Source organism: Streptomyces sp. SID12488 (assembly GCF_010548275.1).
GTDB lineage: Bacteria > Actinomycetota > Actinomycetes > Streptomycetales > Streptomycetaceae > Streptomyces.
Window position 1 is genome coordinate 55,459 of the sequence record NZ_JAAGLT010000019.1, and the last position, 57,300, is coordinate 112,758.

At 70.3% G+C, this 57,300-nt stretch carries 52 protein-coding genes and 1 riboswitch (2 of these 53 cut by a window edge); of the genes, 29 read left to right on the forward strand and 23 right to left on the reverse strand.

The genetic code is table 11. From position 1 onward, the window contains the following. On the reverse strand, positions 1-917 hold the 5' portion of the coding sequence (locus G3I56_RS26250) for an ABC-F family ATP-binding cassette domain-containing protein (RefSeq protein WP_164413040.1). 682 nt of this gene lie to the left of the window's left edge; 917 of the gene's 1,599 nt are visible here — the first part of the coding sequence; it begins with the start codon at positions 915-917; its stop codon lies off the left edge, out of view. Between the two features lie 199 nt (positions 918-1,116). Between G3I56_RS26250 and G3I56_RS26255 the strand changes: the two genes are divergently transcribed. Continuing rightward, entirely contained in the window at positions 1,117-2,007 is an 891-nt protein-coding gene (locus G3I56_RS26255; RefSeq protein WP_164413041.1) for a neutral zinc metallopeptidase, read from the forward strand. Between the two features lie 160 nt (positions 2,008-2,167). Then, entirely contained in the window at positions 2,168-2,581 is a 414-nt protein-coding gene (locus G3I56_RS26260; RefSeq protein WP_164316334.1) for a VOC family protein, read from the forward strand. Between the two features lie 39 nt (positions 2,582-2,620). Here the strand turns inward: G3I56_RS26260 and G3I56_RS26265 are convergent, their stop codons facing one another. The 3 genes from G3I56_RS26265 to G3I56_RS26275 all read right to left on the reverse strand — a co-directional run bounded on the left by G3I56_RS26265 (position 2,621) and on the right by G3I56_RS26275 (position 6,211). Further along, positions 2,621-4,033 (reverse strand): hypothetical protein, encoded by a 1,413-nt coding sequence (locus G3I56_RS26265; RefSeq protein ID WP_164413043.1) that lies wholly within the window; start codon positions 4,031-4,033, stop codon positions 2,621-2,623. A 235-nt stretch (positions 4,034-4,268) separates the two neighbouring features. Further along, on the reverse strand, positions 4,269-5,405 hold the full coding sequence (locus tag G3I56_RS26270; RefSeq protein ID WP_164413045.1) for an alpha/beta fold hydrolase: 1,137 nt from the start codon (positions 5,403-5,405) through the stop codon (positions 4,269-4,271). A gap of 80 nt (positions 5,406-5,485) precedes the next feature. Then, positions 5,486-6,211: a class II aldolase/adducin family protein gene (locus tag G3I56_RS26275; protein ID WP_164413047.1), complete on the reverse strand. Its 726-nt coding sequence runs from the start codon at positions 6,209-6,211 to the stop codon at positions 5,486-5,488. A 196-nt stretch (positions 6,212-6,407) separates the two neighbouring features. On the opposite strand from G3I56_RS26275, the gene G3I56_RS26280 reads away from it, so the two are divergent. From G3I56_RS26280 to cobI, 10 genes are all read left to right on the forward strand, one after another. After that, positions 6,408-7,166, forward strand: coding sequence for a lysozyme (locus tag G3I56_RS26280; protein WP_164413049.1), 759 nt, complete (start codon positions 6,408-6,410; stop codon positions 7,164-7,166). Positions 7,167-7,310: 144 nt separating this feature from the next. Further along, positions 7,311-8,579, forward strand: coding sequence for an inorganic phosphate transporter (locus G3I56_RS26285; RefSeq protein WP_164413051.1), 1,269 nt, complete (start codon positions 7,311-7,313; stop codon positions 8,577-8,579). Between the two features lie 52 nt (positions 8,580-8,631). Then, the gene (locus G3I56_RS26290) at positions 8,632-8,853 is read left to right on the forward strand and encodes a hypothetical protein (RefSeq protein WP_164316328.1); all 222 of its coding nucleotides are present in this window, start codon (positions 8,632-8,634) and stop codon (positions 8,851-8,853) included. A 156-nt stretch (positions 8,854-9,009) separates the two neighbouring features. After that, a riboswitch (cobalamin riboswitch) is annotated at positions 9,010-9,153 on the forward strand. Between the two features lie 97 nt (positions 9,154-9,250). Next, complete coding sequence (locus G3I56_RS26295; RefSeq protein WP_164413053.1) at positions 9,251-10,237, forward strand: cobalamin biosynthesis protein; 987 nt, start codon at positions 9,251-9,253, stop codon at positions 10,235-10,237. After that, positions 10,234-11,757 carry a cobyric acid synthase gene (locus G3I56_RS26300; protein ID WP_164413055.1) on the forward strand — a complete coding sequence of 508 codons (1,524 nt, stop codon included), beginning with the start codon at positions 10,234-10,236 and terminating at the stop codon, positions 11,755-11,757. Before G3I56_RS26295 ends, G3I56_RS26300 begins: the two co-directional genes overlap by 4 nt. Further along, positions 11,754-15,410, forward strand: a complete 3,657-nt coding sequence (gene cobN, locus G3I56_RS26305; RefSeq protein ID WP_164413057.1) for a cobaltochelatase subunit CobN — start codon at positions 11,754-11,756, stop codon at positions 15,408-15,410. Before G3I56_RS26300 ends, cobN begins: the two co-directional genes overlap by 4 nt. Next, on the forward strand, positions 15,407-17,443 hold the full coding sequence (locus tag G3I56_RS26310) for a putative cobaltochelatase (protein WP_164413059.1): 2,037 nt from the start codon (positions 15,407-15,409) through the stop codon (positions 17,441-17,443). Before cobN ends, G3I56_RS26310 begins: the two co-directional genes overlap by 4 nt. Next, positions 17,443-18,042: a cob(I)yrinic acid a,c-diamide adenosyltransferase gene (gene cobO / locus G3I56_RS26315; protein WP_164413061.1), complete on the forward strand. Its 600-nt coding sequence runs from the start codon at positions 17,443-17,445 to the stop codon at positions 18,040-18,042. Before G3I56_RS26310 ends, cobO begins: the two co-directional genes overlap by 1 nt. Further along, the gene (locus G3I56_RS26320) at positions 18,036-19,505 is read left to right on the forward strand and encodes a cobyrinate a,c-diamide synthase (protein WP_164413063.1); all 1,470 of its coding nucleotides are present in this window, start codon (positions 18,036-18,038) and stop codon (positions 19,503-19,505) included. The genes cobO and G3I56_RS26320 overlap by 7 nt, the downstream gene beginning before the upstream one ends. Beyond that, on the forward strand, positions 19,502-20,263 hold the full coding sequence (gene cobI, locus G3I56_RS26325; RefSeq protein ID WP_164413065.1) for a precorrin-2 C(20)-methyltransferase: 762 nt from the start codon (positions 19,502-19,504) through the stop codon (positions 20,261-20,263). Before G3I56_RS26320 ends, cobI begins: the two co-directional genes overlap by 4 nt. A gap of 29 nt (positions 20,264-20,292) precedes the next feature. Here the strand turns inward: cobI and G3I56_RS26330 are convergent, their stop codons facing one another. After that, positions 20,293-21,033, reverse strand: a complete 741-nt coding sequence (locus G3I56_RS26330) for a ZIP family metal transporter (protein WP_164413067.1) — start codon at positions 21,031-21,033, stop codon at positions 20,293-20,295. Positions 21,034-21,140: 107 nt separating this feature from the next. On the opposite strand from G3I56_RS26330, the gene cobM reads away from it, so the two are divergent. From cobM to cobC, 5 genes are all read left to right on the forward strand, one after another. After that, positions 21,141-21,980, forward strand: a complete 840-nt coding sequence (gene cobM, locus G3I56_RS26335; protein ID WP_164413069.1) for a precorrin-4 C(11)-methyltransferase — start codon at positions 21,141-21,143, stop codon at positions 21,978-21,980. Continuing rightward, the gene (gene cbiE, locus G3I56_RS26340; protein ID WP_164413071.1) at positions 21,977-23,284 is read left to right on the forward strand and encodes a precorrin-6y C5,15-methyltransferase (decarboxylating) subunit CbiE; all 1,308 of its coding nucleotides are present in this window, start codon (positions 21,977-21,979) and stop codon (positions 23,282-23,284) included. Before cobM ends, cbiE begins: the two co-directional genes overlap by 4 nt. Further along, positions 23,281-25,023 carry a precorrin-3B C(17)-methyltransferase gene (cobJ, locus tag G3I56_RS26345; RefSeq protein ID WP_164413073.1) on the forward strand — a complete coding sequence of 581 codons (1,743 nt, stop codon included), beginning with the start codon at positions 23,281-23,283 and terminating at the stop codon, positions 25,021-25,023. Before cbiE ends, cobJ begins: the two co-directional genes overlap by 4 nt. A gap of 82 nt (positions 25,024-25,105) precedes the next feature. Then, complete coding sequence (locus G3I56_RS26350) at positions 25,106-26,050, forward strand: sirohydrochlorin chelatase (RefSeq protein ID WP_164413075.1); 945 nt, start codon at positions 25,106-25,108, stop codon at positions 26,048-26,050. Beyond that, positions 26,040-27,113 (forward strand): Rv2231c family pyridoxal phosphate-dependent protein CobC, encoded by a 1,074-nt coding sequence (gene cobC / locus G3I56_RS26355; RefSeq protein WP_164413077.1) that lies wholly within the window; start codon positions 26,040-26,042, stop codon positions 27,111-27,113. Before G3I56_RS26350 ends, cobC begins: the two co-directional genes overlap by 11 nt. Before the next feature lie 225 nt (positions 27,114-27,338). On the opposite strand, the gene G3I56_RS26360 is transcribed toward cobC, so the two are convergent. From G3I56_RS26360 to G3I56_RS26380, 5 genes are all read right to left on the reverse strand, one after another. Further along, complete coding sequence (locus G3I56_RS26360) at positions 27,339-28,232, reverse strand: SCO1860 family LAETG-anchored protein (RefSeq protein ID WP_164413079.1); 894 nt, start codon at positions 28,230-28,232, stop codon at positions 27,339-27,341. Positions 28,233-28,414: 182 nt separating this feature from the next. Beyond that, positions 28,415-29,506 carry an amidohydrolase family protein gene (locus tag G3I56_RS26365; protein WP_164413080.1) on the reverse strand — a complete coding sequence of 364 codons (1,092 nt, stop codon included), beginning with the start codon at positions 29,504-29,506 and terminating at the stop codon, positions 28,415-28,417. A gap of 9 nt (positions 29,507-29,515) precedes the next feature. Further along, positions 29,516-30,364, reverse strand: coding sequence for an amino acid ABC transporter ATP-binding protein (locus tag G3I56_RS26370; protein ID WP_343240055.1), 849 nt, complete (start codon positions 30,362-30,364; stop codon positions 29,516-29,518). After that, positions 30,361-31,197, reverse strand: coding sequence for an amino acid ABC transporter permease (locus tag G3I56_RS26375; RefSeq protein WP_164413082.1), 837 nt, complete (start codon positions 31,195-31,197; stop codon positions 30,361-30,363). The genes G3I56_RS26370 and G3I56_RS26375 overlap by 4 nt, the downstream gene beginning before the upstream one ends. Then, positions 31,194-32,039 (reverse strand): transporter substrate-binding domain-containing protein, encoded by an 846-nt coding sequence (locus G3I56_RS26380; RefSeq protein ID WP_164413084.1) that lies wholly within the window; start codon positions 32,037-32,039, stop codon positions 31,194-31,196. Before G3I56_RS26380 ends, G3I56_RS26375 begins: the two co-directional genes overlap by 4 nt. Positions 32,040-32,208: 169 nt before the next feature. Between G3I56_RS26380 and G3I56_RS26385 the strand changes: the two genes are divergently transcribed. The 5 genes from G3I56_RS26385 to thpD all read left to right on the forward strand — a co-directional run bounded on the left by G3I56_RS26385 (position 32,209) and on the right by thpD (position 36,853). After that, on the forward strand, positions 32,209-33,312 hold the full coding sequence (locus G3I56_RS26385) for an aminotransferase class V-fold PLP-dependent enzyme (RefSeq protein WP_164413086.1): 1,104 nt from the start codon (positions 32,209-32,211) through the stop codon (positions 33,310-33,312). Between the two features lie 274 nt (positions 33,313-33,586). Further along, on the forward strand, positions 33,587-34,129 hold the full coding sequence (gene ectA / locus G3I56_RS26390) for a diaminobutyrate acetyltransferase (protein WP_164413088.1): 543 nt from the start codon (positions 33,587-33,589) through the stop codon (positions 34,127-34,129). 33 nt (positions 34,130-34,162) lie between these two features. Continuing rightward, a complete protein-coding gene (ectB, locus tag G3I56_RS26395; RefSeq protein ID WP_164413090.1) occupies positions 34,163-35,434 on the forward strand; it encodes a diaminobutyrate--2-oxoglutarate transaminase in 1,272 nt (423 codons plus the stop codon). A 73-nt stretch (positions 35,435-35,507) separates the two neighbouring features. After that, on the forward strand, positions 35,508-35,942 hold the full coding sequence (locus G3I56_RS26400) for an ectoine synthase (RefSeq protein ID WP_164413236.1): 435 nt from the start codon (positions 35,508-35,510) through the stop codon (positions 35,940-35,942). Between the two features lie 5 nt (positions 35,943-35,947). Beyond that, positions 35,948-36,853, forward strand: coding sequence for an ectoine hydroxylase (gene thpD, locus G3I56_RS26405; RefSeq protein WP_164413092.1), 906 nt, complete (start codon positions 35,948-35,950; stop codon positions 36,851-36,853). 62 nt (positions 36,854-36,915) lie between these two features. Here thpD and G3I56_RS26410 read toward each other — a convergent pair whose 3' ends face one another. The 5 genes from G3I56_RS26410 to G3I56_RS26430 all read right to left on the reverse strand — a co-directional run bounded on the left by G3I56_RS26410 (position 36,916) and on the right by G3I56_RS26430 (position 41,699). Further along, the gene (locus G3I56_RS26410; protein WP_203690691.1) at positions 36,916-38,028 is read right to left on the reverse strand and encodes an aminotransferase class V-fold PLP-dependent enzyme; all 1,113 of its coding nucleotides are present in this window, start codon (positions 38,026-38,028) and stop codon (positions 36,916-36,918) included. A 71-nt stretch (positions 38,029-38,099) separates the two neighbouring features. Next, entirely contained in the window at positions 38,100-38,822 is a 723-nt protein-coding gene (locus tag G3I56_RS26415; protein ID WP_164413096.1) for a DsbA family oxidoreductase, read from the reverse strand. A gap of 67 nt (positions 38,823-38,889) precedes the next feature. Next, positions 38,890-39,396, reverse strand: a complete 507-nt coding sequence (locus G3I56_RS26420) for a GNAT family N-acetyltransferase (protein WP_203690743.1) — start codon at positions 39,394-39,396, stop codon at positions 38,890-38,892. A 54-nt stretch (positions 39,397-39,450) separates the two neighbouring features. Then, positions 39,451-40,059: a DUF1349 domain-containing protein gene (locus G3I56_RS26425; protein ID WP_164413098.1), complete on the reverse strand. Its 609-nt coding sequence runs from the start codon at positions 40,057-40,059 to the stop codon at positions 39,451-39,453. A 110-nt stretch (positions 40,060-40,169) separates the two neighbouring features. Beyond that, positions 40,170-41,699, reverse strand: a complete 1,530-nt coding sequence (locus tag G3I56_RS26430; protein WP_164413100.1) for an aldehyde dehydrogenase (NADP(+)) — start codon at positions 41,697-41,699, stop codon at positions 40,170-40,172. A 144-nt stretch (positions 41,700-41,843) separates the two neighbouring features. On the opposite strand from G3I56_RS26430, the gene G3I56_RS26435 reads away from it, so the two are divergent. From G3I56_RS26435 to G3I56_RS26445, 3 genes are all read left to right on the forward strand, one after another. Beyond that, positions 41,844-42,617 (forward strand): IclR family transcriptional regulator, encoded by a 774-nt coding sequence (locus tag G3I56_RS26435; protein ID WP_164413102.1) that lies wholly within the window; start codon positions 41,844-41,846, stop codon positions 42,615-42,617. Positions 42,618-42,638: 21 nt separating this feature from the next. Continuing rightward, positions 42,639-43,112, forward strand: coding sequence for a GNAT family N-acetyltransferase (locus G3I56_RS26440; protein ID WP_164413240.1), 474 nt, complete (start codon positions 42,639-42,641; stop codon positions 43,110-43,112). Positions 43,113-43,248: 136 nt separating this feature from the next. Beyond that, positions 43,249-44,703, forward strand: coding sequence for a penicillin-binding transpeptidase domain-containing protein (locus G3I56_RS26445; protein WP_164413104.1), 1,455 nt, complete (start codon positions 43,249-43,251; stop codon positions 44,701-44,703). 110 nt (positions 44,704-44,813) lie between these two features. Here the strand turns inward: G3I56_RS26445 and G3I56_RS26450 are convergent, their stop codons facing one another. Continuing rightward, on the reverse strand, positions 44,814-46,265 hold the full coding sequence (locus G3I56_RS26450; RefSeq protein WP_164413106.1) for an NCS2 family permease: 1,452 nt from the start codon (positions 46,263-46,265) through the stop codon (positions 44,814-44,816). Between the two features lie 286 nt (positions 46,266-46,551). On the opposite strand from G3I56_RS26450, the gene G3I56_RS26455 reads away from it, so the two are divergent. The 4 genes from G3I56_RS26455 (at position 46,552) to G3I56_RS26470 (ending at position 50,067) form a co-directional block, all read left to right on the forward strand. After that, positions 46,552-47,118: a SigE family RNA polymerase sigma factor gene (locus G3I56_RS26455; protein ID WP_164413108.1), complete on the forward strand. Its 567-nt coding sequence runs from the start codon at positions 46,552-46,554 to the stop codon at positions 47,116-47,118. Beyond that, positions 47,115-47,987, forward strand: coding sequence for an anti-sigma factor (locus G3I56_RS26460; RefSeq protein WP_164413110.1), 873 nt, complete (start codon positions 47,115-47,117; stop codon positions 47,985-47,987). Before G3I56_RS26455 ends, G3I56_RS26460 begins: the two co-directional genes overlap by 4 nt. 107 nt (positions 47,988-48,094) lie before the next feature. Beyond that, a complete protein-coding gene (locus G3I56_RS26465) occupies positions 48,095-48,346 on the forward strand; it encodes a hypothetical protein (protein WP_164412943.1) in 252 nt (83 codons plus the stop codon). A gap of 32 nt (positions 48,347-48,378) precedes the next feature. Further along, a complete protein-coding gene (locus G3I56_RS26470; protein WP_164413111.1) occupies positions 48,379-50,067 on the forward strand; it encodes a rhamnogalacturonan lyase B N-terminal domain-containing protein in 1,689 nt (562 codons plus the stop codon). 73 nt (positions 50,068-50,140) lie between these two features. Here G3I56_RS26470 and G3I56_RS26475 read toward each other — a convergent pair whose 3' ends face one another. The 7 genes from G3I56_RS26475 to G3I56_RS26505 form a co-directional block, all read right to left on the reverse strand. Then, on the reverse strand, positions 50,141-51,295 hold the full coding sequence (locus tag G3I56_RS26475; protein ID WP_164413113.1) for a right-handed parallel beta-helix repeat-containing protein: 1,155 nt from the start codon (positions 51,293-51,295) through the stop codon (positions 50,141-50,143). Between the two features lie 171 nt (positions 51,296-51,466). After that, positions 51,467-52,261 (reverse strand): HAD family acid phosphatase, encoded by a 795-nt coding sequence (locus G3I56_RS26480; RefSeq protein ID WP_164413115.1) that lies wholly within the window; start codon positions 52,259-52,261, stop codon positions 51,467-51,469. A 155-nt stretch (positions 52,262-52,416) separates the two neighbouring features. Then, on the reverse strand, positions 52,417-53,568 hold the full coding sequence (locus G3I56_RS26485) for a right-handed parallel beta-helix repeat-containing protein (protein ID WP_239135103.1): 1,152 nt from the start codon (positions 53,566-53,568) through the stop codon (positions 52,417-52,419). 130 nt (positions 53,569-53,698) lie between these two features. Continuing rightward, a complete protein-coding gene (locus G3I56_RS26490) occupies positions 53,699-54,730 on the reverse strand; it encodes a pectinesterase family protein (protein WP_164413117.1) in 1,032 nt (343 codons plus the stop codon). Position 54,731: 1 nt separating this feature from the next. After that, entirely contained in the window at positions 54,732-55,853 is a 1,122-nt protein-coding gene (locus G3I56_RS26495; RefSeq protein WP_164413119.1) for a pectinesterase family protein, read from the reverse strand. 2 nt (positions 55,854-55,855) lie between these two features. Then, a complete protein-coding gene (locus G3I56_RS26500; RefSeq protein ID WP_164413121.1) occupies positions 55,856-57,175 on the reverse strand; it encodes a pectate lyase in 1,320 nt (439 codons plus the stop codon). 54 nt (positions 57,176-57,229) lie between these two features. Then, positions 57,230-57,300 carry the 3' end of a rhamnogalacturonan acetylesterase gene (locus tag G3I56_RS26505; protein ID WP_164413123.1) on the reverse strand. 730 nt of this gene lie beyond the right edge of the window, so 71 of the gene's 801 nt are visible here — the last part of the coding sequence; its start codon lies beyond the right edge, outside the window; the stop codon is at positions 57,230-57,232.

Genomic DNA, 57,300 nt, shown 5'->3' on the forward strand with positions numbered 1-57,300 from the left:
ACCCGTACCGCGTCGAGCCCGGCGAGCAGCCGGTCGGCGCGCTTGGCCATGTTCTGCGCGGCGACCGTCTTGGTGGCCTTGGCCCGCATCTTGTCGGCCTGCGCGTTCAGCGCGGCGGCCTTCTTCTCGGCGTTCTGGCGCTCGCGCTTGCGGCGCTTCTCGTCGGCCTCGCGCTGCTGCTGGTAGAGCTTCCAGCCCATGTTGTAGACGTCGATCTGGGCCCGGTTGGCGTCCAGGTAGAACACCTTGTTGACGACCGTCTCGACCAGGTCGACGTCGTGGGAGATCACGATGAAGCCACCGCGGTAGGTCTTCAGGTAGTCGCGCAGCCAGACGATGGAGTCCGCGTCGAGGTGGTTGGTCGGCTCGTCGAGCAGCAGGGTGTCCGCGTCCGAGAACAGGATGCGGGCCAGCTCGATACGGCGGCGCTGACCGCCGGAGAGCGTGTGCAGGGGCTGGCCGAGCACCCGGTCGGGCAGATTGAGCGCCGCGGCGATGGTGGCAGCCTCAGCCTCCGCGGAGTAGCCGCCCTTGGTGAGGAACTCAGTCTCCTGGCGCTCGTACTGCCGCATGGCCTTCTCGCGTGTGGCACCCGAGCCGTTGGCGATGCGCTGCTCGTTCTCGCGCATCTTGCGGATCAGGGTGTCCAGGCCGCGGGCGGAGAGGATACGGTCACTCGCCAGCACGTCCAGGTCGCCGGTGCGGGGGTCCTGGGGGAGGTAGCCGACCTCGCCGGAGCGGGCGATCTGGCCCGCCGCGGGGATGCCCTCACCCGCGAGGACCTTGGTGAGCGTCGTCTTGCCGGCGCCGTTGCGGCCGACCAGGCCGATGCGGTCGCCCTTGGTGATTCGGAAGGTGGCGGACTCGATGAGGACACGGGCACCGGCGCGCAGCTCGATACCGGAGGCGGAGATCACGGACAGACTCCAGGCGGGGGTTGTTGGCAAGGTGGGCGGCTGAGGACGTTCCCGCCGTCTAATGCGCGAGGAGAATGGCCATGGGGCAAGTCTAACGGGGTCGTGCAAGCACTTTCCCTGCGTGCTGGTGTTCGAGACGGGTCCCCCGTTCGGACCTCCGTCCGACGCCGCAGCTCAGGCGGCGTATCAGGATGACGCCATGCAGTTCGACGACGACGCCGATCTCGACACCTCCGAGGTGCAGGACGTACGCGGCAGCCGGGTCCCGGGTGGCAGGGCGACCGTCGGGGGTGGCATCGGCGTCCTGCTCGCGCTCCTTCTGGGGCTGTTCTTCGGTGTCGGCCCCGATCAGCTGGGCCTGTCCTCAGGCGGCGACGGGCCCACGGCGACCGCCTCCTCCCTCGCACAGGTGCAGCAGACCTGCCGTACCGGCCGGGACGCGAACACCAGGGACGACTGCCGCATCGTGGCGGTGGTCAACAGCGTCCAGGACTTCTGGGACGCGGAGTTCACGCGCGGCCCGGACACGTACACCCGGTCGCCGACCGTGGTCTTCAGCGAGCGGGTGGCCACCGCCTGCGGCACGGCGACCTCGGCGGTGGGCCCGTTCTACTGTCCCGGCGACCGCAAGGTCTATCTTGACCTGGGCTTCTTCGACGAGCTGCGGACGACGTTCGGCACCGACGGCGGCCCGTTCGCACAGGCGTACGTGGTGGCGCACGAGTACGGGCACCACGTCCAGGACCTCATGGGCACCCTGGGCAGGTCCCAGGACGGCCGTACGGGCGCGAAGAGCAACGCGGTACGGGTGGAGCTCCAGGCCGACTGCTACGCGGGCGTGTGGGCCCACCACGCGACCACGACGAACGACGAGTCGACAGGCCGCCCGCTGATCACCAGCCTCACGGACGCCGACATCCGGGACGGCCTGGACGCGGCGGCGGCCGTGGGCGACGACCGCATCCAGGAGCGCTTCCAGGGCCGGGTGACACCGGAGACATGGACCCACGGGTCGGCGAAGCAGCGTCAGCAGTGGTTCCGCGAGGGGTACCACACGGGGGACACCGCCCGCTGCGACACGTTCCGCTGAGCGGGGCGGGACGGGACGGGAGCGGGACTGCCTTGCCAGGGCGTTGTCAGTGGCCGGTGCAAGACTGGGCGCAGGCCGTTTTTTTCCGGTTTCCGGTTTCCGGTTTCCGGTTGTCCGGTCTCCGGTTTTCCGACAGCGGGACCCAGGGAGTGTGATGGGCATGGCAGGCACGGGCGGCGGGCGTCCCAGCGTCTACCCGACACTGGTGTACGCGGACGCGAAAGCGGCGATCCGGCAGCTCACGGAGGCTTTCGGCTTCACCGAGGCGTCGGTGTACGAGGGGGAGGACGGCTCGGTGCTGCACGCCGAGCTGGTGCAGGGCAACGGCGCGGTGATGCTCGGCTCGAAAGGCCGTGGCGGTGTCTTCGACACGGCGATGAAGGACGCGGGCCCGTGCGGGGTGTACGTCGTCGTGGACGACGTCGACGCACACCACCTGCAGGCCGTGGAGCACGGCGCGGACATCCTGATGCCCCCGACGGACCAGGAATACGGCTCGCGCGACTACATGGCACGCGACATCGAGGGCAACATCTGGAGCTTCGGCACATACGCGCCCGAGATACAGGCCTGACCTTCTCCATCCGCCCCGGGCAGAGCCTGGCTGCCCGCCCTAGTTGCCTCCGGTGTGCACCTGGAAGGCGGCGCGGCGTACGGCCTTGGCGAGGGCCGGGTCGGGGTGGGCGGCGGCGAGGGCGACCAGGACCTGGACGGTGCGGGGGTGGCCGACCGCGCGCACCTCGTCGAGGAGCGCGGGGATGGTCGGCTGCACCGCGGACTCCAGATGGCGCACGAGCAGGGGCGCCTCGCCGTGGTCGGCGACGGCCGCGGCGGTGTCGACCCACATCCAGGTGGCCTCCTCGCGGGTGAGCACCTCGTAGGCGTCCTCGGGGTCGATCCCGTCGTGCTCGGCCAGCCACAGCAGGGCGTAAGGCCGCAGCGGGGTCTTCTCCGTCACGGCGCGCACCTCGGGCTCGGCGGCGCCGCCGACCACCCGGAGTGCCTCGAAGGCGAGACCGCGCAGCAGGGCGTCCTCACCGCGGGCGGCGACGACTAGCTCGGCGACCGCGCTGCCGACGGGGCGGGCGGCGAGCCAGGCCCGGTACTCGGCGCGGGCCGCGTTGGGACGCAGCTGGGAGCAGCCGCGCAGCATGTCCTCGGCGTTCTGCTCGATGTTGCCGGCCGGGCTCTGCGCGGCGACGCAGATCTGCTCCAGCTTGACCCACACCGCCCAGCTGCCGAGCGGGGTGAGCGTGGCGTGGCCGTCGCCGTAGGTGAGGGCGCCGACGGAGGCCAGGGCGTGCAGCGCCCAGTCGAGGAGGGGAGCGAGCGGGGTGTCCTCGACGGAAGTCGCCTCGGGCTGCTGCGACACCGGCTCGGGCTGGGGGCCGTAGGGGATCTCGCAGCGCTCGGTGCGCAGTTCCGTGACCCGCTGCTCCAGGAGGTCCAGGAGCTGCTCCATGGGGACGGGCCCCGCGGACAGTTGGAGGAAGGAGAGCACCTGGGGCATCGCGGAGACGACCTCGGCGACGGCGGCGGGCTCGTGGTCCGCCTCCTCCGGGTGGGCGATCGACCAGGCGTCGAAGAGCGCGACCCAGCCGCGCAGCACGGCGCTGTCGTCGCGGTTCCAGGCGCGCAGGCGCCAGCCGGGGCGCGCGATGTCGCCGTGCACCTCGACGAGTCCGGCGAGCCGGGCGGTGTCCCAGTCGTGGCGGACCTGATCCGGACTCAGCCCCAGTTCGGAGGCGGCCCGTTCGGCGGTGGCGTCGGACAGGGCGCCCCTGCCGTCGGAGGACCCTCCGTCATGGCCGGGCCGCAGGGAGGGGTCCGCCCAGCGGGCCACGCGGGCCGCGCCGGCCAGACCGGAGCGGGCCATTCTGGCCAGTTCCGCCGGGGCCGGTGTCCCCTCGGGCGGACGCGGGGCGGGGCGGCGCGAGCGCCGCTGGTTCATCGCTCGTGGGGCGGCGGCCAGGGGTCGCGGGCGGACAAGTCGAAGCCTGGAGTCGCGCGGGATACGGGACGTCACGGGTGCAGTCTTCCGGTTGACGGTCCGAAAACCCAAACGGAATGCCACGGCGGGCCACAGGGCCGGCCGAGGGAGGGGGCTCGGGTAGGGGTTCAGGGGGGTGTTCTAGCCAGTGGTCCAGGCTTGAACGGAAGGGGGTGTGCAGTACGGCGGTGCGTGGGCAAAGGGCTGCGGACCAGGCGTTATACCCGGTGGACGCCGGCCGGGGCCGTCGACCGCCGGGCGGCCGGGTCGCCTACATCAGGGGGGTCAGGAAGCGGCGCAGGGTTTCCTCGTACGTCGCCGGGTCCGCGTTCCACATCGCGCCGTGCGGAGCGTCCTGGACCTGGTGCAGCGTGATCAGGTCGGGCCTGCGAGCCGCGAGCCGGCGGGAGGGACCCCACGGGGCGATCGTGTCGGCGGGCCCGTGGAGGATCAGGGCCGGCACGGTGAGCCGGGCGGGGCCGGCGGCTTGGGCGGCGGGTCCCTCGGAGCCACCGTGCAGCCCGGTGCGGCCCTGGGCGGCCCGCACGGCCAGCGGAAGCAGCGCGCCCGGGGTGCGGCGGGCCGTGGCGAGGGCGCGCAAGGTGGTCTCCCAGCTGAGCACCGGCGAGTCCAGGACCAGCCCGGAGACCCGGTCGCGCAGCGCGGAGCGGGCGGCGGCCCGAAGTGCCATGGTGGCGCCGGTGGACCAGCCGTACAGGACGACGCGCTCGGCGCCGTGGCTCAGGGCGTACCGGATCGCCGCGTCGAGGTCGCGCCACTCGGTCTCGCCGAGGTGGCCGAGGCCGTCCTGGGGCCGGGGAGCACCGGGATCGCCCCGGTAGGCGAGGTCGAGGACCGGCAACCGCCGGCGATGCAGGAACGGCAGCACGTTCAGGGCGTGCTCGCGGGTGGCGCCGAGGCCGTGCACGGTGATCACCCAGGTGGTGCGGGCCCCGGGTACGAACCACGCGGGCAGGGCGCCGAGCTCGCCGGGGATCTCGATGTCGAGGTGGTCGAGTCCGAGAGCGGTGCCGGGGTCGCCGACGTGCACGTTCGGGGTGAGCCAGACCTTGTCGCGGGGTTCCAGGGTGCCGTGGGTGACCCGTTCGAGGCGGCGTACGACGGTGTCCGCGGAGTGGGTCGCGTGGTCCAGGACGGGACCGACGACCGCGTGGGTTCCGTCACCGGCGAGGCCGTAGGTGCCGGGGCGCTGGGAGGCCAGGGCGCGCGTGAGCACGACCCGGCCCGCGGCGGTGGAGTGCACGGTGAGCAGCGGTTCGGTGGGCAGGGGCCTGCCCGGGGGCACCTTGAGGGCGGCGTCGCTGGCGTAGCGGCCGGCGGCGACACTGGCGGCGCCTGCTGCCAGGGCTGCGGTGACGGCAGCGGCCGTCGCGGTGACTGGACGCACGGACCCAGTCTCCGTGCGGAGCGCTCCGACGGCCAGTGGGAGAAGCGGGCGAACGGGGTGAGAGTGAGGCCGCTCCCCCGCTACTGCCCCCGCTGCCCGTACCCCTTGAGCCGTTCCGCCGCCTCTCCCACCTGTTCCTCCGACAGGAGCGTCGGGGACAGTCCGGGCAGGGAGGACGCCGTCAGCCAGACGCGGCACATCCACTCCAGCTGGGCGGTGCGGTCGTACGCCTGGTCGAGGGTGGCGCCGTGGGCGAGCGTGCCGTGGTTCTGGAGGAGGCAGGCGGCGCGATCGGCCAGGGCCCGGAGCACGTTCTCGGCCAACTCCTCCGTGCCGTATGTCGCGTACGGGGCGACTCGGACGGGGCCGCCGAGGTCGCCCGCCATGTAGTGGATCAGCGGCAGCTCCCGCACGAGTGTCGAGACGGCGGTCGCGTGGACGGCGTGGGTGTGCACGATGGCGCGGGCGTCGGTGGCGCGGTAGACGGCGAGATGCATGGGCAGTTCGCTCGTCGGGGTCAGGGTGCCGAGAACCTGGCGGCCGGTCAGGTCGACGCCGACGATGTCGCCGGGGGTGAGCCGGTCGTACGGCACGCCGGACGGTGTGACCAGGACGGTGTCCCCGACACGCACGGAGACGTTGCCGGAGGTGCCGACCACCAGGCCGTCGGCCACCGTGCGGCGGGCCGTCGCGACGAGCCCGGCCCAGGCTCGCGCCGTCTCGTCGGACCCGGCGTGCCCAAGTGCCGTACCCGCCCCCCGCACGTCGTCCCGCACGTCGCTTTCGTCCCGTCGCCGCTCAGCCATGCCCCGATCCTGCCAGGCGCGGTCCCGGGCCGACGCCGGGCGAGGGCACTGGAGGGGGCAACTCCAGGGACGGTAAGGGCGCGTAAGCGCGTACATCGGCGCGTGTGCGCGCTTTGGCCGGGGAACGCAGGAAATCGGTTGATCTTCCAGTAGCCTCCTGGAGATTTGTCACGCGCGCAGCAATTCCGGGGGACGCATGGCCCGTGATCACCGACCCTTACCTCGATCCTTCCGCCGCCGTTCCCGCGCTCTCGCGGCCACCGCGGCGGCGATCACCATCGGAGGGACCGTCCTGACGGAGGTCCCGGTCTCGGCGGCGGGCGAACCGAAGGGGCACGATGTCTCGTCGCACCAGAAGGACGTCGACTGGCGGTCCGCGAAGGCGAAGGGCGCCACTTTCGTATACATCAAGGCGACCGAGTCCCACACCTACCGCAGTCCGTACTTCAGTCGGCAGTACGACGGTTCACGCGCCGCCGGCCTGATCCGCGGGGCCTACCACTTCGCCCTGCCGGACAAGTCGTCCGGCATCACCCAGGCCCGGTTCTTCGTACGCAACGGCGGGGCCTGGCGTGCGGACGGGTGGACGCTGCCGCCCGCGCTCGACGTCGAGTACAACCCGTACGGCAAGAAGAAGTGCTACGGCCTCGACAAGGCGGAGATGGCCGGCTGGATCACGGCCTTCAGTGACGAGGTCGACCGGCTGACCGGCCGCCGTCCGGTCATCTACACGACCGCCCACTGGTGGAACACCTGCACGAACAGCAGCAGCGCCTTCACCTCGAAGCACGCACTGTGGCTGGCCCGCTACGACGCGTCCGACCCAGGGACCCTGCCGTCCGGCGGCTGGAAGTTCTGGACGTTCTGGCAGTACGACAACAGCGGCTCACTGCCGGGCGACCAGAACCTCTTCAACGGGTCGTCGGCCCAGCTCAAACGGTTCGCGAAGGGGTGACGAGGGCGGGCGCCGCCCGCCCTGCGACTCCAGGGGAACGGCGCTCCGTTTTCGGTCACCCGGCATCCCCCACCAGTTCACCTTCCGTTCATCCAGGTTACCTACGGTCCAAGAGCCAATACCGTACGGAAGAAATCTGGGTAAATGGAAAGCTTCTCGCTGATCCTCGCGATCGTGGTCGTCACCGCGCTTGCGTTCGATTTCACGAACGGTTTCCACGACACCGCCAACGCGATGGCCACCACCATCTCGACCGGTGCGCTCAAGCCCAAGGTCGCGGTCGCCATGTCGGCCGTGCTCAACCTCGTGGGCGCCTTCCTTTCCGTCGAGGTGGCCAACACGATCTCCAAGGGCCTCGTGGACGAGAGCGGTATCCGTCCCGAGGTGATCTTCGCCGCGCTGGTCGGGGCGATCCTCTGGAACCTGCTGACCTGGCTGGTCGGGCTGCCGTCCAGTTCCTCGCACGCCCTGATGGGCGGTCTGATCGGCGCGACCATCGCCTCGGCGGGCACGGGCGCCGTCCACGGCGACGTGCTGGTGACGAAGGTGCTGATCCCGGCGATCGCCGCCCCGCTGGTGGCGGGCATGGCGGCCATGCTGGCCACCCGGCTGTCGTACACGCTCGGCGCCAAGCGGGCCGAGGGCAAGGCGGCGGAGAAGGGCTTCCGGGTCGGCCAGATCGCCTCCGCGGGCCTGGTGTCGCTGGCCCATGGCACGAACGACGCGCAGAAGACGATGGGCATCATCACCCTCGCCCTGGTCGCCGGCGGCGCCGTCTCCCCCGACTCCGATCCCCCGGTGTGGGTCATCCTCTCCGCGGGCATGGCCATCGCGCTCGGTACCTACCTGGGCGGCTGGCGCATCATCCGTACGATGGGCAAGGGCCTGACCGACCTCCAGCCGCAGCAGGGCTTCGCCGCCCAGACCAGCGCGGCGACGGTCATCCTGGCCTCCTCCCACCTCGGTTTCTCCCTCTCCACCACGCACTCGGTGTCGGGCTCGGTGATGGGCGCGGGCCTCGGCCGCAAGGGCGGCGTGGTCCGCTGGTCGACGGCGACCCGGATGTTCGTGGCCTGGGGGCTGACGCTGCCCGCCGCGGCCCTGGTCGGCGCGCTGGCGGAGTACGTCACCGGCTTCGGCGACTGGGGCACGGCTCTGGTGGCCGTCTTCCTCATCACGTCGAGTGCGGCGATCTGGGTCGTGTCGCGCCGCGAGGTGATCGACCACACGAACGTCAACCACGTCGAGGGCGAGCCCTCCGGGGACGCTGGGAGCGCCGAACCCGCGGGCATCGTCACGACCGCCATCGCCGCTGTGACCCCGCCGCCGGCGGGCACCATCGCCGACGATCTGACGGCGACCATCCCGACCCCGGCCGAGGTCACGGCCAAGCCGTCGGCCACGGCCCTCTGAGTCCGGCTCCCGGTACCAGGGCCTGTCGTAGCGAGAAGCAGAAGGAAGCAACATGAAGATCGACTGGGCAGCCCTCGGCTCCGTCTTCGGCGTCAGCCTCGTCATCACCGTGGCCATGGTGGGCGTGTTCACCCTCGGTATCGTCGGACTCTCGCGCCGCGAACGGGCGGTCGCGCAGGGCGAGTCGGCGGGTCTGGCCGTCACCGGCGCGTACGCGTGCTTCGCCGCCTGCACGGCAGTGGTGGCGTACGGGATCTATCTGATCGTGGCCTGATCCGGCCGGACACCCGGACACCTCCTCGTCGCCCGCTCCGACCGTGGCCGCCCTACCGGTGGTCACGGTCGGGGCGGGCGTTTTTCGTCGCCCCGATCCGGTCGTGGTGTGGGGCTCAGCACAGTCCTCCTTTCCAGGTCAACGGCAAGTTGACGGGTGTTCCGGGCCCGTGGTGGACTGCCGGAGCCATGTACGGCGGCAGAAGAGGAAGCCGGTGCGAATCCGGCGCGGTCCCGCCACTGTCACCGGGGTAGGTAACCCCGGGAGCCAGGAACTCTTGCCGCCGGTCTCGTCGAACCAGGGCGTGGACACCCTGAGTGAGGACATATCGCCATGTTCGGCTGCCGTTCGAGGTACAGCACCAGGTCGCTGCCCAACCCCACGGCCGGCTGAGCCGGTGCGTGCCGATCGCGTCTTCGCGTACGGCGCCACCGCCGGACTCCTCGGTGATCTGATCCTGGGCGATCCTCGCCGCGGGCATCCGGTCGCCGTGTTCGGGCGGGCCGCCGGCGCCGTCGAGCGGATGCTGTGGCGGGACCACCGGGGGTGGGGCGCGCTGCACACCGCCGTGTGTGTGGGAGGCGCCGTCTCCCTCGCCGCGGCGGCCGGTCGTGTCGTACGTCCGTCCCGTGCCGCTTCCGTCGCGCTCACCGCCACCGCGACCTGGGCCGTCGTCGGCGGTACCTCCCTCGGCCGGGAGGCACGGGCCGTCGGCTGGTACCTGGAGACCGGGGACATCGAGGGGGCACGGAAGCGACTGCCCCACCTCTGCGGACGCGATCCGCAGGCCCTCGACTCCGACGGGATCGCACGGGCCGTCGTCGAGTCCGTCGCCGAGAACACCTCCGACGCCGTGGTGGGCGCGCTGGTCTGGGGCGCCCTGGGCGGGGTGCCCGGACTGGTCGGGTTCCGGGCCGTCAACACCCTTGACGCGATGGTCGGGCACAGGTCGCAGCGGTACCGGCGGTACGGATGGGCCTCCGCGCGGCTCGACGACCTCGCCGGGTGGCCGGGGGCGCGGCTGACCGCCGTACTCGCCGCCGTCGCCGGCGGTGATCCGCGCGGGGCCATCGGGGCCTGGCGCGCCGATGCCGGACGCCATCCCAGTCCCAACGCCGGGCCCGTGGAGGCCTCGTTCGCGGGGGCGCTGGGGGTTCGGCTCGGCGGGACGCTGTCCTACGGGGGGCGGGTCGAGCATCGGCCCGTGCTCAACGGGGAGTCCGGGCGGGCCGTCGCCGTCCCCGACGTCGAACGGGCCGTACGGCTGTCGCGGCGCGTCACCTGGCTGGCCCTCGGTGTCAGTGTCGCCGGGCGGCTTCTCGCGAACGCGAGCATGAACAGACGCATGAACGGGCGCATGAACACGAAGGGGCGTACCTCATGAGTGGCGGGAGCCTCGGTGGTGGGCTGCTCGTCGCCGGGACCACCTCCGACGCCGGTAAGAGTGTCGTCACCGCCGGGATCTGCCGGTGGCTGGTGCGGCAGGGGGTCAAGGTCGCGCCGTTCAAGGCGCAGAACATGTCCCTCAACTCCTTCGTCACACGCGCAGGCGCCGAGATCGGGCGGGCGCAGGCCATGCAGGCGCAGGCGTGCCGGATCGAGCCGACGGCGCTCATGAACCCCGTACTGCTGAAGCCGGGGGGCGACCAGAGCAGTCAGGTCGTGCTCATGGGGAAGCCGGTGGGCGAGATGAGTGCGCGTGGGTATCACGGGGGGCGGCAGCAGCGACTTCTCGGGACCGTGCTGGAGTGCCTCGCCGAACTGCGGGGCACGTATGACGCGGTGATCTGTGAGGGGGCGGGTTCTCCCGCCGAGATCAATCTCCGGCGGACCGACATCGTGAACATGGGGATCGCCCGCAATGCCGGGCTCCCGGTGCTCGTCGTCGGTGACATCGACCGTGGCGGGGTCTTCGCCTCCTTCTTCGGGACGGTCGCCCTGCTGTCCCCCGAGGACCAGGCGCTCGTCGCCGGGTTCCTCGTCAACAAGTTCCGCGGGGATGTCAGCCTGCTGGAGCCGGGGCTCGACATGCTGCTCGGGCTCACCGGGCGGCCGACCTACGGCGTGCTGCCCTTCCGGCACGGGCTGGGCATCGACGAGGAGGACGGGCTGCGGGTGTCGCTGCGCGGCACGGTCCGGGAGTCGAACGTCGCGCCCCCGGTCGGGGAGGACGTGCTGCGCGTCGCCGTGTGCGCCGTCCCGCTGATGTCCAACTTCACCGACGTCGACGCGCTCGCCGCCGAACCGGGCGTCGTGGTGCGGTTCGTGGACCGCCCGGAGGAGCTGGCCGACGCCGACCTCGTCGTCATCCCCGGGACGCGGGGAACCGTGAAGGCGCTGGCGTGGCTGCGTGAGCGCGGGCTCGCGGACGCCATCATGCGCCGGGCAGCCGAGGGGCGGCCCGTGATCGGCATCTGCGGTGGCTTCCAGGTTCTCGGCGAGCACATCGAGGACGACGTCGAGAGCCGACAGGGCCATGTCGAAGGGCTCGGGGTCCTTCCCGTAAGGGTGCGGTTCGCCCGCGAGAAGACCCTCACAAGGCCGGTCGGGGAAGCCTTCGGCGAACAGGTCGAGGGGTACGAGATCCATCACGGGGTCGCCGAAGTCCTGGGTGGGGAGACCTTCCTGGACGGGTGCCGGGTCGGGAGCGTCTGGGGTACGCACTGGCACGGCTCGCTCGAGTCCGACGGGTTCCGGCGGGCGTTCCTGCGCGAGGTGGCCGCCGCCGCGGGCCGCCGCTTCGTACCGGCCGCCGACACCTCCTTCGCCGGGTTGCGCGAGGAACAGCTCGACCTGCTCGGCGATCTCGTCGAACAGCACGCGGACACCGACGCGCTCTGGCGGCTCATCGAGTCGGGCGCGCCGCAAGGACTGCCTTTCATTCCACCGGGAGCGCCCGCATGAGCACAGTGTTGTTGTTGTCGACCGCCGACACGGACCTGCTGGCGGCCCGGGCCGCTTCCGGTGCCTCGTACCGGATCGGCAATCCGACCCGGGTGGATGTCACGGAGGAACTGCCCGCGCTCGTCGAGGGCGCGGACATCGCCGTCGTACGGCTGCTGGGCGGCAAGCGGGCCTGGGAGGACGGGCTCGCCTATCTCAAGACGTCCGGTGTGCCCACCGTGCTGCTCGGCGGGGAGACGGTTCCCGACGCCGAGTTGATGGCCGAGTCGTCGGTGCCCGCCGGGGTGGTCGCGGAGGCGCTGCGCTATCTCGTCGAGGGCGGGCCCGCCAACCTCGTGGAGATGGCGCGGTTCCTGTCCGACACCGTGCTGCTGACCGGTGAGGGGTTCGACGAGCCGCAGAAGATGCCCGAGTACGGGGTGCACGGCTCGTACGCGCGGGAGAGCGGCCGTCCGACCATCGGGGTGCTCTTCTACCGGGCCCACGAGCTCAGCGGCAACACCGGGTTCGTCGACACACTGTGCGACGCGATCGAGGCCCGGGGCGCCAACGCCCTTCCCGTGTACTGCGGTTCACTGCGCGGGGCGGACGCGGGTCTGTACGAGCTGCTCGCCGGTGCCGATGCCCTGGTCGCCACCGTTCTCGCCGCCGGCGGTACGCACGCCTCGGAGGCCTCGGCCGGCGGTGACGAGGAGGCCTGGGACATCGGGGCGCTCGCCGACCTCGACGTCCCTGTGCTGCAGGGGCTTTGCCTCACGTCGTCGAGCGCCACCTGGGACGCGTCCGACGCCGCCCTCTCCCCCATGGACGCGGCGATGCAGGTCGCGATCCCCGAGTTCGACGGCCGGCTGATCACCGTCCCCTTCTCCTTCAAGGAGGACGGCCCCGGTGGCGTGCCTGTGTACCTCGCCGACCCCGAGCGGGCCGCGCGCGTCGCCGGAATCGCCGTACGGCACGCCCGGTTGAAGTACAAGCCGAACGCCGACAAGAAGCTCGCGCTCGTCTTCACCGCCTACCCGACCAAGCACTCCCGTGTCGGCAACGCGGTGGGCCTGGACACGCCCGCGTCGGCGGTACGGGTGCTGGACGCGCTGCGCGCCGCAGGCTACTCCCTCACCGAATACCCGGACAACGGGGACGAGTTGATCCACCGGCTCATCGCGGCCGGCGGGCACGACGTGGAGTGGCTGACGGAGGACCAGCTGGCCGCCGCGCCCGCGCGGGTGCCGCTGGCCGACTATCAGGCGTGGTTCGACAAGCTGGACGGTGGGCTGCGGGACGGGATGCTGGAGACGTGGGGCGAGCCTCCGGGCAACCTGTACGTCGACGGGGACGACATCGTCCTGGCCTCCCTGCAGTTCGGGAACGTCGTCGTGATGATCCAGCCGCCGCGCGGCTTCGGCGAGAACCCGATCGCGATCTACCACGACCCGGACATGCCGCCGTCCCACCACTACATGGCTGCCTACAGGTGGCTGGAGTCCTCGTTCGGCGCGGACGCGATCGTCCACATGGGCAAGCACGGCACCATGGAATGGCTGCCCGGCAAGGGACTTGGCCTGAGCAAGGGGTGCGGGCCGGACGCCGTGCTCGGTGAACTCCCCCTCGTCTACCCCTTCATCGTCAACGACCCCGGCGAGGGCACCCAGGCCAAGCGGCGCGGGCACGCCACGGTCGTCGACCACCTCGTACCGCCGATGGCGCGCGCGGACACGTACGGCGACCTGGCGAAGCTGGAGCAGCTCCTCGACGAGTACGCGCTTGTCTCCGACCTTGACCCGACGAAGGCGCCGGCGGTGCGCGCGCAGATCTGGACGCTGGTCAAGGCGGCCGAGCTGCATCACGACCTGCATGTGGACGACCAGCCGGACGACGACGCGTTCGACTCGTTCGTCATGCACATCGACGGCTATCTGTGCGAGATCAAGGACGTACAGATCCGCGACGGGCTGCACATTCTCGGCGGCGGCCCGGAGGCCGAACCGCGGGTGAACCTCGTCCTGGCGGTGCTGCGCGCCTCACAGGTGTGGGGCGGTACGGCGAACGCGCTGCCGGGTCTGCGGGCCTGTCTCGCCGAGCACTTCGGGCTGGTCGAGAAGGAGTTGCTGGCCGAGCCAGGGGCTCCGGTGAAGCTCGCGGTCGAGCTGACGGATCTCGTCGACGGGCCGGCTCGTTCGGCTGCCGACGCGATCGATCTGCTGGAGCAGCTGTGCCGGCGGCTCGCGGAGGGCATGGAGGAGCGGGCGTGGGAGGTCGCGACCGTTCCTGGTCTGGTGCGAGACGTGCTCGGGCTCGAACTTCCGGCCGCCGTCGCGGTGTTGGAGTTCGCCTGCCGTGAGGTGGTGCCCCGGCTGGCCCGTACGACGGACGAGATCACCCACATCCTCAAGGCACTCGACGGCGGTTTCGTCCCGGCGGGGCCTTCGGGTTCGCCCACGCGCGGACTCGTCAACGTCCTTCCGACCGGCCGCAACTTCTACTCCGTAGACCCCAAGGCCATTCCGTCCAGGCTGAGTTGGGAGGTCGGACAGGCGCTCGCCGACTCGCTCGTGCAGCGGTACGTGACCGACAACGGCGAGTATCCGACGTCCGTCGGTCTGACGGTCTGGGGCACGTCGGCCATGCGGACACAGGGCGACGACATCGCCGAGATCCTGGCGCTGCTGGGCTGCCGTCCGGTGTGGGACGACGCGTCGAGGCGGGTGACCGGGTTCGAGGTGGTGCCGGTGGCTGAGCTGGGGCGGCCTCGTATCGACGTCACGGTCCGTATCTCCGGGTTCTTCCGGGACGCGTTCCCGCACGTGGTCGGGCTGATCGACGACGCGGTGCGGGCGGTCGCGGAGCTTGAGGAACCGGCCGAGTCCAACTATGTGCGGGCGCATGTGGACGCGGATACGGCGGAGCACGGGGATCGGCGGCGGGCCACTGCGCGGATCTTCGGGTCGAAGCCGGGGGCTTACGGGGCTGGGCTGCTGCCGCTGATCGACGCGCGGAATTGGCGCAGCGACGCCGACTTGGCCGAGGTGTACGCCGTGTGGGGCGGTTACGCGTACGGGCGCGGGCTGGACGGGCGGGCGGCCCGGGGGGACATGGAGACGGCGTTCCGGCGGATCGCGGTGGCGGCGAAGAACGTCGACACGCGCGAGCATGATCTTGTCGACGCCGACGACTACTTCCAGTACCACGGCGGCATGGTCGCGATGGTGCGGCATCTGACGGGGGCGAGCCCCGAGGCGTACGTCGGGGACTCCGCGACTCCCGACCAGGTGAAGACCCGGACGCTGGGCGAGGAGACGCACCGCGTGTTCCGGGCCCGGGTGGTCAACCCGCGCTGGATGGCCGCGATGCGGCGACACGGCTACAAGGGCGCGTTCGAGATGGCCGCGACGGTGGACTACCTCTTCGGGTACGACGCCACGGCCGGGGTCGTGGACGACTGGATGTACGAGAAGCTCAGCGCCGAGTACGTCTTCGACCCCGAGAACCGGGACTTCATGAAGAAGTCCAACCCGTGGGCGTTGCGCGGGATCACGGAACGGTTGCTGGAAGCCGCCGACCGTGGGTTGTGGGCCGAGCCGGACGCCGACACCATCGAGCGGCTGCGCGCGACCTACCTGGAGCTCGAAGGCGATCTGGAGGGCGACGACAAGTGAGTACCCCCTTTCCGTTCACGGCCGTCGTCGGCCAGGAGGACCTGCGGCTCGCGCTGCTGCTGAACGCCGTCTCGCCTGCGGTGGGCGGTGTGCTGGTGCGTGGCGAGAAGGGCACCGCCAAGTCCACTGCCGTGCGTGCCCTTTCGGTGCTGCTGCCCGCGGTCGATGTTGTCGCCGGGTGCCGGTTCTCGTGTGATCCCGGGGCGCCCGATCCGGCCTGCCCTGACGGGCCGCACGAGGCCGGGGCCCACGAGTCCCGGGCCGCCCGGATGGTCGAGCTGCCCGTCGGTGCGTCCGAGGACCGTCTTGTCGGTGCCCTCGACATCGAGCGGGCGCTCGCGGAGGGCGTGAAGGCGTTCGAGCCGGGGCTGCTCGCCGACGCGCATCGCGGGATTCTGTACGTCGACGAGGTCAACCTGCTGCACGACCACCTCGTCGACCTGCTGCTGGACGCGGCTGCGATGGGCGCCTCCTACGTCGAACGTGAAGGTGTCTCCGTACGGCATGCGGCGAAGTTCCTGCTTGTCGGGACCATGAACCCGGAGGAGGGTGAGCTTCGGCCGCAGCTGCTCGACCGGTTCGGGCTGACCGTCGAGGTCGCGGCCTCGCGGGAGCCCGATCAGCGGGTGGAGGTCGTGCGGCGGCGGCTGGCGTACGACGACGATCCCGCCGGGTTCGCCGCGCGGTGGGCCGACGAGGAGTCCGCCGTACGGGCCCGGATCGTGGCAGCGCGGGAGCTGTTGCCGTCCGTGCGGCTGGGCGACGGGGCGCTGCGGCAGATCGCCGCCACCTGCGCCGCCTTCGAGGTGGACGGGATGCGCGCCGACATCGTGATGGCGCGGACGGCGGTCGCGCTGGCCGCCTGGGACGGCCGTACCGACGTGCTCGCGGAGGATGTCCGGCAGGCCGCGCTGCTCGCGCTGCCTCATCGGCGGCGGCGGAATCCCTTTGACGCGCCCGGACTTGACGAGAACAAGCTCGACGAGACGTTGGAGGAGTTCGGCGGGCAGGGGTCGGGGGCGGACGGTGAGGACGAGGATCCTGACCCTGATCCCGATCCTGGGTCGGACGGGCCCGGGGGTGGCGGTGGTCAGGCCCCGGAGTCCGACGACGGTCCGCAGGGGGACGACGCCGGTGCGCGGCCCGAGGCCGGGGAAGGCGGGGAGCCGCAGCCCTCGGGGGCAGGTTCCGGCGAGCAGCAGCCCGTGCGGGCCGGTGAGCCCTTTCGTACCAAGGTGCTGAGCGTTCCCGGTGTGGGTGAGGGTGCCGCCGGACGGCGGTCGCGGGCGCGTACCGAGCGGGGGCGGACGACGGGGTCCCGGCGGCCTCAAGGGGCGCTCACCAAGCTGCACCTGGCAGCCACCGTGCAGGCCGCCGCGCCGCATCAGTTGGCGCGGGGGCGGGTCGGGCGTGGGCTGGTGGTGCGGCGGGACGATCTGCGGCAGGCGACGAGGGAGGGGCGCGAGGGGAATCTCGTGCTGTTCGTCGTCGATGCCTCGGGGTCGATGGCGGCCCGGCAGCGGATGAGTGCCGTCAAGGGCGCTGTGCTGTCGTTGCTGCTCGATGCCTATCAGCGGCGGGACAAGGTGGGGCTCGTGACGTTCCGGGGGACGGCGGGCGATGTCGCTCTGCCGCCGACCTCGTCCGTGGACGCGGCGGCCGTTCGGCTGGAGTCGCTGCCGACCGGTGGGCGTACGCCGATCGCGGCGGGGCTGCTGAAGGCGCACGACGTGCTCCGGGTGGAGCGGATGCGGGATCCGGCCCGGCGTGCGCTGGTGGTGGTCGTGACCGACGGGCGGGCCACGGGTGGCCCGGACCCGGTCGCGCTGGCCGGGCGAGCGGCTCGTCTGTTCGCTGCCGAGGGGGTCGCTTCCGTGGTCGTGGACTGTGAGTCCGGGCCGGTACGGCTGGGACTCGCCGGGCAGCTCGCGGGTGAGCTCGGGGGTACGGCGGTGACGCTCGACGAGTTGCGGGCGGACTCCATCGCCGGTCTGGTGAGGGATGTGCAGGGGACTTCGAGGAGGGCCGCGTAATGCCGCAGGGACAGCCGAGTGTCGTACCGGACGACGGTCTGACGACCAGGCAGCGGCGTAACCGGCCGCTTGTCGTCGTGCACACCGGGATCGGGAAGGGCAAGTCGACCGCCGCTTTCGGGCTCGCTCTGCGCGCCTGGAACCAGGGGTGGCCCATCGGGGTGTTCCAGTTCGTCAAGTCGGCGAAGTGGAAGGTGGGCGAGGAGAACGCGCTCCGGGTGCTCGGGGCCAGCGGTGAGGGCGGCACCGTCGACTGGCACAAGATGGGCGAGGGCTGGTCCTGGGTCCAGCGCGACGAGCAGCTCGACAACGAGGACAAGGCCCGGGAGGGCTGGGAGCAGGTCAAGCGGGATCTCGCCGCCGAGACGTACAAGCTGTACGTGCTGGACGAGTTCGCCTATCCCATGCACTGGGGATGGGTCGACGTCGACGAGGTCGTCGCTGTGCTGCGGGAGCGGCCCGGGAATCAGCATGTGGTGATCACCGGGCGCAACGCCCCGGAGAAGCTGGTGGAGTTCGCGGATCTGGTGACGGACATGTCCAAGGTCAAGCATCCGATGGACACCGGGCAGAAGGGCCAGCGGGGGATCGAGTGGTGACATCTGTGCCCCGGCTGGTCATCGCCGCGCCCTCCTCGGGCAGCGGCAAGACCACCGTTGCCACGGGGTTGATGGCCGCGTTCGCCGCGCGGGGGCTTGCCGTGTCTCCGCACAAGGTGGGGCCGGACTACATCGATCCCGGGTATCACGCGCTCGCCACCGGGCGGGTGGGGCGGAATCTCGACGCGTACATGTGCGGGCCCGAGCTGGTCGGGCCGTTGTTCGTGCACGGGGCGCGCGGGTGTGACATCGCCGTGGTCGAGGGCGTCATGGGGCTGTACGACGGGGCCGCGGGCGAGGGTGAGCTCGCGTCCACGGCTCAGGTGGCCAAGTTGCTGCGGGCGCCGGTGGTGCTGGTGGTGGACGCGTCTTCGCAGTCCCGGTCGGTGGCGGCCCTCGTGCACGGGTTCGTGTCGTGGGATCCCGAGGTGCGGGTCGGGGGCGTGATCCTCAACAAGGTCGCGTCGGACCGGCACGAGGAGATGCTGCGGGAGGCGTTGGAGTCGGTGGGGGTGCCTGTGGTCGGGGTGCTTCGGCGGGCTCCGCAGGTGGATGTGCCTTCTCGGCATCTGGGGTTGGTGCCGGTTGCCGAGCGGCAGGGGGAGGCGGTGGCGGCTGTTGCGGCCATGGCCGCGCAGGTTTCTGAAGGGTGCGATCTCGAGGCGCTGTGGGGGTTGGCGCGGGGGGCCGGTGACTTGGCGTGTGTGGGGTGGGATGCAGGTGAGGCCTTGTTTTCCTCGCCCCCGCCGCCCCTTCCCGTCCCGTCCTTGGGGGCTGCCGCCCCCAGACCCCCGCTGTCGGCCCTGAAGGGGCCTCGTCCTCAAACGCCGGACGGGCCGGGGGTGCCGGGCGGTGCCTCAGAAGTGATTGTTGCTGTCGCCGGCGGAGCCGCGTTCACCTTTTCCTATGCCGAGCATGTCGAGTTGTTGCGGGCCGCCGGGGCCGAGGTTGTTGTGTTCGATCCGCTTCGGGACGAGCAACTGCCCGACGGGACACGCGGGTTGGTCATCGGGGGTGGGTTTCCCGAGGTGTTCGGGGCCGAGTTGTCCGCCAATGAGCCGCTGCGCAAGTCCGTCGCCGCTCTTGCCGGGAGTGGTGCGCCCGTTGCCGCCGAGTGTGCCGGGTTGCTGTATCTGGGCCGGGAGTTGGACGGGCGGCCCATGTGCGGGGTGCTCGATGCCGGTGCCCGGATGAGTGATCGGCTCACCCTCGGCTATCGGGACGCCGTGGCCGTGAGTGACAGTTCGCTCGCGGTGGCCGGTACCCGGATGCGGGGGCACGAGTTTCACCGGACCGTCGTCGAGCCCGGGGCGGGTGCTTCTTCCGCCTGGGGTGTGCGGGGTGCGGAGCGGCGGGTCGAGGGGTTTGTACAGCGCGGTGTGCACGCGAGCTATCTGCACACGCACTGGGCGTCGGCGCCCGGTGTCGCCCGTCGGTTCGTGGAGAGGTGCCTGACGTCATGAGCAGCGAGAGCGGTGTGAGCGGTACGGGAATCAGCAGGCTTGTCGGTGTGGGGGTCGGGCCCGGTGATCCCGAACTCGTGACCGTCAAGGGCGTCAACGCGTTGCGCGGCGCCGATGTCGTCGTCGTGCCCGTGATGGACACCCTTGAGCGGGGGCGTGCCGAGGCCACCGTGCTGCACTACGTGGACGCCGAGAAGATCGTCCGGGTCGTCTTCGCGCTCAACGAGCGGTCCGACCATGGTCGGCGTGAGGCCGCCTGGGATGCCGCCGGTGCTCGGGTCGCGGAGTTGCTCGGCGCGCATTCCGTCGTGGCCTTCGCGACCATCGGCGACCCCAACGTGTACTCGACGTTCACCTATCTCGCCCACACGATCGGGCAGCTGGTGCCGTCCGTCGTCATCGAGACCGTGCCCGGTATCACCGCGATGCAGGACTTGGCGGCGCGGTCGGGGGCCGTGCTCACCGAGGGGACCGAGCCGCTCACCCTCGTGCCCGTGACCGCGGGGGCGGCTGTGCTCAAGGAGGCGCTCAACGGGCCGGGCACCGTCGTGGCGTACAAGTTCGGGCGGCAGGCCCAGGAGGTCGCCGAGGCGTTGCGGGAGAGCGGGCGGATCGGCGACGCGGTGTGGGGGTCGGCACTGGGGCTGGACGGCGAGTCCATCCGGCCCGCCGACGAACTCGACGGTGAGCCGCTCCCGTACCTCTCCACGCTCATCGCGCCCGCGCCACGCGACGGCGGCAGGGGCGGCAAGTTGTGAACCACCGCCTCGACGGCACATGCTCGGGCTCAGCCCGACAGGCCCACCACCAGCCAGATGAACGCGGCGCCCGCGATCGTGCACAGCACCGTCGAGTGGGTGGGGTGTTCGTGGTGGGCCTCGGGGAGGATCTCGGCGGCGGCGAGGTAGAGCAGTACGCCGGCAAAGAGGCCGAGATAGCCGCCGAGCGCCTGTTCGGGGATCGTGAAGAACAGGGTCGAGGCCGCGCCCACGACCGGTGCCACCGCGTCGGCGAACAGCATGGCCAGGGCCTTACGGCGGGCGTTTCCGTACAGACTCGTGATCGTGTACGTGTTGAAGCCGTCGGCGAAGTCGTGGGCGATCACCGCGAGCGCGACCGCGAGGCCCATACCGCCGCCCACCTGGAAGGCGGCGCCGATCGCGACGCCGTCCATCGCGCTGTGGCCGACCATCGCGGCGGCGGCCGTCAGGCCGACCTGGGGCGTCCGGCCGCCGTGCTCGCCGGTCCCCTCGGTGGCACCGTGCGAGGCCTGTCGTACGGCGAGCAGACGTTCCACCAGATGGGCCAGCAGGAAACCGGCGACGAACAGCAGCAGCGCGGCCGGTACGCCGAACACCTCCTGGCCCGCCGCGTGCAGCGCCTCGGGCAGCAGGTCGAGGCCGACCACGCCCAGCATCAGGCCGCCGGCCAGGCCCAGGACGAGATGGCGGCGGTCGGTCACACGCAGTGCCGTCCAGCCGCCGGCCAGCGTCATCAGGAACGCGCCGAGCGCGACGAAGACCGCCATGTGCCCTTGCTATCCGATCAACCCGCCTTCGCGCACCTCCACACCCACCCGCACACTTACTGACGTTTTCGACGTTTTCGACATTCCGCACGAGAGGATCTCGCCCCATGGCTCCCACGGCCGACGTTTCGACCGGCGCTCCCACCGGCAAGGTGACGTTCGTCGGTGCCGGCCCCGGCGCCGCCGATCTGCTGACCTTCCGCGCCGCCCGCGCCATCGCCGACGCCGATGTTGTGATTTGGGCGGCCAGCCTCGTACAGGAGGCCGTGCTCGAACATGCGCGCGAGGGGGCGGAGATCCTCGACTCGGCGACGATGTCGCTGGAGGACGTCGTCGCCGTGTACGAGCGTGCCGTGCGCGAGGGCCTGCGCGTGGCCCGTATCCACTCCGGCGATCCCGCGCTCTGGGGCGGCACCCAGGAGCAGGTCGACCGGTGTGCCGAGATCGGGATCGAGACCGAGATCGTGCCCGGTGTCTCCTCCTTCTCCGCGGTCGCCGCCATTGCCCAGCGCGAGCTGACCATCCCCGAGGTCGCGCAGTCCGTGATCCTCACCCGGCTGGGCGGTGGCAAGACACCGATGCCTCCGGGTGAGGAGGTGCGGGAGTTCGCGCGGCACGGGACCACCATGGCGATCTTCCTGTCCGCCGCCCGCAGCGGGCAGCTCGTACGGGAGCTGCTGGAGGGCGGTTATCCGACGTCCACGGCGGTCGTCATCGCCTATCAGGCGACCTGGCCCGAGGAGTTGGTCGTGCGGTGCACGATCGAGACGCTGGAGGAGACGGTGAAGGAGCACAAGCTGTGGAAGCACACCTTGTTCCTGATCGGCCCGGCCCTCGACGCCAGCGGCACCCGCTCGCACCTCTACCACCCCGGCCACTTCCACGGCTTCCGCAAGGCCGACCCGGCGGCCCGCCGGGCGCTGCGCGAGCGAGGGGCGAGTACGTGATCACCGTCATCGGTACGGGGACGGGGGCGCCGCTTCCGCCGGACGCCACGGCCGCCGTCGCCGGGGCCGAGCTGGTCGTGGGCGCCCGGCGGCATCTGGCATCGGTGTCGGCATCGGTGGCGGAGGGGGCCGAGCAGGTTGTCCTGGGGGCGCTCGCTCCGGCGCTCGACATCATCGAGGAGTACGTCGGGAAGGAACGGCCCGTTGTCGTGCTCGCCTCGGGTGATCCGGGGTTCTTCGGGATCGTGCGGGCGCTGGCCGAGCGGTTCGGGGCCGGGCGGCTCGATGTCCGGCCTGGGGTGTCCTCCGTCGCCGCCGCGTTCGCCCGGAGCGGGCTGACCTGGGACGACGCGGTGGTGGTCAGCGCGCACGGGCGTGAGTTGCGTACGGCGGTCAACGTGTGCCGGGCGCGGCCCAAGGTGGCGGTGCTGACCGGGCCGGGTGCCGGGCCCGCCGAACTCGGCTCGGCCCTGGTCGGCGGTCCGGCACGCGTCCTGGTTGTCGCGGCGTCGTTGGGCGATCCGGAACTCGAACGCGTCGAGCGGGTCACGCCTGCCGAGGCGGCTGCGCGGGACTGGGGCGACGCGGTGAGTGTGGTGCTGTGTCTGGACGAGGCGCGGGTTGTCGCGCCCGTCGGTGTCACGGTCGCCGGTGCTGCCGCTAATGCCGGGCCCGCTCAATGGGCCCTGGACGAGCGGGAGTTCACCCACCGCGACTCGATGATCACCAAGTTCGAGGTACGGGCCCTGGCGCTGGCCCGGCTCGGGCCGCGCCTCGGTGACCTGGTCTGGGACATCGGCGCCGGCTCTGGTTCCGTGGCCGTGGAGTGCGCGCGGCTCGGGGCAGCCGTGGTCGCCGTCGAGAAGACGTCGGACGGGGCGGAGCGGGTGCGGGCGAACGCCGCCGCGCACGGTGTCGATGTGCGAGTGGTGGAGGGGAGCGCACCCGATGACCTGCCCTCGCTGTCCGAACTCGAACTCGACGAGCCCGACGCCGTGTTCATCGGTGGGGGCGGGCGCGAGCTGCCCGCGATCGTCACCTCGTGTGCGCGGCGGGCCCGGCGGACGGTGGTGGTCGCGATGGCCGCCCTCGACCGGGTACCGGCCGTGCGTACGGCGCTCATCGGTGCCGGACTCGACTGCGACGGCGTCCTGCTGCAGTCGTCCCGGCTCGCACCACTGCCGGGTGAGGTGACCCGCCTCGCCGCGACCAATCCCGTTTTCCTGCTGTGGGGCACGCGTCCCGTCGCAGATCCCGTAGTAGATACCGACAGACATACCGGTAGAGAAGGAGTTCCTCTGTGATCGGCCTGATTTCCGCGACGGCGGCGGGCGCGGCGGCGCGTGACCGGCTTGCCGCCGCCTGGCCCGACCGTACGCGTGTGTACGAGGGGCCGGTCGCCGACGCCGTCCGGCGCGCGTTCGGAGAGTGTTCGCAGCTCGTGTGCTTCCTGGCCACGGGAGCGGTCGTACGGCTGGTCGCGCCGCTGCTGGCCGACAAGGCGTCCGATCCCGGTGTGGTGTGCGTCGACGAGGGCGGACGGTTCGCCGTGTCGCTGGTCGGCGGGCACGGCGGCGGGGCCAATGAACTCGCCCGTGCGGTCGGGCGGTTGCTGGGCGCGGAGCCGGTGGTGACCACCGCGACGGACGCCGTGGGAGTACCGGGGCTCGACACTCTCGGGTTGCCCGTCGAGGGCGATGTCGCGGGGGTCTCGCGGGCGCTGCTCGACGGTGAACCCGTCGCGCTGGAGCTGGAGTCGGTCTGGCCGCTGCCCGCGCTGCCGCCCAATGTGCTGCCGTCCGGTGTCGGGAGCGCGGTGCCGGGCGCCGGGCCGACGATCCGGGTGACCGACCGGCTGGTCGACGGTGACGGTGACAGCCCGGGTGTGGGTGCGGGTGTGGTCGTGTTGCGGCCGCCGTCCCTCGTCGTGGGTGTGGGCGCCTCCAAAGGGGCACCGGTCGACGAGGTACTCGGGCTGGTCGAGGGGGCGTTGGCGGACGCGAGGCTCTCGGTGGCCTCCGTCGCCGCGCTGGCCACCGTCGACGCGAAGGCGGGCGAGCCGGGGATCGTCGGGGCCGCCGAGCGGCTCGGGGTGCCCGTGGTGACGTACTCCGCCGACGAGTTGGCCGGGGTCGAGGTGCCGAACCCCTCCGCCGCGCCGCTCGCCGCCGTCGGCACGCCCTCCGTGGCGGAGGCTGCCGCGCTGCTCGGCGGGGGCGAACTCCTCGTACCCAAGAGGAAGTCGGAGCGCGCGGACGGAGCGCCGGCCATGGCGACCTGTGCCGTCGTACGGCGGCCGGGGCGTGGGCGGCTCGCGGTCGTGGGGCTCGGGCCGGGGGCGCGGGATCTGCTGACGCCGCGTGCCGAGGCGGAGTTGCGGCGGGCGTCCGTGCTGGTCGGGCTCGATCAGTACGTCGACCAGATCCGTGATCTGCTGCGGCCCGGCACCCGGATCCTGGAGTCGGGGCTCGGCGCCGAGGAGGAGCGGGCGCGAACGGCGGTCGCCGAGGCCCGGAAGGGGCAGGCGGTCGCGCTGATCGGCAGCGGGGACGCTGGCGTGTACGCGATGGCGTCGCCCGCGCTCGCCGAGGCGTCCGACGACATCGACGTGATCGGGGTGCCGGGCGTCACGGCCGCCCTCGCCGCCGGCGCGATTCTCGGGGCGCCGCTCGGCCACGACCACGTGTCCATCAGCCTCTCCGACCTGCACACGCCGTGGCACATCATCGAGCGGCGGGTGCTGGCGGCGGCCGAGGCGGACATCGTCGTGACGTTCTACAATCCGCGCAGCCGGGGCCGTGACTGGCAGCTGCCCAAGGCGCTCGCCATCCTCGGCGCGCACCGGGAGCCGACGACGCCCGTGGGTGTCGTACGGAACGCGTCACGGCCCGACGAGTCCAGCCGCGTCACGACGCTGACCGGCCTCGACCCGGCGACGGTCGACATGATGACCGTCGTGACCGTCGGCAACACCGCGACCCGGACCATCGCGGGCCGGATGGTCACGCCTCGCGGGTATCGCTGGCAGGACACGGCACGATGAGCACCACCCGTCCGGCGCCGCTGCCCGGCTCCCTTCTCAACACCCTTTCGCTTCATCCCACTTCACCGTCCGAGGAGACATCGTGACCACCCCGCCGCCCGCCCTGCTCATCGCCGGCCACGGCACCCGGGACGAGGCCGGGGCCGAGGCGTTCCGTGACTTCGTACGGGAGTTGGGGCGCCGCAACCCCGAACTGCCCGTCGCCGGCGGCTTCATCGAGTTGTCGCCGCCGCCGCTGGGCGACGCCGTGACCGAGCTGGTGGAGCGGGGGGTACGGAGGTTCGCCGCCGTTCCGCTGATGCTGGTGTCCGCCGGGCACGCCAAGGGGGACATCCCGGCGGCCCTGTCCCGGGAGAGGGAGCGGCACCCGGGGATCTCCTACACGTACGGGCGTCCGCTGGGTCCGCACCCGGCGCTGCTCGCGGTGCTGGAGCGGCGGTTGGAGGAGGCGCTGGGCGGTGGGGACAGGGTGCGTACGCCCGCCGACCGGGCCGACGTGACCGTGCTGCTGGTCGGGCGCGGCTCCACCGACCCGGACGCCAACGCCGAGGTGCTCAAGGCGGCGCGGCTGCTGTGGGAGGGGCGCGGGTACGCCGGTGTGGAGACGGCGTTCGTGTCGCTGGCGGCGCCGGATGTGCCGTCGGGGCTCGACCGGTGCGTGAAACTGGGTGCGCGGCGGATCGTCGTCCTGCCCTACTTCCTGTTCACCGGGATTCTGCCGGACCGGGTGCGGCAGCAGACGGAGGGCTGGGCCGCCGCCCACCCGGACGTCGAGGTGCGGTCCGCCGACGTCATCGGTCCGGAGCCGGAGTTGCTCGACCTGGTGATGGAGCGGTACCGGGAGGCTGTGCAGGGCGATCTGCGGATGAACTGCGACTCGTGCGTGTACCGGATCGCGCTGCCCGGCTTCGAGGACAAGGTCGGAATGCCTCAGCAGCCGCACTTCCATCCGGACGACGACGGCGTCCACGATGGTCACCATCATGGACATCACTCACACGGGCACTCGCACTCACATGCGCACTGACTCAGACACCGACGGGCATGACCTTCGGCATCACGGGGACGCCGAAGTGCGCGACGACGGCGCCAAGTTGATCGACCTCGCCGTGAACGTCCGGGCCGACGCTCCCCCGGCGTGGCTGCGCGAGCACATCGCCGGGTCGCTCGGCGGGCTCGCCGCGTATCCCGACGGGCGGGCCGCGCGGGCCGCGGTGGCGGCCCGGCACGGGGTGCCGGTGGAACGGGTGCTGCTCACCGCCGGGGCCGCGGAGGCCTTCGTGCTGCTGGCGCGCGCCCTGCGGGTACGCCGGCCGGTGGTCGTGCACCCGCAGTTCACGGAGCCGGAGGCGGCACTGCGGGATGCCGGGCACAGTGTGGACCGGGTGCTGCTGCGGGCTGCGGACGGGTTCCGGCTGGACCCGGCGCTCGTGCCCGACGACGCCGACCTGGTGGTGGTCGGCAACCCGACGAACCCCACGTCGATCCTGCATCCGGCGGCGGTCATCGCCCGGCTCGCCCGTCCTGGGCGGACGTTGGTGGTCGACGAGGCGTTCATGGACGCGGTGCCCGGTGAGCGGGAGGCGTTGGCCGGGCGTACGGACGTGCCCGGGCTCGTGGTGCTGCGGAGCCTGACGAAGACGTGGGGGCTGGCAGGGCTGCGGATCGGATACGTGCTGGGGGCGCCGGAGACGGTCGCGGAGCTGGAGCGGGCGCAGCCGTTGTGGCCGGTGTCCACGCCGGCGCTGGCCGCGGCGCAGGTGTGTGTGTCCGGGCCGGCGCTGGCGGAGGCGGAGGAGGGGGCGCGGCGTATCGCCGCGGACCGGGCTCATCTGGTCGCCGGGCTCGACGAGTTCGGGTCCGACGGGGTGCGGGTGGTGACTCCGGCGGAGGGGCCGTTCGTGCTGGTACGGGTGGAGCGGGCTGTTGCGGTGCGGGGGCATCTGCGGACGCTGGGGTATGCGGTGCGCCGCGGGGACACGTTTCCCGGGTTGGGGGAGGAGTGGTTGCGGGTGGCCGTGCGGGATCGGGTGACGGTGAACGGGTTTCTGCAGGCGTTCGATCGGGCGGTGACGCTCGCCGGACGGTGAGTTTCTTCGCCCCCGCCGCCCCTACCCGTCCCGTCCTTCTGGGGCTCCGCCCCAGACCCCGCTCCTCAAACGCCGGAGGGGCTGGAGAAGCCGGCCGGGGCTTGATCTTTCAGCCCGTCCGGCGTTTGAGGACGAGGCCGTTCAGGCCGAAGCGGGGGTCTGGGGGCGGCAGCCCCCAGGGACGGGACGGGTAGGGGCGGCGGGGGCGAGAAGACCCCCCCTGCGTCAGCTCTTGCCTCGGCGGGCCAGCGCGACCGCTCCTCCGCCCGCCACCAGCAGGACGGCCGCCCCGCCCATGAGGTACGGCGTCATCGAGCTGCTCCCCGTCTCCGCGAGCCCCGCCTCGGCCGGAGCCCCCTGCGGCTTCACCTCCGGTGCCGGTTTCGTCGGGGCCGGCGGAGCCGCCTGTACCGCCGGTGCCTCGCACGTCGCCTTCGCCAGCGTCACCGTGCCCTCGACCTCCGCCACGTTGAGGTCCAACGGGTTGACGGACACCGTGAGTTCGAGCGCGGTCGCGGCCGCCGTACGGGTCGTCGTCTCCGTCTGTGACAGGTCGAGGCGCACCTCGCCGACTCCCGGCACCTTCACCTCGACGGGGCCGCTCGGCGTCAGCGTCACCTTCTTCCCGAGAGCCGTCACCGAACCCAGGAGGTTCGAGGAGGCGACCGGCTTCGCCCCCGCGACGCAGGTCGCCTTCGACGTGACCTGCTCGACCTCGATCAGCGACAGGAGCGGAAGCCCCGGTACATGGAGCTTGGCGTGCGCGAGTTTCGTGGACGCCTCCGCCTTTCCGTCCGACACCGCCGCCTTCGCCTCCGCGACCTCAGCACCGAGCACGGTGAACGGCTTTCCGCCGTCCACACCGTCCAACGTGGCTGTCAGCGCCGTCTGTTGGGCGCTCTGCGGCGCCTGGACCTCGTTCAGCGCGACCGCGAGCGGGACGTTCACGCTCTTGTTGAGGAGGGACACGTTCAGCCCGGTGCGGAGGACTACCGCGCTTGCGCGGCCCTGGTCCTCCGTCGCGTGGGCCAGGGCCGCTGGACCGGCGGCCACCAGGGCCGTGGCTGCCGCGACGGTGGCCAGACGGCGTGCGGGCATGCGGAAGTTGGTGGCGTTCACGGTTGGGGACCCCTCGGAAGAGACACGCTTGGGACCCGGTAAGAATTACGTACAGGCAGTCAACGGTCAGCGATCTGACAGGACTTCACTCATACGTGGGGTTTCCGCGCAGATCTTCGAATCCCACGGCACGGATGTTCACTGCATTCACCCGGGTCACGCGGTCACGCGGGTCACGCGGGTCACCCTACGACCCGCCCGTTCAGCACCACCCGCGACGGCGCCCCCAACACCCTTACGTCCGCCCGCGGATCGCTCTCGTACACCACCAGGTCCGCCGCCGCCCCCTCCGCGAGACCGGGCCGCCCCAGCCACTCCCGCGCACCCCATGTCGTCGCCGACAGCGCCTCGACCGGCGGGATACCGGCCTTGGTCAGCTCGGCCACCTCCGCCGCGACCAGCCCGTGCGGCAACGTGCCCCCCGCGTCCGTGCCGACGTACACCGGGATCCCCGCGTCGTACGCGGACCGCACCGTGTCGTAGCGCCGTTCGTGCAGGCGGCGCATGTGGGCCGACCAGGTGGGGAACTTGGCGTCGCCGGATGCCGCCAGGTCCGGGAACGTCGCGATGTTCACCAGGGTCGGGACGATCGCGACCCCGCGCGCGGCGAACAGCGGGATCGTGTCCTCGGTCAGGCCCGTCGCATGCTCGACGCAGTCGATGCCCGCCTCGACCAGGTCCCGCAGGGAGTCCTCCGCGAAGCAGTGGGCCGTGACCCGCGCGCCCAGGCGGTGGGCCTCCGCGATCGCCGCCTCCACCTCCTCGCGCGGCCAGCAGGCGGAGAGGTCGCCGGTGCCGCGGTCCAGCCAGTCGCCCACCAGCTTCACCCAGCCGTCGCCGCGCCTGGCCTCCTGGGCGACGTACGCCACCAGGTCGTCCGGCTCGATCTCGTGCGCGAAGCCCCGGATGTAGCGGCGGGTACGGGCGATGTGCCGGCCCGCCCTGATGATCTTCGGGAGGTCTTCACGGGCGTCGGTCCAGCGAGTGTCGGACGGTGAGCCGGCATCCCGGATGAGGAGCGTGCCCGCGTCCCGGTCCGTCAGCGCCTGCTTCTCGGCAGTGTCCTGCGGCACCGTTCCGTCCGGTCCCAGGCCCACATGGCAGTGCGCGTCGACCAGACCGGGCAGCGCCCAGCCCTCCACCGTGCGGATGTCACGGGCGCCGGGCGGACGGTCGTACGTGATCCGGCCGCCGACCACCCACAGCTCGTCGCGGATCTCCTCCGGGCCGACCAGCACCCGCCCCTTCACCCGCAGCACCGCCTGATCGCTCATGACGGCACTTTAGTTGGGCCCCGTCGGCTTCTTCCCCTCCGCCTGTGCCGACTCCGCCTGTGCCGACTCCTCCTCCACCTCCGCCATCGCGGGGTCCAGCAGGCGGGAGAGGAAGTGGCGGGTGCGTTCGTGCGCCGGGTTGGTGATGACCCGGGCCGGGGTGCCCTCCTCGACGATCACTCCGCCGTCCATGAAGACGACCCGGTCGGCGACCTCCCGGGCGAACGTCATCTCGTGCGTGACGACCATCATCGTCATGCCCTCGTTCGCCAGCCTGCGCATCACCGCCAGTACGTCCCCCACCAGCTCGGGGTCGAGTGCCGACGTCGGCTCGTCGAAGAGCATGACCTCCGGGCCCATCGCCAACGCCCTCGCGATGGCGACCCGTTGCTGCTGGCCGCCGGAGAGTGACGACGGATACGCGTCCGCCTTCTCCGAGAGGCCCACCCGCTCCAGGTTCTCCGCGGCCACCAGCGCCGCCTGAGCCTTGTCCCGCTTCAGTACCCGGCGTTGCGGCAGCGTCAGGTTCTGCGTCACCGTCAGATGCGGGAAGAGGTTGAACTGCTGGAAGACCATGCCGATACGGCGGCGGACCTCGTCGATGTCGACGTCCGGGTGTGTGACCTCCGTACCGCCGACGAAGACCTGGCCCTTCGTCGGCTCCTCCAGCAGGTTCACACAGCGCAGCAGGGTCGACTTGCCGGACCCGGACGGGCCGATCACGCACACGACCTCGCCCTGCCCGATCTCCAGGTCGATGCCACGCAGCACCTCGTTGTCGCCGAACGACTTGTACAGGTCCCGGACTTCGATCTCCGGCACAGTCGCGTCCTTGATACCGCTGATACCGTCGCTCACTTCGTCGCCTCCCCCGCCTTGGTCTCCAGCCGTCGTACGACGAAGCCCAGCGGCACCGTCACCAGCAGATAGCACAGACCCGCCACCAGGATCGGTGTGGAGTTGGCGGTCTGGCTGGCCAGGTCACGGCCGTACTTGGCCAGTTCGCGTTCGTCCAGGGTGACGCCGAGGAACAGCACCAGCGAGGAGTCCTTGAACAGGAGCACCAACTCGTTGGTCAGCGGCGGGATCACGATACGGAACGCCTGCGGGATGATGATCGAGACCATGGCCCGCGCATGCGAGAAGCCCAGTGAACGGGCCGCCTCCATCTGGCCCTTGGGCACCGCCTGGATGCCCGCGCGGATCGTCTCCGCCATGTACGCCGCCGACACCAGGCCGAGTGCCAGCGCCACCTTGCCGTACGTCCCGCCCGGGATCTCCGTGCCGGGGAAGGCGAGTGGCACCGCCACGCCCACGAAGATGAAGATCAGCAGGGCGGGCAGACCACGGAAGATCTCGATGTAGACGCCCGCGACCCAGCGGTAGGGGCCCACCGGTGACAGCCGCATCAGGGCGATCACCATCCCCAGCACCAGACCGAAGACAAAGCCCGACAGGGTGTAGAGGACGGTGTTCTTGAGGGCCAGCGTGATGATCTCCGGGAACATCTGCTCGGCCAGGTCCGCCTGCGCGAACTGGTTCTTCAGCCGGGCCCAGTCGGCCGACACCGCCAGGGCGACGACTGCCGCGACGAACAGCGCGTACTGGGCGCCACGGGACAGCGCGCGTTTCTGAGTGCGGCTCAGCCCCTGCTTGCGGGGCTGTACCTGCTTCGCGGAGGCGTCGGTCATGACGCGGACGGAGCTGCCGCGGACTCGTCGTACGGGCCGATCCACTTCTCGTACAGCTTCTTGTACGTGCCGTCGGCCTTCGCGTCGGTGATCACCTTGTTGAGGGCGGCGAGCAGCTTGGTGTTGCCCTTCTTCACCGTGAAGCCGTACTGCTCACCGGTGTTGAGGTTGTCCACCACCTTGAAGGCGTCTGCGTTGGCCGGGGTCTTCAGCCAGCCCTGGACGACCGGGTAGTCGATGATCACGGCCTCGACCTGGCCGGTGCGCAGGCCGTTGAGGACGGCGTCGGAGGACTCGAAGGAGATCGGGTCGAGGTCCTTGCCCTTGGCGTAGTCCTCACCGGTCGTCTGTGCCTGGGCGCCGACCTTCTTGCCCTTGAGGCCGGCGAAGGAGGTGATGCCGCTCTTCTTGTCGACGAGGACGGCCTGCGTCGCGGCGAAGTACGGGTCGGAGAAGTCGACGTTCTTCTTGCGCTCCTCGGTGATGGTCATGCCGGCCGCGCCGAGGTCGCACTGGTCCGCGTTGAGGAAGGCGCCCGTCTTGAAGTTCTCGAAGGGCGTGTCGAGGATCTCCTGCTTCACACCGAGGTTCTTGGCGGCGAGATCCACGAGAGACACGTCGAAGCCCTGCACCTTGCCGTCGATCTCCGACTGGAAGGGCGGGTAGGGGAGGTGGGTGCAGACGGTGAGCTGACCGCCCTTGACGAGTTCGACCCCGCCGGCGGCGGTCTTCGAGGCGCCGCCTCCGTCGTCGTCCGAGGAGCAGCCGGCCACGAGCAGGAGCCCGGCCGTCGCGGTGGTGGCGGCCAGCATGCGGGACCGTCGTCCGAGGACCGTGTTCAAGGGGACCTCCTGTGGGGGGACTGTGGGTTCTGATTATAAGGAGACGTTTGACCATCTCAAATCATTACTATGGTCGTGGCGCCGCGTGACCTGCGCTTTCGAGGGCGCGCAGCCTCGCGGTTAGTCTCGACTCGACTCCCCTACCCCGCGATCCGAAGAGAGCACCACCGTGACCACGCACCCCTTCCTGGACCTGGCGCCACTGACCCCCGCTCGCTTCGCGTCGATCGAGGACCGCGTGGCGCGGCTGCTCTCCACCGAGCAGGACGTCGTGATCATGCAGGGCGAGGCGCTGCTGCCCCTGGAAGGCGCTATCAGGGGGACCGCGGGCCCGGGTACGACGGCCCTCAACGTCGTCACGGGCCCCTACGGGCAGACGTTCGGCGACTGGCTGCGGGACTGCGGAGCCACGGTCGTCGACCTTGTGGTGCCCTTCCACTCGGCGGTCACGCCCGCGCAGATCCGGGCGGCGTTCGCCGAGCACCCGGAGATCGACTTCGTCTCGCTGGTGCACGCGGAGGCGGCGACCGGCAACACCAACCCGGTCGCGGAGATCGGCGAGGCGGTACGGGAACACGGCGCCCTCTTCTACCTCGACGCCGTCGCGTCGGTCGGTGCCGAGCCGGTGCTGCCGGACGCGTGGGGTGTCGACCTGTGCGTGATCGGGGCGCAGAAGGCGATGGGCGGGCCGGCCGGGGTGTCGGCGGTGTCGGTGAGCGAGCGCGCGTGGGCGCGGATGGCGGCGAATCCGGGGGCGCCCCGGCGGTCGTACCTCTCACTGCTGGACTGGAAGGAGCGGTGGATCGACGGCGGCCGACGCGCGCTCCTGCACGCTCCCGCCCAGTTGGAGATGCTCGCGCTGGAGGCGTGCGTCGAGCGGATCGAGGCGGCGGGGCTCGACACGGTGATCGCCCGGCACAGGGCAGCGGCGGCGGCCACCCGGGCGGGGGCGCTCGCGCTGGGCGGCGGCCTTGAGCCGTATGTGTACGAGGCCGAGGACGCGGCGCCGGTCGCCACGACCCTGCGGGCACCCTCCGGGGTCGTCGCGTCGGAGCTGGTGGCGAGCGCGCTGGCCACCGATCCGGCGCTGCCGCTGGCGGCGGGCGGGGGCGCGCTGGCCAAGGAGATGATCCGGGTCAACCACTACGGGGCGGACGCGACGCCGGAGACGGTGCTCGGGAGTCTGGCCGCGCTGGGCGCGGCGCTGGCGGACCGGGGGCTGATGGTGGACGTCGAAGAGGCTCTGCGGCACGCGGTCGCGAATTTCTCGTGAATGCGCGCTAAAATTGGGTAATCAAATTGCAGGAAATCACGGATAGCCTCCCGTTCACTCTCCTGCCCGCTTTCCTTCGACCTAAACGCAAATGTTTTGCGAACAATTCGAGTGAATTGCATGGTTGTGACGCACTCAACAATGCGCCCGCTTTGTCTGATTATTTACTGGACATAGCGGGCGTTCTCGCGCTCCCGGAATAACACATTCCGCACCCGCACGGAACCCCGATCCACGATGCATTTTTGATTTTCTCTCGGTAAGTTCCATTTGCATGAGCGCAGCACGGACAGACCTGCAAATAGACCGCCCGGCGATTGCCGACGGGGCGGCGCTGTGGCGGATCGCCCGGGACTCGAAGGTTCTCGATCTCAACTCGTCGTACAGCTATCTGCTGTGGTGCCGGGACTTCGCCGCCACCTCGGCCGTCGTCCGGGACTCCGCCGGGCACCCGGTCGGCTTCGTCACCGGGTATGTCCGACCGGACCGGCCGGGCACCCTGCTCATCTGGCAGGTGGCCGTCGACGCCGACCACCAGGGGCGCGGACTCGCCGCCGCGCTGCTCGACGGGCTGACCCGGCGGGTCGGCGCCGAGCAGGGGCTCACCTCCGTCGAGACCACCATCGCCCCCGGCAACACCGCCTCGGAGCGGCTGTTCACCTCGTTCGCGCAGCGCCATGGCGCCACCGTCGAGCGCGAGGTGCTGTTCGACACGGGCCAGTTCCCGGGCGACCCGCACGACTCGCACGACCCCGAGGTCCTGTACCGCATCGGCCCTCTCTCCGAACTTGGCGGCCTTTCCGGGCTCTCCGGCTGATCTCGCCCCCCACTTTTCAAGGAGTTCACCGACATGACCATCACCCAGCCCGACCTGAGCGTCTTCGAGACCGTCGAGTCCGAGGTGCGCAGCTACTGCCGCAGCTGGCCCGCCGTGTTCGACCGTGCGCAGGGCAGCCGTATGTACGACGAGGACGGGCACGCCTACCTCGACTTCTTCGCGGGCGCCGGATCACTCAACTACGGCCACAACAACCCCGTACTCAAACGGGCGTTGATCGACTATCTGGAGCGGGACGGCGTCACGCACGGGCTCGACATGTCGACCTCCGCGAAACGCACGTTCCTGGAGTCGTTCCAGGAGCTGGTACTGCGGCCCCGCGACCTGCCGTACAAGGTCATGTTCCCGGGCCCGACGGGCACCAACGCCGTCGAGGCGGCGCTGAAGCTGGCGCGGAAGGTGAAGGGGCGGGAGGCCATCGTGTCCTTCACCAACGCCTTCCACGGTATGTCCCTCGGGTCGCTCGCCGTGACCGGCAACGCCTTCAAGCGGGCCGGCGCGGGCGTTCCGCTGGTGCACGGCACACCGATGCCGTTCGACAACTACTTCGAGGGGACCGTCCCCGACTTCCTGTGGTTCGAGCGGCTGTTGGAGGACCAGGGCTCCGGTCTCAACAAGCCGGCCGCCGTGATCGTGGAGACCGTGCAGGGCGAGGGCGGCATCAACGTGGCGCGCCCCGAGTGGCTGCGGGCGCTGGCCGACCTGTGCGTACGGCAGGACATGCTGCTGATCGTCGACGACATCCAGATGGGCTGCGGGCGCACCGGCGCCTTCTTCTCCTTCGAGGAGGCAGGCGTCGTACCCGACATCGTCACCGTGTCGAAGTCCATCAGCGGTTACGGACTCCCCATGTCCCTCTGCCTGTTCAAGCCCGAGCTGGACATCTGGGAGCCGGGCGAGCACAACGGCACGTTCCGCGGCAACAACCCGGCGTTCGTGACGGCCACCGCCACGCTGGAGACGTACTGGTCCGACGGTGCCGCCATGGAGAAGCAGACACGCACCCGTGGCGAGCAGGTCGAGGAGGCGCTGATCTCGATCACCGAGGAGAACCTCGCCGACGTGAAGGAGTACCGGGGCCGGGGGCTGGTGTGGGGCCTGGAGTTCCACGAGAAGGCGCGCGCTGGGCGGGTGGCGCGGCGGGCCTTCGAACTCGGGCTGCTCATCGAGACGTCCGGCCCGGAGAGCGAGGTCGTGAAGCTGCTGCCGGCGCTCACCATCACGCCCGAGGAGCTGGACGAGGGCCTGCGGATCGTGGCCCGTGCCGTACGCGAGACCGTCTGAACATCTGCCTGCATTCCTGAACGTCTGAATTCCTGAGCGTCTGAACCATTTGAGGAAGGGGTTGTTGAGCGCTGTGATCGTCCGTTCGTTCAAGGACATCGAAGGCACCGACCGGCATGTGAGGGCGGCGTCCGGTACCTGGGAGAGCAAACGCATCGTCCTCGCCAAGGAGCGGGTCGGCTTCTCGCTCCACGAGACCGTCCTCTACGCGGGCACGAAGACGTCGATGTGGTACGCGAACCACGTCGAGGCCGTCGTGTGCGTCGCGGGCGAGGCCCTGCTGACCGACGACGAGACCGGGCGGACCTACACGATCACCCCGGGCACCATGTACCTCCTCGACGGACACGAGCGGCACACCATGCGGATCAAGGAGGACTTCCGCTGCCTGTGCGTCTTCAACCCGCCCGTGACCGGCCGCGAGGACCACGACGAGAACGGCGTCTATCCCCTGCTGACGGAACCCGACCCCGACTTCGACTCCGGCTTCGACTCCGAGGAGGTCTGACACCCATGTCACCCACGTCAACCGCATCCACTCTCACCGACCTGTACCCCACCCGTGGCGCCGCCGAGGTGTCCGCCCCCCGTCAGGACCCGGTCCTCTGGGGCGCGCCGGACACGCCCGGGCCGTTCACCGCGGACGACCTCATGGCGTACGAGCGTTATGGTTTCCGGGCGCTCGACCGGCTTCTCGACGATGACGAAGTCGCGCTCTACCGAGCCGAGTTGGAGCGGCTGATCGCCGATCCGTCCGTCCGGGCCGACGAGCGGTCGATCGTCGAGCCGAAGTCGAAGGAGATCCGGTCGGTCTTCGAGGTGCACCGGATCAGCGAGGTGTTCGCCCGGCTCGTGCGGGACGAGCGGGTCGTCGGGCGGGCCCGGCAGCTCCTCGGCTCCGACGTGTACGTCCACCAGTCGCGGATCAACGTCAAGCCCGGATTCGGGGCGGGCGGCTTCTACTGGCACTCCGACTTCGAGACCTGGCACGCCGAGGACGGTCTGCCGAACATGCGGACGGTGTCCGTCTCGATCGCGCTGACCGAGAACCTCGACACCAACGGCGGCCTCATGATCATGCCGGGCTCGCACCGCACGTTCCTCGGCTGTGCGGGGGCGACGCCCGAGGACAACTACAGGAAGTCGCTCCAGATGCAGGACGCCGGCACCCCGTCCGACGAGGCGCTGGCCTCGCTCGCCGACGAGCACGGCATCAAGTTGTTCACGGGCAGGGCGGGTTCGGCGACCTGGTTCGACTGCAACTGCATGCACGGCTCCGGCGACAACATCACGCCGTACCCGCGCAGCAACGTCTTCATCGTGTTCAACAGCGTCGACAACCAGGCAGTGGAGCCGTTCGCGGCATCGGTGCGCAGGCCGGAGTTCATCGGGGCGCGGGACTTCACGCCGGTGAGGTGAACGCCCGGCCTCAGAGCCACGGCAGTGAGGCCGGGCGCTCCCGGGGGTCTCGCGCCGGCGGTTCAGCCGGAGAGGACGTCCAGGAGCCGGTCGACGTCCGAAGGCGTGTTGTAGAAGTGGAAGGCCGCGCGCAGATTTCCGGCCCGGTCGGAGACCTCGACCCCGGCTCGGCTCAACTCGGCCTGCCGGTGCCCGAGTTGCGGGACGGACACGATGGCTGAGCCGGGTGCGGGTACGGGCTGGTGTCCCAGCCGGTCGAGCCCTGCGCGGAAGCGGTCGGCGAGCGCGAGGTCATGGGCGAGTACGGTGTCCACGCCCAACTCCTCGATCAGGGCGAGCGAGTGGCGGGCACCGGCGTAGGAGAACAGGCTCGGGCTTTCGTCGAACCGCCGTGCGGAGTGGGCGAGTTCGCGCACCGGGCCGTAGCAGCTGTCCCAGGGCACCTCCCCCGCGACCCAGCCCGCGAACACCGGCGTCAGCCCGCCCAGATCCTCGGGTACCACGAGGAAGGCCACGCCTCGCGGGCAGACGAGCCATTTGAAGGCGACGGAGGCGACGTAGTCGTAGGCGTCCGCGTCGACGGGCAGCCAGCCGGTGGCCTGGGACGCGTCGATGTACGTACGGGCCCCGTGCTCGCGGGCGGCCTCACGCAGCGCGAGCAGGTCGACGATGCGTCCGTCGGCGGACTGGGCCGCGCTGACGGCGACGAGGGCGGTGCCGGGCCGGACGGATTCGGGGATCCGCTCCAGCGGCACGGTCCGTACCTTCAGGTCCCCGCGTACGTGGAACGGGTTGAGGACGGAGGTGAAGTCGTCCTCCGCGGTGAGGACTTCGGCGCCGGCGGGCAGCGAGGCGGCGATCAGCCCGCTGTAGACGGCGACGGAGCCGCCAGCCGCGACCCTGCGGTCGGAGACCCCGACGAGCCGCGCGAAGGCGGATCGTGTGGCCTCCACGTCGGCGAACATGTCCTGCGGTCGGCCGTCGGCCACGGACTGTACGGCGTCGCGCATGGCGGCCACCGCGCGGGCCGGGAGGAGCCCGGTGCTCGCGGTGTTCAGATAGGTGCTCTTCGGAGCGAACTCGGCACGGACGAGGTCGCGGAGGTTCTCGGATGTCGAGGCTTTCGCGGAGGTCTCCATGGGACCACTCTGCGGCCCGAAGATCCCCTCGTCCATTGCCGATTTCTGCACGGCATCACGAAGGACTGCTTATGGATATGCCCTGAGCTGCGGTTTCCTTCGCTGAGCTACTTCTGGGGTACGGCACACCCGTCGGGACCGCAGACCTCGGCGCTGTCGCCCTCCGCCTGGATGACCTTGAGGGGAGCGGGCCGCTCGCCCCATGCCTGGGTGAGCGCCTGGGCGAAGGCCTCGACGGGCTGGGCGCCGGAGACGCCGTACTTCCGGTCGAGGACGAAGAACGGCACGCCGTTCGCGCCCAGTTCGGCGGCCTCACGCTCGTCGGCGCGCACGGCGTCGGCGTACGCGTCCGGGTCGGCGAGTACGCCCCGGGCGTCGGCGGCCTCGAGGCCGGCGGCGACGGCCAGCTCCACGAGCCGCTCGTCGTCACCGAAGACGGACTGCTCCTCGGCGAAGTTCGCCCGGTAGAAGAGCTGGATCAGCTCGTCCTGGCGTCCCTTGTCCTTCGCGAGGTGGAGCAGCCGGTGCATGTCGAAGGTGTTGCCGTTGTCACGGTCCCGGGTGCGGTACGCGAGCCCCTCGGCGGCGGCCTGCGCCCCCAGGTTCTCCTCGCCGGCCTGCGCCTGCGCCTCGCTCATGCCGTACTTCTTGGTGAGCATCTTGAGGACGGGCTGGATGTCGCCCTTGGCGAGCCCCGGGTCCAGCTCGAACGACCGGTGCACCACCTCGACACCGTCCCGGTGCGGGAAGGCGTCCAGCGCCTTCTCGAAGCGGGCCTTGCCGACGTAGCACCACGGGCAGGCGATGTCGCTCCAGATCTCGACGCGCATGTCTTCGGCTCTCTCCAGGTCGAACGGGTACAGGGTGGTACGGGGCCGTACGGAATTACATGAACGTTCAAACGGCTGGTTTCATTCCGTACCGCAGAAAGAGATGGTGATCGCCCTCGGCGGGCGGGTTCGCCGGGTCCGGGACCCAGCCCAGACGGCGGTAGAAGGCCTGGGCGCGCTGGTTGTCGACGTGTACGTCCAGGGTGGCTGCCAGCAGTCCGTCGGCCCGCCACCGCTCGACGCAGGCGGCATGCAGGTCGGTGCCGATCCGGGCCCGCCAGAGGTCGGGGTCGACGTGGAACTGGAAGAGCTTGACCGTGTCCGCGGGGGCGCCCTCGGCCCTGCGGAAGGAGGCGACGCCGATGATGCGGTCCTGCTCGACGACGCACAGGACATGCGCGTCGGGGCGCTCGATGCTGGTCAGCCAGGAGCCGACCCAGTCGCGGTCGGCGTCCGGCAGGCCGCCCGGGTAGTACGTGGCCCGTGCGCGCAGATGCAGCTCCGTGACGGCGGCGGCCTCTGCGGGCAGCGCGGGCCGTATCACCCGGCTTCCGGTCCTGTGGTCGTTGATCATGTGGTCATTGATCATGCACCGGAAGACGTGGCGGGTTGCCGGAACGGTTCCGGCTCAGCTGCCGTCCCTCAGGTCCTTCGGCCACTCCGGGCGGAACTCGATGTGGTCGTACGTCACCACGCACCCCTCCCCCATCGGCGACTGGGTCATGAAGCCGACCAGGGCCGCGTCGGCCTCCTTCTCGTCGCCCAGGGTGAACAGGCGGACGAAGGTCCACTTCACACCGTCGCGCGAGGCGTGGAAGGCGAAGGCACGGCCGGTGCGGCTGATCCGGAGCCAGACCGAACTGCCGTCCACTGTGAAGGAGTTGGCGTCGTCAGAGTGTCCCCGGGTGACCACCGTGCAGACGGTGGGCACATCCGGGGAGTACTCCAGGCAGAGCTTGGCCCAGGCGTGCTCGCCGACATGGACGTAGAGCACCCCGGCGTCGAAGGCCGCCCCGAACCCGACGGTGACCCGGGCGACCAGCTGGAACTCCCCCTCCGGGGCGCCCAGCAGGCGCGGCGCGTCGGCGGCGGGGTCCAACGCCTCCCCGGTGGGCGGCACGAACCGGTCCTGCCGGGGCCCGGCCCACCCGGTGAGCACCCCGTCCTCGAAGGACCAGTGCCCATCGGGACCATACGTACGGAGGGGGAAAGGCAGTGGGGAAAGCTCCAAGTCCATTGCCTGATTATCACAGGTCCAGATGGGCGGGCCCCGATAGGGGCGCGGGGAACTGCGCGACAAGCCACAACGGACCCGCAGCCGCGAAAATCCACCGCACCCCAACGACGCTAGCGCTCCAGGCGACCATTGAATCGCCGAGGCAGCCCCAGCTCGTTCTCGTCCCGCAACTCGACCGGCAGCAGCGCGGCCGGAGCGTTCTGATAAGCCACCGGCCGCAGCCACCGCTCGATAGCCGTCCCACCGACCGAAGTCGACGTCGATGTCGTGGCCGGGTACGGCCCCCCGTGCTGCTGGGCCGCGGCCACAGCGACCCCGGTCGGCCACGCGTTCACCAGCACGCGTCCGGCCAGCGGCGTCAGCTCGGCCAGGATCTCGGCCCCACGCCCCTCCCCCGCGGCTTCCTCCGCCGAGAGGTGGACCGTCGCCGTCAGGTTGCCCGGCAACCGCGCGAGAACGGCGTTCGCCTCGGCGTCGTCCGCGTAGCGGGCCACCACGGTGACCGGCCCGAAGCACTCCTCCAGGAGCAGGTCGTACGCCCCCTCCGTCGCCAGCTTCTCGGCAGCCACCGTGAGGAACCCCGCGCTGACCGTGTGCTCGCCGCCCGCGCCCGGCGTCACCGGGGTCTCGACATCGGGCAGCTCGGCGCGCTCGGCGACCCCGGCGACGAAGTTGTCGCGCATCCGGTGGTCCAGGAGGACACCGGACGCGGTGTCGCTGACCGCGTCCGTCAGGGACTTCAGCAGTCGGTCGCCCGCCGCGCCGGACGGCGCCAGCACCAGGCCGGGCTTCACGCAGAACTGGCCGACGCCCAGTGTCATGGAGCCCGCGAGCCCCGTACCGATCGCCTCGGCGCGCTCGTTGGCCGCCGCCTCCGTGATCACCACGGGGTTCAGCGAGCCCAGCTCGCCGTGGAACGGGATCGGGACCGGACGGGCCGCCGCCGCGTCGAAGAGGGCCCGGCCGCCTCGTACGGAACCGGTGAAACCGGCCGCCGTGACCAGCGGGTGCTTGACCAGCTCGACGCCCGCCTCGAAGCCGTGGACCAGGCCGACGACACCCCCGGGGATGTCGTGGAGGGCCGCGGCCCGGCGCAGGACGGACGCGACCAGCTCGGACAGGCCCGGGTGGTCCGGGTGCGCCTTGACGACCACCGGGCAGCCGGCCGCGAGCGCGCTCGCGGTGTCGCCGCCGGGGACCGAGAAGGCGAAGGGGAAGTTGGAGGCCGAGTAGACGGCCACGACGCCCAGCGGCACCTTGTAGCGCCGCAGGTCCGGGATCGGCGGGGTCGCGGTGTCGTCGGGGTGGTTGATGACGACGTCGAGGTAGGCGCCCTCGTCGACGATGTCCGCGAAGGCCCGCAGCTGGTAGCAGGTGCGGGCGAGTTCACCGGTCAGCCGGACCGGGCCGAGCGCGGTCTCCGCGTCGGCCACCTCGACGAGCTGTTCCTTGGCCGCTTCGAGCTGCTCGGCGGCGCTGCGCAGGAAGGCCGCGCGGACCGTGCGGTCCACGAGGGCCGGGCGGGCGGCGTGCGCGGCGCGGACGGTGGTGTCCACCTCCTGGGCCGTGGCCTCGACAGCGACCTGCTCCCGCTGCTTCCCGGTACGGGGGTCGACACTCCAGACTGGTGCTGCTGCCACCGGGGGTCCCTCCAAATTGTGGTGCCATTTGTGATGCGAATTTCCTGCGTCATCCACCAGGTGCGTTCGATATGCTGAACACCGTCTCTGATGATGAATATGCTGTTGGAGACTATTTCCCGTCGAACGAAGGGGTCAAGGGCGATGTCGGCAGCCGAGACAGGCGGCGGGGCGCAGGTCAAGTCCGCGGTACGGACCGTTGAACTGCTGGAATACTTCGCCGGACGTCCCGGCATGCACTCCCTGGCAGTGGTCCAGGAGGCTGTCGGTTACCCCAAGTCCAGTCTCTACATGCTCCTGCGCACGCTTGTCGACCTCGGCTGGGTCGAGACGGACGCCACGGGCACGCGGTACGGCATCGGCGTACGGGCCCTGCTGGTCGGCACCTCGTACATCGACGGCGACGAGGTGGTCGCGGTGGCCCGCCCGACCCTCGACCGGCTCTCCGACGACACGACGGAGACCATCCACCTGGCCCGGCTCGACGGCACGAACGTCGTCTATCTCGCCACCCGCCAGTCGCAGCACTACCTGCGCCCCTTCACCCGGGTCGGCCGCCGGCTGCCCGCCCACTCGACCTCCCTCGGCAAGGCGCTGCTGGCCACCCACACCGACGAGCAGGTCCGCAAACTGCTCCCGGAGACGCTGCCCGCGCTGACCGAGCACACGATCACCGACCGGGAGAAGCTCATCGAGGAGCTCCACCTGGTGCGCGAGCAGGGCTTCGCGGTGGACCGCGAGGAGAACACGCTGGGGCTGCGCTGTTTCGGCGTGGCGGTCCCCTACCGCACCCCCGCGCGGGACGCGATCAGCTGCTCGGTGCCCGTCGCGCGGCTCACCCCGGCCCATGAACAGATGGTCAAGGACGCCCTGTTCGACGCACGCGACCGGCTGACGCTGGCCACCCGGAGGCTCTGAACGATGCGCTACTCGCCTTCCCTGGACGTCGTGCTCCGCGAGATCCACGACAGTGACCTGCCGGTCTTCTTCCGGCTGACCAACGACCCCGAGTCCCTGCGGATGGCCGCGTTCACGGCGGCGGACCCGACCGACCGGGATGCCTTCGACGCCCACTGGGAGCGGATCCGCGCCGCGCCGGACGTTCTGAACCGCACGGTCCTCGTCGACGGTGACGTGGTGGGCAGCGCGGCGGTGTACGGCGAGCCGGGCGACCGCGAGGTGACGTACTGGATCGACCGCGCCTACTGGGGGCGCGGTATCGCGACGGCCGCCCTGCGCGCGCTGGTCGCCGAGGCCGCGGAGCGCCCCCTGCACGCGCGTGCCGCCGCCGACAACGCGGGCTCGCTGCGGGTCCTGGAGAAGTGCGGTTTCCGCGTGTCCGGGCACGACCGGGGGTTCGCGCAGGCGCGCGGCGCGGAGATCGACGAGGTCCTGCTGACGCTGGAGGCCTGACCGCCGTACGTAAGGCGGCGCGTGCGGCGGATGCTGCTGCAATGTGCCCCTTACAGCCTCCTGCTTTTCCTGAATGTGCCATGAGAAATCGGGCGAGGGGGAACGTTCCGCTCGTCGTCGGTCGTCTTCAGACGGGATGAACAAGACGATCAGGCGAGCTTCCGTCTTCTCGCTGCTGCTCGTGCTCTCTCTGCTGGTCAGGGCGACATGGGTGCAGTTCTACGACGGTCAGGCGCTCGCGGACGACAGTGACAACCGGCGGAACGCGATCGCGTTGTACGCGAACCCGCTCGGGAACATCATCGTGGCCGGTGAGTCGGTCACCGGCTCGAAGGAGACGAGCAGCGGGGATCTCAGGTACCAGCGGACGTACACGGACGGCAAGCTCTACGCCGCCGTGACCGGATACAGCACGCCGTTGTTCGCGCCTACGCAGCTGGAGGGCATCTACAAGGACGTGCTCGACGGCTCGGACAGCAGACTCACGACCGTCATGGACACGGTCACCAGGGAGCATGCCGCCCCGGGGAACGTGATCACGACGATCGACCCCGACGTGCAGAAGGCGGCTTACGCGGCGCTCGGCGACAAGAAGGGCGCGGCCGTCGCGATCGACCCGAAGACCGGCAGGATCCTCGCCATGGTGTCGACTCCGTCGTACGACCCGTCGACCATCACCGGCGCGAGCGACGGCACCGCCTGGACCAAGCTCAACGAGGACGCCGACAAACCGTTGGTCAACCGGGCGCTACGGCAACCGCTGCCGCCGGGTTCGACGTTCAAGCTGGTGGTCGCCGCGGCGGCCCTGGAGGACGGGCTGTACGGATCGGTGGACGACCGTACGGACAGCCCGGACCCCTACCCACTGCCGGGTACGACCCGTGAGCTGACGAACGAGAACCCGAACGCGCCCTGTGAGAACGCGACGATCCGGGTCGCGCTGCAGTACTCCTGCAACAACGTGTTCGGGAAGATGGCCGTCGACCTCGGGCAGGACAAGGTCAGGGCGATGGCGGAGAAGTTCGGCTTCAACGACGAGAAGCAGGACGTGCCGGTGCGGGCCTACCCGAGCGTGTACCCGGCGGACATGGAGAAGTCACAGACCGCCCTGACGGGCATCGGGCAGTTCGATGTCACGGCGACGCCGCTGCAGATGGCCATGGTGTCCGCCGCGATAGCCGACGGCGGCAAGCTGGTCTCGCCGCACATGATGTCGCAGGTCACGAACGCCGACGGGGATGTGCTGCAGGACTACGACAACGAGGCGTCGACGAAGGAGGTTGTCAGCTCCAGGACGGCCGAGCAGTTGCAGTCCGCCATGCAGACGGTTGTCTCCGACGGTACGGGGACGAACGCGCAGGTGGCTGGGGCCACGGTGGGGGGTAAGACGGGGACGGCTCAGCACGGTGAGAACAACAGCCAGACGCCTTATGCCTGGTTCACGTCCTATGCGAAGTCCGACTCCAACGGGAAGGAGGTCGCCGTGACTGTGCTGGTCGAGCAGTCGGGGGCGGCTCGGTCCGAGGTGAGTGGGAATGGACTTGCTGCGCCCGTTGCCAAGGCGATGATGGTTGCTGCGCTGGCTGGGTGAGTTCTTCGGCTGCGGCGCCGTCGTGGTTTTTCGCGCCCACGCGGCGGAGCCGCAAATAGACAGAGCCCCGCGCCCCTATTCAAGGGCGCGGGGGTACCTGCACCCCTGCTCTACTTCGTACCGAAGAGCTGCTGAACGGGATCGATCGCGAAGTAGATCAGGAACAGTGCGCTCGTGCCCCACAGGAGCCAGTGGACCTCCTTCGCCTTGCCGAGGACCGTCTTGATGAGGACGTAGGCCAGGAAGCCGGCCCCGATGCCGTTGGTGATGGAGTACGTGAACGGCATCACGGCGATCGTCAGGAACGCGGGGATGGCAATCTCGTACTTGTCCCAGTCGATGTGCTTGACCTGGGTCATCATCAGGAAGCCCACCGCGACCAGGGCGGGTGCGGCGGCCTGCATCGGGACGATCGTCAGGATCGGCGTGAAGAAGAGCGCGCAGGCGAACAGGCCGCCGGTGACCAGGTTGGCGAAGCCGGTGCGCGCGCCCTCGCCGACGCCCGCCGCCGACTCGATGAACGAGGTCGCCGAGGACGAGGAGCTCGCGCCGCCCGCCACCGCCGCCGCGCCGTCGATGAGCAGCACGCGGCCGAGGTTGGGGACCTTGCCGTCCTCGTCGAGGAGGCCTGCCTCGGCGCTGATGCCGACGACCGTGCCCATGGTGTCGAAGAAGTCCGACAGGACCAGGGTGAAGATCAGCAGGACGACGGTGATCACCGTGGTCTCGCCGAACGCGCCGAACAGGCTGAAGTGGCCGAGCAGTCCGAAGTCGGGGGTGTCCGCGATCTTGTCGGGCCAGGCCGGCGTGGTCAGGCCCCAGCTCTTGACGTCGGCGACCGAGTTGATGATCAGCGCGAGGAACGTCATCGTGACGATGCTGATCAGGATCGCGCCCTTCACCTTGCGCGCGATCAGCCCGATGGTCAGCAGGACGCCGAGACAGAACACCAGGACGGGCCAACCGCTGAGTGCGCCGGTGCCGCCGAGCTGCACCGGGACAGTGGTGTTCGCGGCGTCCGGGATACGGCTGACGAAACCGGCGTCGACGAAACCGATGAAGGCGATGAACAGGCCGATGCCCACGCCGATCGCCGCCTTGAGCGGCCCCGGGATGGCGTGCATGATCGCTTCTCTGAGGCCGGTCACCACAAGGACGCAGATCAGCAGGCCCTCCAGGACGACCAGGCCCATCGCGTCGTCCCAGCTCATCAGCGGGGCGATCTGGAAGGCGACCACCGCGTTGAGGCCGAGGCCCGCGGCGAGGGCGAGCGGGAGGTTGCCGCCGACGCCCATGATGATCGTCATCACCGCGGCCACCAGGGCGGTGGCGGTGACGAGCTGGACGTTGTCGAGCTGGTGACCGAACTTGTCCTTGGCGCTGCCCAGGATGATGGGATTCAGGACAAGGATGTAGGCCATCGTGAAGAACGTGGCGAAACCGCCGCGCACCTCACGGGCGAAGGTGGATCCCCGCTCGGAGATCTTGAAGAAGCCGTCGACGCTGTTCGCCGCGGGAGGCGCGGCGTTCGGCCGGTCAGCCACCTTCTGTGGGTCGGACATTGCGGTTACTCCTCGTTGCCTGGTTGATCGGTGTGCGGATGCAGGCTGGATTGTTCCTGCGTTGAACCGTTCTCAGGTTTTCTCCGTGTTACGGAATCAGGATCGGCCTGCCGTACGACCCTCGAAGAGCCGTACCCACGCCTGATACTCTCTCGGCTCTCGCGCCAAACGATCACCATCCCTTCACCGGCGCACCACGGCGGCCGTATACGCAGACGCCCGGTTTCGGCCGTCAGACACCGCCGGCCTGGGAAAACTCAGTGAAACTAAGGGGGAGAGGTCGCCCGTGGGCACTGTGGTCGACGACGCAGCCTCCGTGGAGTTCCATGCCTTCTTCGAGCGGCACTACGCCGAACTCGCGCGCCTGGCCCACCTGCTGACGGGCGAGGCGGACGCCGCCGACGACCTGGCGGCGGACGCGCTGCTCGCACTGTGGCACCGCTGGGACCGGGTGCGGGCCGCCGATCATCCGGCCGCGTACGCGCGCGGTGTGGTCGCCAATCTGGCCAAGACCCGTATCCGCAGCGCGGTCCGGGAGCGCCGGAGGATCACCCTGTTCTGGTCGCAGCGGGACGAGAAGACGGAGAATCCCGACATACCTGGCGTCATAGATGTCCAGGAGGCCCTGCGCAGACTGCCGTTCCGCAAGCGGGCGTGTGTGGTGCTCCGGCACGCCTTCGATCTCTCGGAGAAGGACACGGCGCTCGCGCTGGGCGTTACTGTCGGTACGGTCAAAAGCCAGACGTCCAAGGGAATGGCCGAACTGCAGCGGCTCCTTGGCACCGACGAGGCCCCGCTTCGAGTGCGTACCCCTGTGCGCACCACCGGCGGAGCGGGAGGGACGAACCGATGAGGACGCCGCACGACGAGCTGCGCGCCGGGCTGCACGAGGCGGCCGAGGCGTACGAGCCCGACCGCGCGCGCATCCTCGCGCGGGTCGAGCGCGGCATGGCCGCCGGTCCCGAGGAGAAGCGCTCCCGGCGCCGGGCGACGCGTCCGCCGCTGCTGGCCTGGGCTCGGGTCGCGGGTGCCACCGCCGCCGTCTCCGGGATTCTCGCGATGGGCGGGTACGCGCTGGCCTCCGTGGTGAAGGGCGACGAGACCCCGGCCGATCCGACCGTCTCGGTCTCGCCGTTGCCGACCCCGTCGCCGGACGCGACCAGCAGGGCACCGATCCAGCCGGTCCCGGACCCGTCGGGCGGCGGCAACACCCAGGCCCACAAGCCGAGCTCGACGCCGACTCCCACCCCGACGCCGAAGGCCTCGAACACGGCGGCGGCACCGGCCGCGAAGGGCACCGAGGACGGACCCCTGTGGTCGGACGGCTCGATCGATCCGCACAGCAACGACTTCTGGGCGCAGAGCGACGTCACCATCAAGACGACCAAGCAACTCACCGCACTCACGGTCGAGTTGAAGGTCGCCGACACCGGCGGGGTCACCTCCACGGGCGCCTGGCGATCGCCTCCGGAGGACGACTTCGACCTGACGGTCGCCGAGCGCGACGGCTTCCTGGTCTACACGTGGGTCCTCAAGGAGGGCCGCACGGTCCAGCCGGGCGAGTGGGTCTTCGCGGGCCAGTACAACCACACGCGCGGCGGCCGGGACGCGAAGGACGACACGTACAAGGTGACGGCGGAAGCGACGGGCGAACAGCTCGCCGTGAAGGGCGACTTCGCAGGCCAGGACGACACCGACAAGTCCGACGACGGCGATTCGTGAAGCGGTAGCGGCACCTCGTAAAGAATTTCCGCAGACCCGGCAACCCTTTCCGCGTGGGTGGCGACCAGGAGACGAACACTTCTCCTCGCCACCAAGGAACACGGTTCATGACCGCACGAGTCGAACAGCGCGTCCGCCACCGCCGCCGGGTCATCGGACGGCGGGGCAGCGAGGCCGCGGCGTCGAAGATCACGGTGCCGGGCACGTACGACGGCAGTCTGAGGAAGTTCTTCGGCAGCGGCGCGGTCCTCCAGAACGTGGTCATCGGCAACAGCAAAAGCGAGGAACCGACCGAAATCGGCAGCGGTACAGACGGAACCACCCGCGACTTCTCGCCATCTGACATCACGTACAAGTAAGTGATCCTTCAAGCACGACGGAGCCGGCAGCCGTGAGCACGCACAAGAGAAACCTCAGTCGCCGCAGGTTGCTGGCCGCTTCCGCCGTGGGAGTGGCCGGGACGGGCGCGGCGGTGGTGGCCGGCAGCAGCTTGCTGTCGTCCGCGTCGGCGGCTACTTTCGGCCACACCGACGACGGCTCCAACTTCGTGATCAACACGGGGGCCTCGCTCGTCTTCAAGGTCTCCAAGAAGACCGGCGACCTCACCTCCCTGGTCTACCGGGGCAAGGAGTACGAGGGCTACGGCGGCCGGCACTCGCACGTCGAGTCGGGGCTCGGGGCGTCCACGGTGACCGTCAGGCAGTCCGGCTCGACGATCCTGGTGAAGGTCGTGCACGGGGCGATCACCCAGTGGTACGCGGCGCGCAGCGGCCAGAACAACGTCTACCTGTGGACGAACAAGGCGGACGCGTCCTTCACGGCGACCCGCTTCCTCGTCCGCCTCAAGCCGGGGATGTTCCCGAACGAGGGGCCGGACTCCTGGATCGAGGCCTCCGACAAGATCATCGAGGCCGGGGACGTCTGGAAGCGCGGTGACGGCACCACGCACTCCAAGCACTACTCGGGCAAGCGGGTCATCGACTACGACCACATCGGCTTCACCACCGGCTCGGCCGGTCTGTGGATCGTGCGCTCCAACCACGAGAAGGCGTCCGGCGGCCCCTTCTACCGCTCGCTGCTGCGCCACTCGAACGACAAGGGCGCGGGACTGTACGAGATCCTGCACTACAACGAGGCCCAGACGGAGCCGGAACGTTTCGGCTTGCAGGGTCCGTACGTCCTCGCCTTCACAGACGGTGGCGCCCCCTCCCCCTCCCTCGCCGCCGCCCGTCTCGACACCTCCTGGGTGGACGGGCTCGGCATCACGGGCTGGGTCGGCGCGGCCGGGCGCGGCAAGGTGGCCGGCGTCGGCATCAAAGGGATGGACGCGAAGTACCCGTACACCGTGGGCTTCGCGAACGCGGCTGCCCAGTACTGGGCGAAGGCCGCTTCCGGCACCGGCGCCTTCTCCTGCAAGGGGATGCTGCCGGGGACGTACACGCTGACCGTGTACAAGGGTGAGCTGGCCGTGCACACCGCTTCGGTGACGGTGAAGGCGGGCGGCGCGACCGCGCTGAACAGCATCACCGTGACCGGCGACCCGTCCACCGCGAAGACGGTCTGGCGGCTCGGGGACTGGGACGGCACACCCGGCGAGTTCAAGAACGCCAAGCTGATGACGTACGCGCATCCGTCGGACGGCCGCGCGGCGAAGTGGACGGGGAACGTCACCATCGGCAGCGGCTCGCAGGCAGCGTCGGCGGACTTCCCGGCCTACATGTGGAGCGGCGTCAACGACGGCATCCTCGTGTACTTCAAGCTGACCGCCGCCCAGGCCGCCGCCGCGCACACCCTGCGCATCGGCGTGACGGACGCCTTCGCGGGCGGGCGCCCGCGCGTCACGGTCAACGACTGGGTGTCGGCCGTCCCCGCGGCATCCGTTCAGCCTTCGACGCGCTCCCTCACCACAGGGTCATATCGGGGGAACAACCGCACGATCAATTACAGCGTCCCCAGTAGTGCGTGGAAGACGGACACGAGTCAGTACAACGTACTGAAGATCAACATCGTCAGTGGTTCGAGCGGCGCGGCGTTCCTCAGCCCGGGCACCTCGTTCGACTGCCTGGATCTGCTGGCCTGAGCCCCCCCTCGGCCAGTCAGAGAGCCCCCTGCCGGTGACGACCGGCAGGGGGCTCGTTCTTCTCACGGGTACGTCAGTTCATGGTCGACCCGATGACCGTCGAGGCCACCGCCAGGAACGTGGTCGCCGGCAGCGAGCCGTTCGGCTGACGGGCGCCGTACGCCGTGGTCGCGTCCTTCGACTTCAGCGCCGGAGTCGGGATGCCGCTGTCCCAGTTGTTGGCGGCCGAGACGGTGGACGGGCCCAGCTTGGACAGGCTGCCCTTGTTGCTCACCGCGAGGTTCCTCGCGAGGCGGGCCTTGCCGGTGGCGAAGTAGAAGCCGGACCGGGCGTTGGCGTAGGCGGTGTTGCGGTTGAGCAGGATCGCGCCGGTGTTGGAGTTCTCCGTGAACCCGTGCAGATTGTTGTCCCAGGCCGCGTTGTTGTTGACGACATGCGCGACCGAGGCTCCGCCGCCGCCCAGCTTGAAGCCGTTGCCGTTGCCCTCGAACGCCGAGTCGTTCCAGCGGTTCTTGCCGTTGCCGAAGGCCCAGGTGTGCTCGATGGTGACGGGGGTGGAGAACTGCCAGAGGTCGAGCCCGTCGTCCGCGTTGTCGTAGAGGCGCGCTCCGGTGATCCTGTTGCCGGTGCCGGAGCCGAACTTGATGGCGAGGCCGTCGGCGTTCTGACCGTGGCCGGCGGAGTCGTAGTTGAGGTAACTGTCCAGGTTCTGCACGAGGTTGTCGCTGGTGCCGTCGCCGCGCAGGGTGAAGCCGGAGTCGCCGTTGCGGGCGGTGACGAGGTTCCTGAAGATCCCGCCGACGGACGAGGTGACGACGAAGCCCTGGGCCGGGGAGTTCTGGAAGGTGAGGTTCTGGACCGTCCAGTGGTCGCCGTAGATCCCGGCCAGCCAGGACCCGGCGGGCAGCTTGGAACCGTCGATCCGCACTTTCTCGTTGCCGTACGCCTGGAGCGTGATCCGGGCCGAACTGGTGCCGCTCGCCGTCGACTTGAGGGTGGCCGTCGGGTAGTACGTGCCGGCGCGCACCTGGATGACACTGCCGGCCGACGCGTTCCTCACGGCGGACTCCAGCTGGGCGGTGCTGGAGACGGTGACCGTGGTGCCGGCGGCGCTCGCTCCGTCGGGCGAGAGGCCGAGATAGACGCCGCCCGCACCCGAGGAGAGGGCCACCGCGGCGGCGATGGAGAGGGTGCGGTTTCTGCGGTGACGGCCGGTGCCGATACGCACGGGGCGTTCCTTTCCTCGGGGCTGGGACCGTGTTCGTTCCCTGAGAGACAAGCCGGGCTGCGGCCCCGATGAGGTGAGGCCGCAGCCCGGCTCCGCTGTCTTGTTGCCGCCCGGCCGGAAAGGGTTGCCGTGGTGCGTACGACCGCGATCGAACTGGTGAGGGGGTGACGGTCAGCTGACGAAGTACGTCGGGTTCGGGAACTTGTACGTCTTGTCGGCGTAGCCGCCGTCGAGGTCCGAGTACTGGTCCCCGAAGTTGGCGATGACGTCGTACCCGAGGTCCTCGATGTGCTTGCGGGTGCCGGACTTGTACTGCACGGTCGTGCAGGTCCAGGCGGCGGCCGTGGCGCAGGCGCTCAGGTAGGCGGGCGGGTTGGCCGCGTCCTTGAGGAACATGTGGGCGGCGTCGAGGTTGATGTCGGCGCCCACCTTCTTCAGGTTCGCGACGGCCGCGGCACGCTGCGACTCCTTCAGCCCGGAGTTGTAGAACACCTCGACGCCCTTGGCCTTGGCGTAGGCGACCAGCTCGGGTGTGCCGAGGACGGCGGGGCGGTCGGCCTTGGCCACGTAGTCGGCCCAAGTGGTGGAGTTGTACGTGTAGTTGGTCTTCTTCTCGTAGTCGAGGGAGAGCAGCAGAGTGTCGTCGATGTCGAAGACGACAGCGGGCTTCCTGCCCTTGTGCAGCTCCTTGCGCGCCGTCTTGTCGATGTACTTCTTCGCCGCCGACTCGATCTGCGCCAGGTCCTTGGCGTACTGGCTGCTCGTCGAGGCCTGGTACACGCCGTTGGCGTCGGGCGTGGTGCCGTAGTAGGTGTCGATGTCCTTGACCAGGAGCCCGATGTTGTAGGGCTCGTGGGTGGAGTTCGCCGTGGACTGGTGGGCGGTGGCCGCACCGGTGCCGTACAGCGCGGCGCCCGCTACGGCACAGGCGACGGTGAGCGTCGCGAAACGGAATGGCTTATGCATGACAGGTTTCTACGCGCGTCACCCTCGTGGTTGCCAGACCTTTTGCCTGATCTATATCAAGTCCATAGAGGACGAGAACCAGCCATCGGGGAGTGAGGGGTGCGGCAACGACACCGCACCCCTCGGCCCATCTCGCGGCTCGACCCGGCAGGCGGTCAGTTCATCGTCGACCCGATCGTGCTGCTGCCCGTGGTCAGGAACGCGGTCGCGGGCAACGTCCCGTCCGTGGCACGGGAGTTGAACGTGGTCGACGCGTTGGTGGACACGAAGGACGGGGTCGGGATCCCCGAGTCCCAGTTGTTGCCGGACGAGGTGACCGACGAGCCCCTGCTCACCGACCCGGAACTGTTGCTGACGGCCAGGTTCTTGCCAAGCTTGGCCGCGCCGGTGGCGAAGTAGTAGCCCCACTTGGCGTTGGCGTAGGCGGTGGTGCGGTTGATGACGATGGCGCCCTTGTTGCTGTTCTCGGTGAAGCCGTTGCCCGCGTTGTCCCAGGCGGCCGAGTTGTTGATGACATGGGCCACGGTCTCGCCGTCGCCGCCCAGCTTGTAGCCGTTGCCGTCACCCGCGAACGCCGAGTCGGACCAGCGGTTCCTGCCGTTGCCCATCGCCCAGGTGTGCTCGACGGTGACCGGCGACGAGAAGGACCAGAAGTCCAGCCCGTCGTCCGAGTTGTTGTAGAGGCGGGCGCCGGTGATGAGGTTGCCGGTGCCGGAGCCGAACTTCACGGCGATCCCGTCGGCGTTCTCGCCATGGTTGGCGGGGTCGTAGTTGCCGTACGAGTCGATGTTCCTGACCGTGTTGTTGGTGGTGCTGTCGCCGGTGAGCGTGAAGCCGGAGTCGCCGCCGTTGATGGTCTTGATGTTGCTCCACACCGTCCAGGCACAGGACTGGCATACGACGGCACTGTCCGGCGAGTTCTGGAACGTGATGTTGGAGACGGTCCAGTAGTCGGCGGTCAGCTTGAAGATCCAGTCGCCGTCGGGCAGGTTCGACCCGTCGATCCTGACCGTCTCCGAGCCGTACGGCTGGAGGTGGATGCGGCTGGCGGACGTGCCGTTGGCCGTCGACTGGAGGGTGGCCGTCGGGTAGTACGTCCCGGCGCGCACCTGGATGACGGTGCCGGCGGTTGCGCTGGACAGCGCGCTGCTCAGCTGGGCGGAGGTGGAGACGACCACGGTCGCGGCCTGGGCGGGGGTGGGGAGTACCGCGAGACCGGCACCGGCGGTGGTGACGGCGAGAGCGGCGAGCGAGCTCTTCAGACGAGTGACACGGGTGGTGCGGGTACTACGAGTGATACGACGCATGACGTGCGGGTCCTTTCGTCGTAACGGGGAAGGGAAGTTGGGGCGGAGGGTCGAGGAGAGCGGTCAGGGCATGGGCTGCTGGACAGCGCGCAGCCATACGGATCAGTCGTCCTGGACAGGCACGGTCACCTCACGGACACCAGTCCCCGAGATACGTCCGCCGCGTATGCTCGCCGGCCTCCGCCACCGTGAGCTGCGGCCGGTTCTCCGGCACCGAGATCACCGCGCCGGGGCCGGAGTTGCCGTACTCGCGAAAGCGCATGGTCTGCCAGGGGTAGGCCTCACGCATGTTGATGTACGGGGTCACCGCGTCGATGCCCGGGCCCAGCCAGGTGTCCCGAACCACCAACGAAGGCCAGGCGGTTGTCTCGTAGGACGGCACCCAGGGCCGGGCGATCCGGTACGCGCCGTCCTCCGCGCCCGAGGTCACCAGTCCGCGCACGGCCAGGAAGCCGTACGGGTTGGCGCGGGCCGTGGCGGGCGCGAAGACCATGCCCTCGGGCTTGAAGGCGACGTCCCGGTCGAGGGTGTGGAAGTGGCAGCGCTCGAAGACGGCCCGCGCCCGCCCGAAGACGAAGTCGACATCCCCTTCGATGTAGCAGTCGCGGTAGTAGTGCCGGTCGAAGGCGTCCAGTGCCGTCGTGTCCGCGAACAGGGTGTCCTGGTGGGCGAGGAACCGGACCCGGGTGAACTGCGACCGGTCCCCAGTGACGTACGCGGCGACGGCCTGTGTCCCGGTGATCTCGGGGTGGTCGGCGCGCAGCCAGTCGTTGGCGAGGGTCAGGTCGCGTACGGTCAGGCCGGGCGCCGCCGAGGTGAGGGTGGCGGAGCCGGCGGTGCCGTAGGTACCCGAACCGTCGGGTTTCCGGGTGCCGTTGGCGTTGTCGTAGACGATGACGGTGTCGCGCGGGTCGCGGGTTGCGCCGCGGATCGTCAACTCGGCTGCCTGGGCAGGGATGTTGACGACTTCGCGGTACGTCCCCGGGTGCACGACGATCGTCCGGCCGGTGCCGCCCGTCGCGACCGCCTCGTCCACGGCGGCCTGGACGGAGCCGCCCGGACGGACATGCAGGACCCGGCGGGCGCCGGACGCGAACGCGGGAGCCGTGCCGGTGGCGATCAGGCCGCCGGCCAACCCGGTGAGCAGTGTGCGTCGGCGCATCTCAGCACCACCGTCCGCGCCACGGCGTCCAGTCGCCGAGGTATTCCTCGCGGGTCGCCGACTCGGCTTCGGTGGCCGTGAGTTGGGGGCGGTTCTCGGCGACGGCGATCCGGGCTCCCGGGCCCGTGTTCCGGTACTCGGCGAACCGCTGGCTCTGCCACGGGTAGGTGTCCGACATGTTGGTGTAGGGCGCGACCGCGTCGATGCCCGGGCCGAGGTGGGTGTCCCGGACGGTGAGCATCGGACGGGCCGTGGTGTCGGAACTGGGCACCCAGGGGCGGGCCAACTTGTAGGCGGCGTCCGGGGCTTCACTGGTGACGCGGCTGCCGGTCACCAGGTGGCCGCGGGGATTGGTACCCACGGTGGAGGGTGCGAAGACGAAGCCGTAGGGGGCGCCCGCGAGGTCGGCACGGTTCAGGGTGCGGAAGTGGCAGCGCTCGTACACAGCGGTGGCCCGGCCGAAGACGAAGTCGACGTCCCCTTCGGCGTAGCAGTGCGCGAAGTACTGCCGGGCGTACGCCTCACGGCTCATCGAGTCGGCGTACAGGGTGTCCTGGTGGCCGAGGAACCGGCAGTGGTGGAACGCCGCACGGTCGCCCTGCACCTTGATGGCGACGGCCTGGGTCCCCGCGATCTCGGGGTGGTCGGCGCGCAGCCAGTCGTTGGCGAAGGTGATCCAGCGGGCCGTGAAGTCGGCTGCCTGCACGAGGGTGGTGGCGGAGCCGGTGGTGCCGTAGGTGCCGCCCCCGGGCTTCGGGGTGCCGGCGGCGTTGTCGTACACGATGACGACGTCGCGCGGGTTCTCGGAGGCGCCGATCAGGGTCAGTTCCGTACGGGTGGCCGTGACGGCGACGGTCTCGCGGTAGACACCCGGCGCGATGACCAGCGTGTATCCGGTGCCGCCGACGGCGGTCACGGCGGCCTGGACAGTAGCGAAGTCGCCGGTGCCGGCCGTGTCGACGTACAGGGTCTGTTCGGTCAGGCGGCGGGACGGGGAGCCGTAGCGGCCGAAGCGGGTCCGGCCGGCCGCGCGGGCGGGGGCCGCGAGCCCCAGGGCCAGTGCGGCCCCGGTGCTCGCGACGACGAACGACCTTCTGTTGAAAGGGAGTTCGCGACTGTCCATGATCAGCAGACCTTGCCCGCGCCCGCACCGCGGCTGACGACGTACGGCACGGCGCGCGGCGAGTCGACCTTCGTTCGGAGGGTTGGCGTCCAGCCGGCGCCCGACTGGAGCGTCTCCTCGGGGACCTCCGCGTTGTGGACGGCGATCAGGTCGGTCAGGCGGCCGTTGACGTGGTTGTTCACGGCGGTGAGCGGGGACTCCTTCCACTTCTTCAGCACCTTGCCGACGCTCGCGCCGGTCGGCAGCGAGATGGCGTTGTCGCTGGCGTACAGCTGCGAGGAGATGCCGACACCGAAGATGTAGTAGTCGGACTTCTGCGCCTCACCCACCACGTAGTGGTTGTTGTAGACGTCGACCTGTCCGAAGCGCACGCGCGGCGAGCGCTGCAGGATCCCGTCGAACTCGTTGTGGTGCATGGTGACCTTGAGCTTGCCCGCGTCCGTCGAGGCGGTGCTGTCGCTGTTCCCGATCAGCATGTTCTTGTCGTGGTCCTTGAACGAGTTCCAGGACATGGTCACGTAGTTGGCGCCGCGCACGATGTCGGTGAGCCCGTCGTGCTGCTGGAAGACCTTGCCGAAGTAGCTCGGGCGCTCGCTGTCGGGGTAGCGGCCGTCGGTGAGCGTGTTGTGGTCGATCCACACGTGGTCGGTGCCGTAGACGACCACGGCGTCGTACTCGGAGTTCCAGTTGCCGGTGTTGTTGTCGTCGGTCGGGTCCCACTTCGGGAAGCAGTCGAGCGGGGCCTCGATGGTGAGGTTGCGCAGGATGACGTTCGAGACGGCCTTGATCTGGAGGCTGCCGCCGAGGATGCCGGAGTTCCTGCCGACGCCGACGATGGTGGTGTTGCTCGGGATGTTGGCCTTGATCTCCGTGTCCTGGTTGGCGGCGGAGGCGACTCGCGCGTCCTCCTGCGGACCGCTGGCGACCTTGTCGTTGCCCCAGACGGCCGGGTCGTAGTCCTTGAGGTACTGCTGGAGGTCGTACCCCCCGGCGACGAAGGCCTCGCAGCCCTCGGACACGGCCTCGATCATGCCCTTGACTCTGATGATCTTGGGTGCGCTGCCGCCGTCCTGCAGCGCGGCCTTGAACTGCGCCCAGGTGGTGACGGTGTAGACGTGGTCGGCGGTGGCGGCCGAACCGCCGGTCGTGCCGCCCGCGTCGGATGCCCAGCCGTCACCGGCGGCGAGGGTCTGACGGCCGAGGTCACGGGCCGGAGCGGCGGCCTGGGCGGCGGGGCCGGTGACCGTCAGGACGAGGGCGGTGCAGCCGAGCAGGACGGCGGCCTTAACGATGGCATGATCATGACATGCACGAGCGTTCATGGTGCGGCTCTCCTTCTGGAGGAACAGGGCTGGGCGGACTTCGGGGGAAAGCGGCTATGCGGCGGCCGGCGGCCAGGTGATCCAGGACTCCGGGATCACGTCGTCGAGGCGGCGCACATCCCGGC

What these genes read in the sequence shown, in the direction of transcription:
- G3I56_RS26285 (WP_164413051.1), top strand. Translation starts at nt 7,311, where the DNA reads ATGGAAAGCTTCTCGCTGATCCTCGCGATCGTGGTCGTCACCGCGCTT.
- cobN (WP_164413057.1), top strand. Translation starts at nt 11,754, where the DNA reads ATGAGCACAGTGTTGTTGTTGTCGACCGCCGACACGGACCTGCTGGCG.
- G3I56_RS26500 (WP_164413121.1), bottom strand. Translation starts at nt 57,175, where the DNA reads ATGAACGCTCGTGCATGTCATGATCATGCCATCGTTAAGGCCGCCGTC.
- G3I56_RS26280 (WP_164413049.1), top strand. Translation starts at nt 6,408, where the DNA reads ATGGCCCGTGATCACCGACCCTTACCTCGATCCTTCCGCCGCCGTTCC.
- G3I56_RS26330 (WP_164413067.1), bottom strand. Translation starts at nt 21,033, where the DNA reads ATGGCGGTCTTCGTCGCGCTCGGCGCGTTCCTGATGACGCTGGCCGGC.
- G3I56_RS26480 (WP_164413115.1), bottom strand. Translation starts at nt 52,261, where the DNA reads ATGCATAAGCCATTCCGTTTCGCGACGCTCACCGTCGCCTGTGCCGTA.
- cobC (WP_164413077.1), top strand. Translation starts at nt 26,040, where the DNA reads ATGCGCACTGACTCAGACACCGACGGGCATGACCTTCGGCATCACGGG.
- G3I56_RS26425 (WP_164413098.1), bottom strand. Translation starts at nt 40,059, where the DNA reads ATGGACTTGGAGCTTTCCCCACTGCCTTTCCCCCTCCGTACGTATGGT.
- G3I56_RS26255 (WP_164413041.1), top strand. Translation starts at nt 1,117, where the DNA reads ATGCAGTTCGACGACGACGCCGATCTCGACACCTCCGAGGTGCAGGAC.
- G3I56_RS26490 (WP_164413117.1), bottom strand. Translation starts at nt 54,730, where the DNA reads ATGCGCCGACGCACACTGCTCACCGGGTTGGCCGGCGGCCTGATCGCC.
- G3I56_RS26420 (WP_203690743.1), bottom strand. Translation starts at nt 39,396, where the DNA reads ATGATCAACGACCACAGGACCGGAAGCCGGGTGATACGGCCCGCGCTG.
- cobM (WP_164413069.1), top strand. Translation starts at nt 21,141, where the DNA reads ATGGCTCCCACGGCCGACGTTTCGACCGGCGCTCCCACCGGCAAGGTG.
- G3I56_RS26415 (WP_164413096.1), bottom strand. Translation starts at nt 38,822, where the DNA reads ATGCGCGTCGAGATCTGGAGCGACATCGCCTGCCCGTGGTGCTACGTC.
- G3I56_RS26465 (WP_164412943.1), top strand. Translation starts at nt 48,095, where the DNA reads ATGACCGCACGAGTCGAACAGCGCGTCCGCCACCGCCGCCGGGTCATC.
- G3I56_RS26495 (WP_164413119.1), bottom strand. Translation starts at nt 55,853, where the DNA reads ATGGACAGTCGCGAACTCCCTTTCAACAGAAGGTCGTTCGTCGTCGCG.
- G3I56_RS26445 (WP_164413104.1), top strand. Translation starts at nt 43,249, where the DNA reads ATGAACAAGACGATCAGGCGAGCTTCCGTCTTCTCGCTGCTGCTCGTG.
- thpD (WP_164413092.1), top strand. Translation starts at nt 35,948, where the DNA reads ATGTCACCCACGTCAACCGCATCCACTCTCACCGACCTGTACCCCACC.
- G3I56_RS26460 (WP_164413110.1), top strand. Translation starts at nt 47,115, where the DNA reads ATGAGGACGCCGCACGACGAGCTGCGCGCCGGGCTGCACGAGGCGGCC.
- G3I56_RS26375 (WP_164413082.1), bottom strand. Translation starts at nt 31,197, where the DNA reads ATGACCGACGCCTCCGCGAAGCAGGTACAGCCCCGCAAGCAGGGGCTG.
- G3I56_RS26435 (WP_164413102.1), top strand. Translation starts at nt 41,844, where the DNA reads ATGTCGGCAGCCGAGACAGGCGGCGGGGCGCAGGTCAAGTCCGCGGTA.
- G3I56_RS26365 (WP_164413080.1), bottom strand. Translation starts at nt 29,506, where the DNA reads ATGAGCGATCAGGCGGTGCTGCGGGTGAAGGGGCGGGTGCTGGTCGGC.
- cobI (WP_164413065.1), top strand. Translation starts at nt 19,502, where the DNA reads ATGAGCAGCGAGAGCGGTGTGAGCGGTACGGGAATCAGCAGGCTTGTC.
- G3I56_RS26290 (WP_164316328.1), top strand. Translation starts at nt 8,632, where the DNA reads ATGAAGATCGACTGGGCAGCCCTCGGCTCCGTCTTCGGCGTCAGCCTC.
- G3I56_RS26275 (WP_164413047.1), bottom strand. Translation starts at nt 6,211, where the DNA reads ATGGCTGAGCGGCGACGGGACGAAAGCGACGTGCGGGACGACGTGCGG.
- cobO (WP_164413061.1), top strand. Translation starts at nt 17,443, where the DNA reads ATGCCGCAGGGACAGCCGAGTGTCGTACCGGACGACGGTCTGACGACC.
- G3I56_RS26450 (WP_164413106.1), bottom strand. Translation starts at nt 46,265, where the DNA reads ATGTCCGACCCACAGAAGGTGGCTGACCGGCCGAACGCCGCGCCTCCC.
- G3I56_RS26485 (WP_239135103.1), bottom strand. Translation starts at nt 53,568, where the DNA reads ATGCGTCGTATCACTCGTAGTACCCGCACCACCCGTGTCACTCGTCTG.
- ectA (WP_164413088.1), top strand. Translation starts at nt 33,587, where the DNA reads ATGAGCGCAGCACGGACAGACCTGCAAATAGACCGCCCGGCGATTGCC.
- G3I56_RS26260 (WP_164316334.1), top strand. Translation starts at nt 2,168, where the DNA reads ATGGCAGGCACGGGCGGCGGGCGTCCCAGCGTCTACCCGACACTGGTG.
- ectB (WP_164413090.1), top strand. Translation starts at nt 34,163, where the DNA reads ATGACCATCACCCAGCCCGACCTGAGCGTCTTCGAGACCGTCGAGTCC.
- G3I56_RS26410 (WP_203690691.1), bottom strand. Translation starts at nt 38,028, where the DNA reads ATGGACGAGGGGATCTTCGGGCCGCAGAGTGGTCCCATGGAGACCTCC.
- G3I56_RS26300 (WP_164413055.1), top strand. Translation starts at nt 10,234, where the DNA reads ATGAGTGGCGGGAGCCTCGGTGGTGGGCTGCTCGTCGCCGGGACCACC.